This is a genomic window from uncultured Halovibrio sp., assembly GCF_913056445.1.
Lineage (GTDB): Bacteria > Pseudomonadota > Gammaproteobacteria > Pseudomonadales > Oleiphilaceae > Halospina > Halospina utahensis_B.
Map to the genome: position 1 here is coordinate 1 of NZ_CAJXMA010000016.1, position 47,508 is coordinate 47,508.

Annotated in this window: 45 protein-coding genes; 26 read left to right on the plus strand and 19 right to left on the minus strand. The window is 61.0% G+C overall.

Annotated features, from left to right (window positions below; genetic code table 11):
• The 9 genes from QZ501_RS05260 to QZ501_RS05300 all read left to right on the plus strand — a co-directional run.
• Positions 1 to 440, plus strand: a 440-nt coding sequence (locus tag QZ501_RS05260; protein WP_295717756.1) for a helix-turn-helix domain-containing protein, incomplete at its 5' end; no start/stop codon positions are given.
• Positions 441 to 526: 86 nt separating this feature from the next.
• Entirely contained in the window at positions 527 to 1,861 is a 1,335-nt protein-coding gene (locus tag QZ501_RS05265) for an adenylosuccinate lyase family protein (protein ID WP_295717758.1), read from the plus strand.
• Positions 1,862 to 1,984: 123 nt separating this feature from the next.
• A complete protein-coding gene (locus QZ501_RS05270) occupies positions 1,985 to 2,815 on the plus strand; it encodes a CoA-transferase (protein WP_295717760.1) in 831 nt (276 codons plus the stop codon).
• Positions 2,815 to 3,594 (plus strand): CoA-transferase subunit beta, encoded by a 780-nt coding sequence (locus QZ501_RS05275; RefSeq protein ID WP_151439115.1) that lies wholly within the window; start codon positions 2,815 to 2,817, stop codon positions 3,592 to 3,594. Before QZ501_RS05270 ends, QZ501_RS05275 begins: the two co-directional genes overlap by 1 nt.
• Before the next feature lie 9 nt (positions 3,595 to 3,603).
• Complete coding sequence (pcaF, locus tag QZ501_RS05280; RefSeq protein ID WP_295717763.1) at positions 3,604 to 4,806, plus strand: 3-oxoadipyl-CoA thiolase; 1,203 nt, start codon at positions 3,604 to 3,606, stop codon at positions 4,804 to 4,806.
• Between the two features lie 12 nt (positions 4,807 to 4,818).
• Complete coding sequence (locus tag QZ501_RS05285; RefSeq protein ID WP_295717765.1) at positions 4,819 to 6,003, plus strand: alpha/beta fold hydrolase; 1,185 nt, start codon at positions 4,819 to 4,821, stop codon at positions 6,001 to 6,003.
• Between the two features lie 34 nt (positions 6,004 to 6,037).
• Entirely contained in the window at positions 6,038 to 6,766 is a 729-nt protein-coding gene (pcaH, locus tag QZ501_RS05290) for a protocatechuate 3,4-dioxygenase subunit beta (RefSeq protein WP_295717837.1), read from the plus strand.
• 13 nt (positions 6,767 to 6,779) lie between these two features.
• Complete coding sequence (gene pcaG, locus QZ501_RS05295; protein ID WP_295717768.1) at positions 6,780 to 7,415, plus strand: protocatechuate 3,4-dioxygenase subunit alpha; 636 nt, start codon at positions 6,780 to 6,782, stop codon at positions 7,413 to 7,415.
• 16 nt (positions 7,416 to 7,431) lie between these two features.
• A complete protein-coding gene (locus QZ501_RS05300; protein ID WP_192497245.1) occupies positions 7,432 to 9,399 on the plus strand; it encodes an FUSC family protein in 1,968 nt (655 codons plus the stop codon).
• Here QZ501_RS05300 and QZ501_RS05305 read toward each other — a convergent pair.
• The gene (locus QZ501_RS05305) at positions 9,394 to 11,106 is read right to left on the minus strand and encodes a sigma-54-dependent Fis family transcriptional regulator (protein WP_295717772.1); all 1,713 of its coding nucleotides are present in this window, start codon (positions 11,104 to 11,106) and stop codon (positions 9,394 to 9,396) included. The genes QZ501_RS05300 and QZ501_RS05305 overlap by 6 nt on opposite strands.
• 308 nt (positions 11,107 to 11,414) lie before the next feature.
• On the opposite strand from QZ501_RS05305, the gene QZ501_RS05310 reads away from it, so the two are divergent.
• From QZ501_RS05310 to QZ501_RS05335, 6 genes are all read left to right on the plus strand, one after another.
• On the plus strand, positions 11,415 to 11,792 hold the full coding sequence (locus tag QZ501_RS05310; RefSeq protein ID WP_295717774.1) for a cytochrome c: 378 nt from the start codon (positions 11,415 to 11,417) through the stop codon (positions 11,790 to 11,792).
• A gap of 4 nt (positions 11,793 to 11,796) precedes the next feature.
• Complete coding sequence (locus tag QZ501_RS05315) at positions 11,797 to 12,336, plus strand: twin-arginine translocation signal domain-containing protein (RefSeq protein ID WP_295717776.1); 540 nt, start codon at positions 11,797 to 11,799, stop codon at positions 12,334 to 12,336.
• Between the two features lie 28 nt (positions 12,337 to 12,364).
• A complete protein-coding gene (locus QZ501_RS05320; protein WP_151439122.1) occupies positions 12,365 to 13,912 on the plus strand; it encodes an FAD-binding oxidoreductase in 1,548 nt (515 codons plus the stop codon).
• Positions 13,913 to 13,930: 18 nt separating this feature from the next.
• Complete coding sequence (locus QZ501_RS05325) at positions 13,931 to 15,400, plus strand: aldehyde dehydrogenase family protein (RefSeq protein ID WP_295717779.1); 1,470 nt, start codon at positions 13,931 to 13,933, stop codon at positions 15,398 to 15,400.
• 72 nt (positions 15,401 to 15,472) lie between these two features.
• The gene (locus QZ501_RS05330) at positions 15,473 to 16,381 is read left to right on the plus strand and encodes a transporter (protein WP_295717781.1); all 909 of its coding nucleotides are present in this window, start codon (positions 15,473 to 15,475) and stop codon (positions 16,379 to 16,381) included.
• Positions 16,382 to 16,454: 73 nt separating this feature from the next.
• Positions 16,455 to 17,543 (plus strand): NAD(P)-dependent alcohol dehydrogenase, encoded by a 1,089-nt coding sequence (locus tag QZ501_RS05335; RefSeq protein WP_295717783.1) that lies wholly within the window; start codon positions 16,455 to 16,457, stop codon positions 17,541 to 17,543.
• Between the two features lie 330 nt (positions 17,544 to 17,873).
• Here the strand turns inward: QZ501_RS05335 and QZ501_RS05340 are convergent, their stop codons facing one another.
• The gene (locus tag QZ501_RS05340) at positions 17,874 to 18,248 is read right to left on the minus strand and encodes a metalloregulator ArsR/SmtB family transcription factor (protein WP_202405740.1); all 375 of its coding nucleotides are present in this window, start codon (positions 18,246 to 18,248) and stop codon (positions 17,874 to 17,876) included.
• Positions 18,249 to 18,383: 135 nt separating this feature from the next.
• Between QZ501_RS05340 and QZ501_RS05345 the strand changes: the two genes are divergently transcribed.
• A complete protein-coding gene (locus QZ501_RS05345; RefSeq protein ID WP_295717786.1) occupies positions 18,384 to 19,004 on the plus strand; it encodes a sulfur transferase domain-containing protein in 621 nt (206 codons plus the stop codon).
• 237 nt (positions 19,005 to 19,241) lie between these two features.
• Complete coding sequence (locus QZ501_RS05350; RefSeq protein WP_295717788.1) at positions 19,242 to 20,297, plus strand: maleylacetate reductase; 1,056 nt, start codon at positions 19,242 to 19,244, stop codon at positions 20,295 to 20,297.
• Between the two features lie 229 nt (positions 20,298 to 20,526).
• On the opposite strand, the gene QZ501_RS05355 is transcribed toward QZ501_RS05350, so the two are convergent.
• From QZ501_RS05355 to QZ501_RS05370, 4 genes are all read right to left on the minus strand, one after another.
• Positions 20,527 to 22,389: an FAD-dependent monooxygenase gene (locus QZ501_RS05355; RefSeq protein ID WP_295717791.1), complete on the minus strand. Its 1,863-nt coding sequence runs from the start codon at positions 22,387 to 22,389 to the stop codon at positions 20,527 to 20,529.
• 43 nt (positions 22,390 to 22,432) lie between these two features.
• Positions 22,433 to 23,374 (minus strand): catechol 1,2-dioxygenase, encoded by a 942-nt coding sequence (gene catA / locus QZ501_RS05360; protein ID WP_295717793.1) that lies wholly within the window; start codon positions 23,372 to 23,374, stop codon positions 22,433 to 22,435.
• 62 nt (positions 23,375 to 23,436) lie between these two features.
• Complete coding sequence (gene catC / locus QZ501_RS05365; RefSeq protein ID WP_151439131.1) at positions 23,437 to 23,727, minus strand: muconolactone Delta-isomerase; 291 nt, start codon at positions 23,725 to 23,727, stop codon at positions 23,437 to 23,439.
• 12 nt (positions 23,728 to 23,739) lie between these two features.
• Complete coding sequence (locus QZ501_RS05370) at positions 23,740 to 24,864, minus strand: muconate/chloromuconate family cycloisomerase (RefSeq protein ID WP_295717796.1); 1,125 nt, start codon at positions 24,862 to 24,864, stop codon at positions 23,740 to 23,742.
• 106 nt (positions 24,865 to 24,970) lie between these two features.
• Here QZ501_RS05370 and QZ501_RS05375 point away from each other — a divergent pair, with 106 nt between their 5' ends.
• Positions 24,971 to 25,873: a LysR family transcriptional regulator gene (locus QZ501_RS05375; RefSeq protein WP_295717799.1), complete on the plus strand. Its 903-nt coding sequence runs from the start codon at positions 24,971 to 24,973 to the stop codon at positions 25,871 to 25,873.
• Between the two features lie 66 nt (positions 25,874 to 25,939).
• On the opposite strand, the gene QZ501_RS05380 is transcribed toward QZ501_RS05375, so the two are convergent.
• Both QZ501_RS05380 and QZ501_RS05385 read right to left on the minus strand, forming a co-directional pair.
• Positions 25,940 to 26,251, minus strand: a complete 312-nt coding sequence (locus tag QZ501_RS05380) for a monooxygenase (protein WP_295717801.1) — start codon at positions 26,249 to 26,251, stop codon at positions 25,940 to 25,942.
• A gap of 54 nt (positions 26,252 to 26,305) precedes the next feature.
• Entirely contained in the window at positions 26,306 to 27,253 is a 948-nt protein-coding gene (locus QZ501_RS05385; RefSeq protein WP_363174607.1) for a diguanylate cyclase, read from the minus strand.
• 229 nt (positions 27,254 to 27,482) lie between these two features.
• Here QZ501_RS05385 and QZ501_RS05390 point away from each other — a divergent pair, with 229 nt between their 5' ends.
• Positions 27,483 to 28,055: an ACP phosphodiesterase gene (locus QZ501_RS05390; RefSeq protein ID WP_295717805.1), complete on the plus strand. Its 573-nt coding sequence runs from the start codon at positions 27,483 to 27,485 to the stop codon at positions 28,053 to 28,055.
• A gap of 9 nt (positions 28,056 to 28,064) precedes the next feature.
• Here QZ501_RS05390 and QZ501_RS05395 read toward each other — a convergent pair whose 3' ends face one another.
• Positions 28,065 to 28,946 carry a LysR family transcriptional regulator gene (locus QZ501_RS05395; RefSeq protein WP_295717808.1) on the minus strand — a complete coding sequence of 294 codons (882 nt, stop codon included), beginning with the start codon at positions 28,944 to 28,946 and terminating at the stop codon, positions 28,065 to 28,067.
• Positions 28,947 to 29,059: 113 nt separating this feature from the next.
• Here QZ501_RS05395 and QZ501_RS05400 point away from each other — a divergent pair, with 113 nt between their 5' ends.
• The 4 genes from QZ501_RS05400 to QZ501_RS05415 all read left to right on the plus strand — a co-directional run bounded on the left by QZ501_RS05400 (position 29,060) and on the right by QZ501_RS05415 (position 32,125).
• Positions 29,060 to 30,169: an S-(hydroxymethyl)glutathione dehydrogenase/class III alcohol dehydrogenase gene (locus QZ501_RS05400; RefSeq protein WP_151439138.1), complete on the plus strand. Its 1,110-nt coding sequence runs from the start codon at positions 29,060 to 29,062 to the stop codon at positions 30,167 to 30,169.
• Between the two features lie 9 nt (positions 30,170 to 30,178).
• A complete protein-coding gene (gene fghA / locus QZ501_RS05405; protein WP_295717812.1) occupies positions 30,179 to 31,021 on the plus strand; it encodes an S-formylglutathione hydrolase in 843 nt (280 codons plus the stop codon).
• Between the two features lie 198 nt (positions 31,022 to 31,219).
• A complete protein-coding gene (locus tag QZ501_RS05410; protein WP_295717815.1) occupies positions 31,220 to 31,594 on the plus strand; it encodes a DUF6746 family protein in 375 nt (124 codons plus the stop codon).
• Between the two features lie 36 nt (positions 31,595 to 31,630).
• Positions 31,631 to 32,125, plus strand: coding sequence for an ankyrin repeat domain-containing protein (locus QZ501_RS05415; protein ID WP_295717817.1), 495 nt, complete (start codon positions 31,631 to 31,633; stop codon positions 32,123 to 32,125).
• Positions 32,126 to 32,152: 27 nt separating this feature from the next.
• On the opposite strand, the gene QZ501_RS05420 is transcribed toward QZ501_RS05415, so the two are convergent.
• The 3 genes from QZ501_RS05420 to QZ501_RS05430 all read right to left on the minus strand — a co-directional run bounded on the left by QZ501_RS05420 (position 32,153) and on the right by QZ501_RS05430 (position 35,316).
• On the minus strand, positions 32,153 to 33,418 hold the full coding sequence (locus QZ501_RS05420; protein ID WP_295717819.1) for an EAL domain-containing protein: 1,266 nt from the start codon (positions 33,416 to 33,418) through the stop codon (positions 32,153 to 32,155).
• 481 nt (positions 33,419 to 33,899) lie between these two features.
• Positions 33,900 to 34,922: a zinc-dependent alcohol dehydrogenase family protein gene (locus tag QZ501_RS05425; RefSeq protein ID WP_295717820.1), complete on the minus strand. Its 1,023-nt coding sequence runs from the start codon at positions 34,920 to 34,922 to the stop codon at positions 33,900 to 33,902.
• A 67-nt stretch (positions 34,923 to 34,989) separates the two neighbouring features.
• Positions 34,990 to 35,316: a DUF6522 family protein gene (locus QZ501_RS05430; RefSeq protein ID WP_295717822.1), complete on the minus strand. Its 327-nt coding sequence runs from the start codon at positions 35,314 to 35,316 to the stop codon at positions 34,990 to 34,992.
• Positions 35,317 to 35,501: 185 nt separating this feature from the next.
• Between QZ501_RS05430 and QZ501_RS05435 the strand changes: the two genes are divergently transcribed.
• Complete coding sequence (locus tag QZ501_RS05435) at positions 35,502 to 37,145, plus strand: methyl-accepting chemotaxis protein (RefSeq protein ID WP_295717823.1); 1,644 nt, start codon at positions 35,502 to 35,504, stop codon at positions 37,143 to 37,145.
• Positions 37,146 to 37,148: 3 nt separating this feature from the next.
• Positions 37,149 to 38,888: a GGDEF domain-containing protein gene (locus QZ501_RS05440; RefSeq protein ID WP_295717824.1), complete on the plus strand. Its 1,740-nt coding sequence runs from the start codon at positions 37,149 to 37,151 to the stop codon at positions 38,886 to 38,888.
• A gap of 22 nt (positions 38,889 to 38,910) precedes the next feature.
• Here the strand turns inward: QZ501_RS05440 and QZ501_RS05445 are convergent, their stop codons facing one another.
• Positions 38,911 to 39,777 (minus strand): LysR substrate-binding domain-containing protein, encoded by an 867-nt coding sequence (locus tag QZ501_RS05445; protein WP_151439146.1) that lies wholly within the window; start codon positions 39,775 to 39,777, stop codon positions 38,911 to 38,913.
• 111 nt (positions 39,778 to 39,888) lie between these two features.
• Between QZ501_RS05445 and QZ501_RS05450 the strand changes: the two genes are divergently transcribed.
• The gene (locus QZ501_RS05450) at positions 39,889 to 40,773 is read left to right on the plus strand and encodes a DMT family transporter (RefSeq protein WP_295717827.1); all 885 of its coding nucleotides are present in this window, start codon (positions 39,889 to 39,891) and stop codon (positions 40,771 to 40,773) included.
• Positions 40,774 to 40,794: 21 nt separating this feature from the next.
• Here QZ501_RS05450 and QZ501_RS05455 read toward each other — a convergent pair whose 3' ends face one another.
• From QZ501_RS05455 to QZ501_RS05480, 6 genes are all read right to left on the minus strand, one after another.
• Positions 40,795 to 40,992: a hypothetical protein gene (locus QZ501_RS05455; RefSeq protein WP_151439148.1), complete on the minus strand. Its 198-nt coding sequence runs from the start codon at positions 40,990 to 40,992 to the stop codon at positions 40,795 to 40,797.
• Complete coding sequence (locus QZ501_RS05460; RefSeq protein WP_295717829.1) at positions 40,989 to 42,137, minus strand: PepSY domain-containing protein; 1,149 nt, start codon at positions 42,135 to 42,137, stop codon at positions 40,989 to 40,991. Before QZ501_RS05460 ends, QZ501_RS05455 begins: the two co-directional genes overlap by 4 nt.
• Positions 42,138 to 42,152: 15 nt before the next feature.
• Positions 42,153 to 44,321: a TonB-dependent receptor gene (locus QZ501_RS05465; protein ID WP_295717831.1), complete on the minus strand. Its 2,169-nt coding sequence runs from the start codon at positions 44,319 to 44,321 to the stop codon at positions 42,153 to 42,155.
• A 111-nt stretch (positions 44,322 to 44,432) separates the two neighbouring features.
• Positions 44,433 to 44,666, minus strand: coding sequence for a hypothetical protein (locus QZ501_RS05470; protein WP_151439152.1), 234 nt, complete (start codon positions 44,664 to 44,666; stop codon positions 44,433 to 44,435).
• Between the two features lie 5 nt (positions 44,667 to 44,671).
• Positions 44,672 to 45,001, minus strand: a complete 330-nt coding sequence (locus QZ501_RS05475; protein ID WP_151439153.1) for a hypothetical protein — start codon at positions 44,999 to 45,001, stop codon at positions 44,672 to 44,674.
• Positions 44,998 to 47,487 (minus strand): MMPL family transporter, encoded by a 2,490-nt coding sequence (locus tag QZ501_RS05480; RefSeq protein ID WP_295717834.1) that lies wholly within the window; start codon positions 47,485 to 47,487, stop codon positions 44,998 to 45,000. Before QZ501_RS05480 ends, QZ501_RS05475 begins: the two co-directional genes overlap by 4 nt.
• Between the last annotated feature and the right edge of the window lie 21 nt (positions 47,488 to 47,508).

A 47,508-nucleotide genomic window follows, 5' to 3' on the forward strand; every position in this document is an offset into this window, starting at 1 on the left:
GGGAGCTGATTCTGGAGTCGTTGGCGTCAGCGCTGACCGTGGAGGCCTGCCGCCTGATGGAGACACAGGCGCCGCGGGGATCGGTCCATTCCGGGCCATCGGATCGCGCCGAGGAACACATTCACAACTACCAGGCGCTGATCGAGGGCCAGTTCCGGCAACAGCCAAGCGTGGAGGCTTTTGCGGGCCAACTGGGGCTGACCGGGGCGCACCTGAACCTGCTGTGCCGGCGGCTGGTGGGGCGCAGTGCCCTGGAGCTCCTGCATGAGCGGCTGCTGCTGGAGGCCAAGCGCCAGCTCACCTACACCAACATGGGCATCGGGCAGGTCGCTGAGAGCCTGGGGTTCTCGGAGCCTGCGTATTTTACCCGTTTCTTCAAGCGCCTGACCGGGTATGCGCCCCGTGATTTCCGTCAGCGTCAGCGTTCGCTGCCAGCCTGATTCCTGCCCGGGGGATGGCATCCGCAATCCGAACAAATGTACGCTATAAGTCTGTCCAGACACATCCGCCGCCCGGGAGGTTTGCAATGACGGCGTCTTTCCTGAAACACCCCTTCATGGGGCAGAGCGCGCTCAGTGAGTGTGATGATCAGGCCATGGTCTCGGCCATGCTGGAAGTGGAGCTGGCGCTGACCCGTGCCCAGGAGGACGCGGGTGCGTTTCCCGTCGGCGTGGCGGACCAGCTCAGGGAACATCTGGAAGGGGCGGATTTCGATCTTGCCGGTATTGCCCGGGAAACCCTCAATGGCGGCAATGCGGCCATCCCGTTTGTGAAGCAGGGCCGGGCGCTTCTGCCACAGGAGCTCAGGTGCTACTGGCACCAGGGCGCTACAAGCCAGGACCTGGTGGACAGCGCGCTGATGCGCCTGATGGTGCCCCGGCTAAGGGCGGTGGACGGGCTGCTGCAGCGCTGCGGCAGTGCGGCTCTGACGTTGATGGAACGGCACGCGGCAACGCCCATGGTCGGCCGTACCCTGATGCAGCAGGCACTGCCGATCACCTTTGGTGTGAAAGTGGCCCATTGGGCCGTCGGGCTGGAGCAGTGCCGTCGCCGGCTGATGGCTGTTGAACTGCCGGTGCAGTTCGGAGGTGCGGTCGGTGTGCATTCAGGCTGGGACAGCACAGGGCTTGGTTTGATGGATGCCATGGCCCGACAGCTTGGGTTGAGCGCTCCGGTGATGCCCTGGCATACCGATCGTTACCCCATCCACGCGCTGGGCACCGCTCTGGACGCCGTTGCCGGTGCGGCCGAGAAGGTGGCGCTTGATGTGGCGCTTCTCACCCAGACCGAGATTGGTGAGGTCGCGGAACCGGCCGCCCCAGGCATGGGGGAGTCCTCCTCCATGCCGCACAAGCGTAACCCGGTACGCAGCGCCCTGATCCGCAGTGCCGCGCGTCAGGTCCATGGCCACGCCGGCACCCTGATGAACGCCGCAGCCCAGCCGCTCGAGCGGGGGCTCGGTGAGTGGCACGCGGAGTGGGCGCCGTTGATGGAAAGCGCTCTGCTTGTGGAGGGTGCCCTGGAGCAGCTGGTGCCGCTTCTGGAAGGCCTGGAGGTTCACCCGGAGGCCATGCGGCGCAACCTTGCGGTGACCGGGGGCGGCATCATGGCTGAACCGGTTGCCCGCCTGCTTACCCCCGCTCTGGGCGCGGAGGCGGCCAGGGCCGTGAGCGCCGAGGCCGCGGAAACCGCCCGCAGGGAGTCGCGTCCCTATGCGGAGGTCCTTGCGGCGCATCCCCGTGTTGCGGGCCAAGTGCCCGCAGAGGAACTGCACACCGCCTGTGATCCCGCAGCCTATACCGGGAGCAGCAGCGCCCAGATTGAGCGGGCCAGGCAGTGGCTCACGGCTCCAGCGCGCTGAGGGTCTTTTTCGGCCATTTGACTTGGCAGGGTGTTCGGGAGTAATTTGTTCGTATAAAGAATATATGTTCGTTGAGCGAACTTATAGTCTGCGAGTCCCAACAAGTCAGAAGAGGCATCCACCATGGCCGAGTTTCTCAGCCTTCATGACGCGGTGGCGCGCTACGTTCAGGACGGTTCCACCGTGGCCATGGAAGGCTTCACCCACCTGATCCCCTTCGCCGCGGGCCATGAGGTCATCCGGCAGAAAAAGCGGGACCTTACCCTGATCCGGATGACGCCGGACCTGATCTATGATCAGCTCATTGGCGCCGGCTGCGCCCGGAAAGTGATCTTTTCCTGGGGCGGCAACCCCGGGGTCGGCTCACTGCATCGCCTGCGCGATGCCGTGGAAAAGGGCTGGCCGCATCCGGTTGAGATTCTGGAACACAGCCACGCCGCCATGGCCTGTGCCTTTGAAGCTGGCGCGGCCGGCCTGCCGATGGCGGTGTTGCGCGGTTACATCGGCAGTGAACTGCCGAGCGTGAACGAGCAGATCCGGTTCATCGAGTGCCCGTTTACCGGTGAGCGGCTGGCTGCCGTGCCCTCCGTCCGTCCGGATACTTCCATCGTTCATGCCCAGAAGGCGGACCGTCACGGCAATGTCCTCATCGAAGGCATTGTCGGGGTCCAGAAGGAGGCGGTGCTGGCGGCGAGTCAGAGCATCATCACGGTTGAGGAGATCGTCGGTGAGCTGGATACACACCCGAATGCATGCGTGCTCCCCAGCTGGGCCATCGATGCCATTGCGGTTGCGGAGAAGGGGGCGCTGCCCTCTTACACTCACGGCTATTACGAGCGCGATAACCGCTTCTACAAGAAGTGGGATGAAATCGCCCGCGACCGTGACACCTTCACCCAGTGGCTCAACGATCATGTGCTGAACAGCGCCGAAAGCGCGGGAGGTCAAGTCTGATGGGTTCCGAGTACACCAACTCTGAAATGATGACGGTAACGGCGGCCCGCGCGCTGGAGAACGGCACAACCTGCTTTGTCGGCATTGGTCTCCCTTCAGAGGCGGCCAATCTGGCCCGGCTGACCCATGCCCCGGACGTGGTGCTGATCTACGAATCCGGCACCCTGCAGACAAAACCCGACATCCTGCCCTTGTCGATCGGCGACGGCGAGCTCAGTGATTCCGCGCTGACCACGGTGGCGGTTCCGGAGATGTTCCGGTACTGGCTCCAGGGCGGCAAGGTCGATGTGGGCTTCCTGGGCACGGCACAGATTGATCGCTTCGCCAACCTCAACACCACGCTGATCGGCGACTACAGGGAACCCAAGGTTCGCCTTCCGGGCGGCGGTGGTGCCCCGGAGATCGCAACCAGTGCCGGGGAGGTCTTCATCACCCTCAAGCACTCGAAGCGGGCGTTCGTGAAGGACGTGGATTTCATCACCACGGTTGGCTTTGGTCGTGATGGCAAGGCGCGCGACGGTGTCCCGAACATCGGCCGTGGCCCGAGCCGTGTGATCACGGACCTGTGCGTGATGAAGCCGGACGCAGAGACCCGGGAGCTGGTAGTGGTGTCTCTGCACCCCGGCGTGACCCGGGAGGACGTTGTTGAGGCCACCGGCTGGGAGATCCGGTTCGCGGAGCAGCTGGAAACCACGCCGGTGCCCGATGAGAATGAACTGTCGATCCTGCGCGAGCTCAAGGCGCGTACGGAACGGGCCCACTCCGGTCAGCAGGAATAGGGAGGCATCATGGAAAATGTTTATCTGTGTCATCCGCGCCGCACGGCGGTCGGTCGTTTCGGCGGGACCCTGGCGAGTGTGCGCCCGGATGATGTTGCCGCCACTATTTTCAGGGCTGTGCTGGAGCAGGCGCCCGGGCTCGAGCCCGCGGCTATCGATGATGTCTTCATGGGCTGCTCCAACCAGGCGGGCGAGGATAACCGTAATGTGGCGCGTATGGCGTCGCTGCTGGCCGGCCTGCCGACATCGGTACCCGGAACAACCATGAACCGCCTCTGCGGATCCGGTATGGATTCCGTGGGCACCGCCTTCCGCGCCATCCGCGCCGGCGAAATGGGCGTGGCACTGGCTGGTGGCGTGGAGTCCATGTCCCGCGCGCCCTATGTGATGGGCAAGGCCGAAAGCGCATTTGCGCGCGGGCAGCAGATCGAGGACACAACCATCGGCTGGCGCTTCGTCAATCCGGTCATGAAGCGCGACTTCGGCATCGACTCCATGCCCGAGACGGCCGAGAACGTGGCCGAGGAATTCGGCATCGCCCGGGAGGATCAGGACGCCTTTGCCCTGCGCTCCCAACAGAAGGCCGCCAGCGCCCAGCAGTCAGGGCGGCTGGGGCAGGAGATCACCCCCATCGAGGTGCCCCGTCGCAAGCAGGACCCGCTGATCTTTGATCAGGACGAACACCTGCGCGAAACCAGCCTGGAGAAGCTGGCGGCCCTGCCCACCCCCTTCCGTGAGGGTGGGACCGTGACCGCCGGTAATGCCTCCGGCGTGAAGGACGGTGCCGGCGCGATGCTGGTCGCCGGTGAGCAGGCCGTTAATGCACACGGTCTCAAACCCATGGCCCGGGTCATCGGCATGGCGACAGCCGGGGTCGAACCGCGCATCATGGGCTATGGGCCGGTACCGGCGGTGAAGAAGCTGCTGGCGCGCACCGGCATGAGCCTGGATGACATCGACGTCATCGAGCTCAATGAGGCGTTCGCTTCCCAGTCGCTGGCGTGCATGCGCGATCTCGGCCTGGCGGACGACGACCCCAGGGTCAACCCGAATGGTGGCGCCATCGCCCTGGGTCATCCACTGGGGATGTCCGGCACCCGCCTGCTGGTGACCGCCATGCATGAACTGCAGAACACCGGCAAGCGCTACGCACTGTGCACCATGTGCATTGGCGTTGGGCAGGGCATCGCGACACTGATTGAGCGGGCATAAACGGAGGCTTCCATGGCGTTTCTTTCTCACAATGGCCGCAGCGTGGCGTATCGCCTGCTCGGTGCGGAGGCGAACCCCTTGGTGGTGCTGGCGCACCCGCTGGGTATGACCCAGGCAGTGTGGGACGACATCCTGCCCATGCTGCTGCCCCGTTACCGGGTGCTGACCTGGGACCTGCCCGGCCACGGTGCCAGTGATTCTGTGCGCGGCGATCAGGTCACACCGCAGGATCTGGCCGCCGAGGCACTGGCGCTGGTGGATCATGCAGGTGCTGGCCGTTTCCATTTCGTGGGCACCTCCATCGGGGGCGTGGTGGGTCAGCAGCTGATCGCCGCCCACAATGACCGGCTTCTTTCAGCCACTCTGACCAACACCGGTGCGGTCATCGGTAATGCAGAACTCTGGAACACGCGCGCCCAGCGGGTGCGCACCGAGGGTCTGGCCGCGGCGGCCGCCGACATCGTGCCCCGCTGGTTCGCGCCATCGGCATTTGAGGCGGAGCCCGGACTGGAAGCGGGGTGGTGTGTCCAGATGGGGCGTGGCGACGATGAATCCTACGCCCAGCTCTGCGAGCTGCTGGGGCGTGCCTCGTTCATGGGGCAGTTCAAGGGCGTGGCTTCCGATGCCGCGGCACCGAAGGTCTGCCTTTTCGGGGGCACCGAAGACCAGGCAACGCCCTCCGCGACCCTGGAAACCCTCGCGGGTGAGCTTAATGGGGCTCCCCTGGAGATCCTGCAAGGCGTCGGGCACGTGCCTTCCGTCGAGGTTCCCCGGCTCTTCGCAGAGAAGCTGGTGAAGGTTCTGGCGGTCGAGCGTGGGGATGTGGGCGCGAACGGCGTTGACTACGCCACCGGCCAGGAAACCCGCAAGCAGGTGCTGGGTGAGGAGCACGTGGCCCGCTCCACCCAGAACATGAACAGTCTCGATGCCCCCTTCCAGCAGATGATCACCCGCCTTGCCTGGGGCGAGCTGTGGGGCAATGAGGATCTTGGGCGCCGAGAGCGCAGCCTGATCACCACCGGCATCCTGGCCGCCCTGGGGCGTGAGGAGCTGGAGCTGCATCTGAAGACCGCGAAACGCATCGGCATCACCGAGGCGGAGATGCGCCAGGTTCTGATGCATGTAGCGGTCTACGGTGGGGTGCCCGCGGCCAATCATGCCTTTGCCATGGCGAAGGAACTGGGCTGGGGCGAGTGATCCCGGAGACCGTCAGACACAACGTTTGAGGATGATGACAATGCACGATGAGAAAACGCGCTTTGTGGAGCGCGACCGCAACTGGCACCCGCCGGCCTACGCACCCGGGTACAAGACCTCGGTGGCGCGGTCTCCCCAGCAGTCGCTGGTCAGTATGCAGAGCCCGAGTGTTTCCGAGATCGGCGGCCCGGATTTCAGCGGGCTGCGCATTGGCCGCTACGACAATGATCTGCTCCTGAACTTCACCCAGGGCCAGGCGCTGCCGGTGGGTGAGCGCATCATCATGTTCGGCCGCGTGATCGACCAGTTCGGCAAGCCTGTACCCAATACACTGGTTGAGATGTGGCAGGCGAACGCCGGCGGCCGCTACCGGCATCGCAATGACAACTATCTGGCACCGCTGGATCCGAACTTCGGCGGTGTGGGCCGGACCCTGACGGATGAGCAGGGCTGGTACCGCTTCCGCACCATCAAGCCTGGGCCCTATCCCTGGCCGAACGATCCCAACAGCTGGCGTCCGGCGCATATCCATGTCTCCGTAATGGGGCCGTCCATTTCGACCCGGCTGATCACGCAGATGTACTTCGAGGGCGATCCCCTGATCCCCCGCTGCCCGATCGTCAACACGGTCAACGATCCGGACGCGGTTGAGACCATGATCGGACGCCTGGATATGGCGCACAGCAAGCCCATGGACTGCCTGGCCTACCGGTTTGATCTGGTGGTGCGGGGTAGGCTTCAGACCTATTTTGAGAATCAGTGAGGGAGGGAAACGCATGCAACAGCCCAACACCCAGTCCACCAGCGAGCTGATTCTGCGGGAGACGGCGTCACAGACCGCGGGTCCCTATGTCCACATCGGCCTTGCCCCATCCGTGGCCGGGCTCCCCGCCCGCGATGAGGAGATCTGGAACCGCATGGCCGGGCCGGAGGCTGAAGGCGAGCCGATTGAAGTCGTGGGCACCGTCATCGACGGCAATGGCGATCTGGTGCGCGATGCGCTGATCGAGGCCTGGCAGGCGGATGCGAAAGGGGTCTATCAGCCGTTCTTCGATCTGCGCAACGCCTTCAACAGCTTTGGGCGCACGGCGACCACCTTTGAGGGCAGCAGTGAATGGTCCCTCCAGACCATCAAGCCCGGGCCGGTTGCCCATGCCAGTGGTCAGCCCATGGCACCGCACATCAACCTGTCCATCTTCGCGCGTGGCGTTAACGTGCATCTGCAGACGCGCCTCTACTTCGATGACGAGAGGGACGCCAACGCGCACTGTCCGGTCCTGAGCCGGATTGAATCCCCGACACGGCGCCAGACGCTGATCGCCTCGCGGGAAGCGGGTGATGGCGATCGGGTACGCTACCGTTTTGATATCCGTTTGCAGGGTGATGGAGAAACCGTTTTCTTCGACTTCTGATGGTGGCCGATACAGCATGACCAGCCCACGGAGCCTGCCGGACTGGTTTGCCGGCAAGGGATTTGACGTTGAGCGTCTGCGGTTCGGTCTGCAGACTGCACTCACCGCCTGCCTTGCTCTGGCCCTGGCGTGGATCCTGGGGCTGGAGCATCCCCAGTGGTCCGCCATGACGGTATGGGCCGCCTCCCAGCCCCTGCGCCAGCAGCTGATAGCCAAGAGCCTCTACCGGATGCTCGGAACGGTGATTGGCACGGGCGTGGGGCTGGTGCTGCTGATGGCCGCCGGCGATCACCTGATCTGGCTGGTGGTGGGTCTTTCCCTGTGGGTGGGCCTCTGCGCCGCCGTCGGCAATGCCCTCTACAGCCTGCTCTCCTACGCAACCCTGCTTTCCGGCTATTCGGCCGCAATGGTTGCGCTGCTGGGGATGTCCGCCTCCATGAGTGTCACAGAGCTGGGCATCGACCGGCTCCTGACCGTTCTGCTCGGCGTTGTAATGGCCATGCTGGTGGGGCTGGTGTTCACGCCCAAGGCCTCCAGCAGTGAACTGATCATGCGCGGCCGGCGCCTGACCTCCGGGGTCCTGCATCAGCTCGTTGCCCGCCTGGACGGCATCTATGACGACGAACCCCGGGATCCGAACAAACTGGCGGTCGGGATCGCCTCCCTTGAGGTGAAGCTGGAAACCGTGGCAATCGGCCTCCGGAAAGCCTCGCATTCGGCGCGCTCCCAGCGGGCCATTCTCTCGGCGCTGATCGCGATTCTTCTGTGGCTCAGACGCGGTCGTCTGTCGCGCCTGCCGGGTCCGCAGACCCGGGATGCCGTGCGTGAGGCGGCGGTCGCCATGGACCGCGGGGCGCCACCGGCTGAAGTGGCGGCGGCGGTCCAGCGCGCCAGTGACCTTGCTACGGACACCACGCCGGCTCTGGCCGACGCACTGGGCCGGCTCGCCCATGCGCTCAGGGAGCGCCAGTATTTCCGGGATACTGGCCGAATCCGCCTGGAGAATGACCGGCGCCACATCATCCGCCACCGCGACTGGATCCATGTGCGCCAGGTGATGCTGCGCACCACCGGTGTGCTTCTGATTGTGGGGCTGTGCTGGATTGCCTCGGGGTGGTCCGCGGGCGCCTATGTGATGCTGGGGACCTCGGTCAAGGTGACCCTGTTTTCGACCTTCGAGAACCCTGCCTGGATCATGCGGCGCATCTTCGCCTGGCAGTCGGTGGGTGGCACTTGCGCGGTAGTGCTGCAGGCACTGGTCTGGCCGCTGGCGGGGTACGAGTGGGTCCTGGTTCTGTCGATGCTGCCGTTCATCCTGTTAACGGTGATCCCATTCTCCCATCGCAGGACCCAGAGTGGATCCATGGATGTGGTGATGATCTTCCTGCTGCTGTCCCAGCCGGATCTGCCGCTGACCGCGACCTTCGCGGAGTCCCTGACCAAGGCACTGGCGGTTGTGGCCGGGCCATTGCTCGCGCTTCTGGCATTCCGCACGATCTACCCGACAGACGCACGCCGTCGACAGCAGCAGCTGCACCGGATGATGACCCGCGAACTGGTGGCGCTCGCGGGTAAGGACAGCCGGGAGGGATTGCGCTTCTGGCAGGCCCGCTTCTACCACCGGGTCATGCGCCTGCTGTACTGGGCCCACCTGCGTGGCTTACCCACCCACCAGTTCCTGGATGGCAGTCTCGCCGCCCTGATCCTGGGGCAGGCTCTTCAGGCACTGCAGCAGTATCGGCTGAGTGCGGATGTGGACCCTGGGACTGCCAGGCGTGTGGAGGCGGTGTTGCGCCGGGTAGGGGATCTGCAGACCCATCCGCGGCAGGCGGCAAGGGCGCTTGAGCGCCTGGCGGATACGCTGGAGCGGCGCCAGCACCTGGAGCTGGCCCGGCTGACGCGCCACGCGGCACGGGAGCTCCAGCGCCATCAGGCCTTCTTCGTCAGTGAGGCGGACCCGGCGGAGGCGTTGCCTGCCTCATGAACGAATCCCGTATTTCTTAAGCCGGTAGGCATAGGCTGCCCGGGTCATCCCCAGGCGCCGGGCCGCTGCCGTGACGTTGCCGTTGGCTTCGGCGTGCGCGGTCTCAATGAGTTTCTGTTCCACCTCTTCCAGCGTCATGCCGGCGTCGAGCAGGGGCTGGATACGCTCTTCCGCGGTTGGCTCGGGTGTTGCGGTGCTGTCACCGCCGGTCAGCATGCCGGCGTTATCCAGTCCCTGTGCGTGGTCCCGTTCGACCGTGGGAACACGGTAGGCTCCGAACAGGGTTTTCTCGGTGATGTGCTTGGAGTCGGCGGTGAGTATGACCCCCCGCTCGATGGTGTTCTTCAACTCGCGGACATTACCGGGCCAGTGGTACTGCTGCATGGTTGAGCGGGCCTGGTCCGAGAATCCCTGGGTGCGGCGCTGGTAATGCTGTTCGGCCTGCTGGAGGAAGTGCTGTGCCAATGGCAGGATGTCGTCCACCCGCTCGCGCAGTGGGGGCACTGTGACGGTGAAGGCATTGAGCCGGTAGAACAGGTCCTCCCGGAACTGGCCCTGGGCGACACGATCGGGCAGGTCGGTATGCGTGGCCGCAACAATGCGCACATTCACGTTGCGCACGCTCTCGCCGCCCACCCGTTCAATCTGGTGTTCCTGCAGCGTGCGCAGCAGAGCGGCCTGGGCACGCGGTGGGAGTTCCGCGAGCTCATCCAGGAACAGGGTGCCACCGTTGGCCCGCTCAAACCGCCCCATGCGTGACTGGTTCGCGCCCGTGAAGGCGCCCTTCTCGACACCGAAAAGCTCGGACTCGATCAGTTCCGGCGGTATGGCGGCACAGTTCATGGCCACAAAGGGGCCATCTGCCCGCGGGCTGTGGTCGTGCAGGCGCCGGGCCAGGATCTCCTTGCCGGTGCCGGTCTCGCCAAGCAGCAGCACCGGCACCTCGGAGGGTGCCGCACTGTCGAGCATGGACAGCATCTCACGGAAGGCCGGAGCGGTGCCGATCGGGCCCCAGCTCTCCTGGTCATGGCTGCGCGCCAGGTTGCTTTCCAGGGTCGCGATCCGGTCCTGGAGTTCATAGAGCTCGTCGATCAGAGGGGCTTCGCGCAGCATATCCGCGAATGCCTGGTAGTCGGACCACTCCCCGGCGAGGCGGCCCACGATGTGGCATTCATCGTGACCACAGGCCCGGCAGGCAACCTCCCGGTACTGGACTTCACGCCCCAGAAGCTGGGTGGCGTAGCCCGAGGCATAGCCCAGCAGTGTCCAGCAGGCCGGCTCGTCCTGGATGCCCCGCTGGCGCGCGGCATCCGCCTCGAAGGAGCCTTCCCAGATGAACTCGCTGTAGAAACGGTCGTTGGCCAGATCCAGCTCGAGGTTGACCGGTACCGCCCTGACGTGCCCCTTGAGCGCATGCAGCTGCGGCCCCGCGAAGAACTGTTCCTCCAGACTCAGTGTCTGCCCCCTGAGGGACTCACTCAGTTCCGCGTCCATGCTCCCGGAGTAATAGCCGAGGCGCATGAACAGCCCCTTCGCGCGCTCCACGCCCAGTGTCTTGATCAGTTCATTACGGAAGAAACTGGATGCCGCAACCGGCATGACCAGCATGCGCTGCTCGCCCAGCCAGACCTGGCCCTGCTCGGGAAGAAAGCGCAGGGCATCCATCAGGTCCCGGGCACTGGGATAGTCGGAGGATGAGAGACGCATAGAACTCCGGTGCGTTGGTGAAGTGTGAAAGCCTACCACGGCGCTGCTGATCACAGGGATTTGATCATTTCGTTAAGTGTTGATCATATCATTGATCATGAAAACGAACATATGTTCGTAAAGCGTACCATAATAGGGTGAGGTCATAGCCAAGTTACCGCACAACGGACTGTTTCAGTTTTGTGGCATGGAGGTTGTATTCCCCTCAGGGGATGCGCAGTGCCTGCCTTCCGGAGCGTTCAGGCCGGTGCCGCACTGCGTGGACAAGCCGATCACATGCCCCTGGCGAAATGACGGGTGACAACGCTATGAAGAACACAACAACCGCACCACTGCGATCCATTTCCAGGATGAGGCCGCTACGCCTTGCCCTGATCAGCGGCGCCGCGCTCACCGCGGTGTTCTCAGCAACCGCTGCCATGGCTTCCGAGCCGCGCGAGCCGGCCGAGGTTTACGACCAGGTCTGTGCTCACTGCCATGACCCTGCCATGGGAGTCGGTCCGGTCATCACCCAGAAGGTACCCAAGTCATCAAGGGAAGGGCGCGCCTCCTTTATCCGGACCATGGTGCGCCATGGCAATGCCGCCATGCCCGCCTTCCGCAAGTCCGAAATCAGCGATCCGGAGCTGAAGGCGCTTGCCGAGGCACTGGCACGCGGTGAGTTCGCGCAACAGGATGGGGAGTAGAGCCATGACCATGACGCGCAGACAGCTTCTCCGCAATGGTGCTGCACTGGGAGCCGCCGTGCCGGTGTCACTGAGCACTGGCTGGGTTGGGCAGGCCATGGCGGAGGGCCTGGCAAGCAACGGTGAGATCCGGGTTTTTGGCAGTGACCGCTCCAGCTCGGAGCTGGCCCGCGGGCTCCGTGGCGCCGGCTGGCGGCCCGTGGAAGCGGGGCGCTTTGACCCGCTGGTGCTGGCGGATCTGCCCAGGGGAACTCTGGCTGCCGGCTTTACCGACGAGGCGGGAATGGCTCTGCTGACCAGCCAGCTGGTGGGTCGCGGTCGGATTCTGGCGCTTGGTCGTCACGGCGCGGACGGTCACCAGTTGGTGAGCCAGCGCGGGGCCGTTGTCGACAGCCTCGCACAGGCGGACAGCAGCTGGCAGACGGCGCTGGGCCGCGAATACGCCCGCCTGGCGCAGAACCCGCCATCCGGACGCCGGGACCATAACCTCCGCGAAGCCGGCACAGCGGGTACCCGCGAACTGAGTTTTCTGGTCCGGGTCTGAGCCCAATCACAATAAAGAGAGATGAACCATGAGTACGCAGCGAATTCTTCCCAAAGGCGTATCCGAGGCGGACTTTGACAGGGCCCTGGCAGGCCTGCGCGAGGCCCTGGGCGCTGACAATGTCCTGACCGAAAGCGATGCACTGGCCCCCTACACCAAGATCATGATGGCAGGCGCGGACGAGGACTACATCCCGTCAGCGGCCGTGATGCCGGGCACCACCGAGGAAGTGCAGGAAATCGCCCGCCTCTGCAACGAGTACACCATTCCCATCTGGACGATTGGCACGGGCAAGAACCTCGGCTATGGTTCTGCCGCACCAGGCGAGACCGGCCAGGTCATTCTTGATATGAAGCGGATGAACCGGATCATCGATGTGGATCCGGAAGTCTGCACCGCCCTGATCGAGCCGGGCGTCACCTACCAGCAGCTTTACGACTACATCCAGGAGAAGGGCTACCGCCTGATGCTGGACCCGCCGGCGCCGTCAGCGATCGCCGGCCCCGTGGGCAACACCCTGGACCGGGGGGTGGGCTACACCCCCTATGGTGACCACTTCATGTTCCAGTGCGGCATGGAGGTGGTGCTTGCCAATGGCGAGAAGGTCCGCACCGGTATGGGCGGAATCGAGAACTCCAGCTCCTGGCAGGTGTTCAAGTGGGGTTATGGCCCCTACATCGATGGGCTGTTCACCCAGTCCAACTACGGCATCGTCACCAAGATGGGTCTCTGGCTCATGCCTGAGCCGCCGGCGTACCGGCCGTTCGTGATCCAGTACCCGGATCTCGAAGACCTGGACGAAATCGTTGAAACCCTGCGCCCGCTGCGTATCTCCCAGATCATTCCGAACGCTGTGGTGATTGTACATACCCTATGGGATGCGGGTACCCACGTTGAGCGCAAGAACTACTACACCGGTGATGGCTCCATCTCCCGCGAGGCGCTTGAAGCGATCAAGCAGGATGAGGGCATCGGTGAGTGGAACGTCTATGCTGCGCTCTACGGCACACCGGAGCAGATCGAGGTTAACTGGAAGATTGTCGAGCAGGCCTTTGGCAAGAGCGGCAAGGCCAAGATCATGTACGGCGAGGAGGCCGAGCAGCGCGGCGGTGGCTTCCGTTACCGCTCAGAGCTGATGAAGGGCGAGATGAACCTGGAAGAGTTCGGCCTCTACAACTGGCGTGGTGGCGGTGGTTCGATGTGGTTCGCGCCGGTGTCCCAGGCCAAGGGCAGCGAAACGGCCGACCAGACCCAGTTGGCTCTGTCGATTCTGGACAAGTACGGGTTTGACTATGTGGCTGAGTACATCGTTGGCTGGCGGGAGATGCACCACGTCATCGACCTGCTCTACAACCGCCAGGACCCGGAGGAGACCCAGCGGGCGCATGACTGCTTCTCTGAGCTCATCGATGAGTTCTCCAAGCGCGGCTACGGCCTCTATCGGACCAACACCGAGTTCATGGAGAAAGTAGCTGGCACCTTCGGTGAGCCACTGCGTGAAGTACACAAAACGCTGAAGAACGCACTGGATCCGAAGGGGATTCTGTCGCCTGGTAAGTCGGGGATCCGGCAGTAACCCCAGCTGAGGAGGGTAATGATGAGTAATACCTATACGGGTTTCGAACGCCAGTTCATCGCCGGCGAGTGGTCTGAGGGCAGCAGTCAGCGCAGCGTCGAGGTGAACAACCCTTACAGTGGCGACACATTGCTGTCGATCGGGCTGGCTGATCGCGCCGATCTGGATAGAGCCTTCAGTGCTGCCGAGAAGGCACAGGTGGAGTGGGCTGCGCGCGGCCCCTCCGAACGCAGCGCCGTGCTCAAGCGGGCGGTGGAGATCTTTGATGAACGCCAGGAGGAGATCATTGACTGGCTGATCCGCGAGTCCGGCAGCACACGCCTCAAGGCCACCATCGAGTGGAGTTCCGCCCGTGGCATCACCCAGGAGGCAGCCGGTATGCCGTTCCGTGTCCACGGGACCACCCAGCCATCGGATATTCCCGGTAAGGAGAACCGGGTGTATCGCGGGCCACTGGGCGTGGTGGGCGTCATAAGCCCCTGGAACTTTCCGCTCCACCTTTCCCAGCGTTCAATCGCGCCAGCGCTTGCCCTTGGCAACGCGGTGGTCGTGAAGCCGGCGGGTGATACACCGGTCACCGGTGGGCTGTTGATCGGCAAGATCCTTGAGGAAGCCGGCGTTCCCGCTGGTGTGTTCAATGTGGTGGTCGGTGCCGGCAGCGAAATCGGTGATGCCTTTGTTGAGCACCGGGTCCCCCGATTGATTTCATTCACTGGCTCCACGGAAGTGGGCCGGGGCATCGGCCGCGCCGCCAGCGGCGGTCAGTTCATCAAGAATGTGGCGCTGGAACTGGGCGGCAACAGCCCCTTCGTCGTTCTGGACGACGCGGATGTGGACCAGGCCGTCAGTGCTGCGGTCACCGGCAAGTTCCTTCACCAGGGCCAGATCTGCATGGCCATCAACCGCATCATTGTCGACCAGAGCGTCTATGACGACTTTGTCGAGCGGTTTGTCGCCAAAGTGAAAACGCTGCAGGTGGGTGATCCCGGTGACATTGCTACCGCGGTGGGTCCGGTGATCAATCCGAAGCAGCGCGAGGGTCTTGAAGAGAAGATCGCCACCGCCCGGAAGGAGGGTGCGACCGTGCTTCTCGATGGCGAGATCCATGGCCAGCTGGTGCCACCGCATGTTTTCGGTGACGTGACACCGGACATGGACATCAGTCGGGAGGAGATCTTCGGTCCCCTGGTCGGGATCCAGAAAGCACGTGATGAGGCCCATGCGCTGGAGCTTGCCAATGATACTGAGTACGGCCTTTCCAGCGCGGTATTCAGTGGTGACCTTGAGCGCGGCGTACGGTTCGCTCAGGGCATCCAGGCGGGTATGACTCACGTCAATGACATGCCGGTCAACGACGAGCCCCATGTGCCTTTTGGTGGCGAGAAGAACTCCGGGCTGGGTCGCTTCAACGGTGACTGGGCCATTGATGAGTTCACCACCGACCACTGGATCAGCGTCCAGCACACACCACGCGACTATCCGTTCTGAATTTTCCTCTGAGACGTACCGGCGCCTCCCAGGCGCCGGATTCATCAGGCTGAACAAAAGAGACAACAGGCCATGAAAAAGACTACAGCAATCTGCCTCGCCGCACTTGGCGCCACCACCGCAATGCCCGCCGCAGCACTGAACGGGCACTACCCATTGGGCATCGAGGGGCTGGGCGCGACCGCTACACCACCCGAGGGGCTGTATTACCGCGGTTACCTGTTCCATTACGACATTGATGAGTTCAACACCACCTCCGGCGATGCCGCGCCCGGTAGTAACACCGGCTCCGTTACGGCTCTGGCACACCGGTTCATCTGGATGACGGATGTGGATGTACTCGGGGCTGATTACGGCATGGAGGCGATTATTCCCATGCTGGATAACGAGTTTGAGCTTGATGTGGCCGGCGGTAATACCTTTGACGATGACGGGGTGGGGGATATCTTCCTCGGGCCTGTCATCCTCGGCTGGCACGGCAAGCAGTGGGATGCCACCTTCGCGGCCGGGCAGTGGTTTGATACCGCTGATTTCGATCAGAACAACCCAGCCTCGGTCGGCAAGGGCTATCAGACCACCATGATCACCCTGGGTGGCATGTGGCATTTTGATGAGGCGAAACGCTGGAATGTTTCGGCGCTGTCGCGCTACGAGACCAAGGGCGAGCAGGAGGATACCGGTGTTACCCCCGGAGACAGCTGGCTGGTTGAGTGGGGCTTCGGGCATCGTCTCAGTAACGGCGTTGAGCTGGGCCTGGTGGGCTATAACGCCTGGCAGCTGGAGTCCGACGAAGGTACCCCCATTACGGAGAAGGCCGAGCGGCATGCCGTGGGTGCCGAGGTTGGTTACGGTTGGCGTTCCCTGGGGCTGAACCTGAAGGCCGCCTATTACCATGAATACGATGCCAGTGCAGGCGGCGTGAAAAATGGTCTGGAAAGCCAGGGTGATACCCTGAGGCTGCAATTGACCAAGGCGCTGTAAGACTGGACCCATGGGGCGGACCAGTGGCCCGCCCCGGTTCCCGCAACGGGATTACTGGAATGAGGAGCTACTGATGCAGATTCAGGCTGCTGTAACAACGGGTCAGAGCGAGGACTTCGCTCTTGATACCGTGGAGCTGGCGGAGCCCGCCCTGGGTGAGATCCGGGTTCGGATCGTCGCCACCGGCGTTTGCCACACGGATGCCGTGGCACGGGATCTGGGCATCTCCCCCTATCCCATTGTCCTTGGCCATGAGGGTGCCGGGGTAGTTGATGCGGTCGGCGAGGGCGTGACCGATCTGGCGGTCGGGGACCATGTTGCTCTGTCGTTCGCGCACTGTGGCCAGTGTGGGCGCTGCCTCACAGGTCATCCCACGGTGTGCTCGACCTTCAATGAGCTCAATTTCGGCGGTGCCATGGATGATGGCAGTCACCGGCTGCACAAGGACGGTGAAGCGATCTCAACCTTTTTCGGGCAGTCCTCGTTTGCCACCCACTCCGTGGTGAGTGCGCACAACGCGGTGAAGGTGGATAAGGATGTGGACCTGGCCCTTCTCGGCCCTCTGGGCTGTGGCATCCAGACCGGTGCGGGCACGGTGCTCAACCGTCTCAAGCCGGAGTTCGGGACCAGCCTTGTGGTCTATGGCTGCGGTGCGGTTGGCCTGAGCGCAATCATGGCCGCGGCCATTGCCGGGTGTCACCAAATCATTGCCGTTGATGTTCACGACAGCCGTCTTGAACTGGCTCGTGAGCTGGGCGCGACCCACGTGCTCAATGGTGGAAAGGACGACGTGGTTGAGGGGATCCGCGGGATCTCCGGCGGCGGCAGTGAGTACGCTGTTGAGACCACCGGAGTGCCCGCAGTGGTCCGCCAGTCGCTCCAGGCCCTGCGTCCGCTCGGGGTATCAGCGATCGTGGGTGTAACACCGGACGTGACGCTGAATGTGCACGAGGACCTGATGGCCGAGGGCAAGTCCATGATCGGCGTGATCGAGGGGGATTCGGTGCCCCGGGTCTTCATCCCGCAGCTGGTGGATTATTACCGGGACGGCCGCTTTCCGTTCGATAAGCTGGTCCGTTTCTACAGCTTCAGTGAGATCAGCCAGGCGTTTGAGGACTCGAAGAACGGGACCACGGTCAAGCCGATCCTCCGACTGGAGTGAGTCGGGCCCGGATCATGAAGGAAGATTGTCGTATTGGGGTCTACCCTGTGAACAGAACCCTCAGTTCTCATGGATAGTCCTCATGCGGCTCGCCCCTCTGGTTCTTGGTCTGGTACTGGTAGCGGCTTCCTGCTCTGCGAGGAGCGGTGATTCCGCTACTGACAGGGTGGAAGTTGCCGTCATCAAGGATGTGCCCAGTACCTGCTCCGTGTGCCCTCTCCCTTACTGCAGGGCAGGCTGATTGCGGTATTCCCGGATAAAACCCCTGACGGAGATCATGGAGCGCCAGTCTGTTACCCGCCACTGCCGCGGCAGAGAAAGCGCGGGTGATCAGTCCTCCCCCCGACCTGTTGAATCGGGCGCGCAGTAGAGCTCGTACAGGCGGCTCATAAGCGCCACAATCCTCGGGTCGCGGATCCGGTAGAGCACCGACTGTCCCTCCTTCCTGAAGGTGACAAGGTTTTCATCCCTGAGACGTGCCAGATGCTGGGAGAGCGCTGACTGGCTGAGCGGCACACTGCTGTTGATAGACCCCACGGACTTCTCGCCCTCAGTCAGCGTGCACAGAATCATCAACCGGTTGGGGTTGGCGATCGACTTCAGGACCTGGGTCGCCTCGGCCGCGTGCTCAGCCATTTCATCCGGCGTAAGGGCGGATGTGTCGCTGAACTGCTGCAGGGTACTGGCGTAGTCGTCTGGTTCCATGTGTCGCTCCCCGGTTTTGGGCCCCAATTATACTGCGTTGAACGGCTCTTGTATTTGCATTGGATGCTCTTCAGTCTTTATATTAGAAATTATTAATATAGAGAAAGGAGAGAAACGATGATCAGGAATCGCGTGATGAAAGCAGCACTGCCCGTTGGTCTGGTGCTCACTCTCAGTCTGGGGGCCACAGGCTGTGCCCATTTCCAGGCAGACGATGCTGACCGTCATCAGGCATCCGTAGCGGAGAAGGCCGCCCAGCGGGGGCTGCCTTTCGATATCAGCCGTGATATCGGCTTGGCGCCATACGGTGACGAAATGACCCGAGCGGTGGGCAACTATAACCGCCCGGCGCCGTTCATCGGAACTGGTGGCCAGCTGGCCGATGGTGCGATGGCGGAGCTGAAGGGTATGGGCTTCAAAACGGTTGTGAGCCTGCTCAATCCCCGCGAAGGCCTGGAAGCGGAGCGTGAAGCCGCCCATGACGCCGGGCTGAATTTCTACAGCATCAGTGTCTCCAGCAAAGCTCCGACCGAAGAGCAGGTGCGAGAGTTCGCAGGGATCGTCTCCGCGACGGGCAATTACCCCATTCTCGTGCACTGCGCCAGCAGTAACCGGGTAGGCGCGATGTGGGCACTGTATCGCCATCAGATGGGCGTGCCCGCCGAGATCGCTCTGGAGGAAGGCAAGGCCGCCGGGCTGAAGACCAGCCGGGAGCCGGCCGTGCGTGAACGTCTCGGGCTGGCAGGTTCGCAGTAGCGGTCGCAAACCGCGGGTCCGAAATATCGGAGGGGGGGGCAGGGTAACGGCCTGAAAGGCGGTTTTCCACGAGCTCCTCCAGGATCGTATTGGTCAGACGCATGATGGCATTGGGGGGAATCACTTCGAGCTCCATACCTCCAGGGTATTGTTTGGTACCCAATCAATATTGGTTGACGGCCCCAAATCCCCGTAGCTTGTGTCCTGCTCCTCTCTACCTTGGTTATGGGGTCTTATATGCAGGCGTTCACCTATAGTGCCAATCCCGCACATATTGTTTTCGGGGCAGGTAGCTCCAAGAGCGTGGCCGATGAAGTCCGTCGGTTGGGCGGTAATCGTGCACTGGTTCTCTGCACTCCTTCTCAAGAGGAAAATGCTCGACTGATCAATGCGCAGCTGGGTGAACTGGCGGGCGGGGTATTCAGCGGTGCGGTGATGCACACGCCGTTGGAGATTACCAGGCAGGCGATTGATGTCTATGAAAGGACTGGAGCTGACTGTCTGGTCGCGTTTGGAGGTGGCTCCACCATAGGGTTAGGCAAGGCGGTTGCTCATAGGACCAATGCAGTACAGATAGCAGTGGCAACCACCTATGCCGGATCCGAAGTCACTCCGATATTGGGCGAGACTGAAAATGGCGTAAAGACAACTGTCAGAGACGCTTCCATTCTTCCTGATGCGGTCTTCTACGATCCCGAACTCACAGTTGATCTACCGGTGTCGACGAGTGTGACCAGCGGCCTGAATGCTATGGCCCATGCAATTGAAGGCCTGTATGCCAGGGATCGTAATCCCATTACAACCCTGATGGCCCTGGAAGGAGTCCAGAGCCTTAAGGAGGCGCTGCCGATTATCGCTGACCGGCCTAACAATGTGGACGCCCGTAGTAATGCCCTATACGGGGCTTGGCTTTGTGGCAATGTGCTGGGCTCGGTAGGGATGGCTCTGCACCACAAGCTCTGTCATACCCTGGGTGGGAGCTTCGGTCTTCCCCACGCTGAAACCCACGCCATTCTGCTGCCCCACACCACGGCTTATAACGCCCGGTTGGCGGCAGATGTGCTGGCTCCGGCAGCAAAACTCTTTGGCGATGATCTTGCCGGGGGGTTATACGATTTTGCGGAGTCCATTGGTGCGCCACTGGCGCTTAAAGAGTTGGGCCTTGCTGAAGCCAATCTGGACAGGGCTGCAGACCTGGCAATGAAGAATGCTTACTGGAATCCGCGCACACTGGAACGCGGTGCGATCCGTGGGCTTTTGCAGTGTGCCTGGAGTGGAGACCGTCCTGGATGACCCAGGAGCACCTCTGAACACAACTACGTTAAAGGAATACGGCATGGCCTATATCGACAGTTTCACTGAGGAATGCTCCGCAGAGGCGGTCAATGCGCGCATATTTGTGATGGTGCCGAAATAACCTGGCTCAGGCCCTAAACAGTTTCTTCAGTGATGACCGGAGCCATCCTGACTCCGGTCATCATGGGCGTAGGTGCGTCACCGTCTCATGATTGAGAGGTGATGCTTAAGGATGGATTGCAGGGAAAACCCCACTGAGAAACGACGTCAGCTCCTTTGTGTCATCCAGAGGGAAGATGCCTGCTACGTACTGATCTGGACGTACGACCACCACAGCACCATTTCTGGAGATTGAGCGCTCTTCGAAGATGTCGTGATCCTCAAGGATACCGAAAGCATGCTCCATGTCCGTCAGCTGGAAATGGCCAACCTTGGGTTTGAACACGGACGGTACATCTGACATATCGAAGTCGGTGTAGGCTTGCTGATGGATCAGCTTGAGGTCGAAAAGCTCAGGAGACAGAGTCTTCTCCGCCCACTCTGACCAGTTCCTCAGAACTGGCGACTCTCCGGGCGCGGGCGTATCGGCGAACACATACACGCGCCAGCGACCATCAGCCGTGTGCTGGTGGCCGATGTGAAGAGGTACAAGGTCGCATATCCGACCTACCTGTGCCGACTTGAACCGACGCCCCAGCGGGTACCCTGCTGCGAGATCTTGGTATCGGTGATCTGACGTGATCAGCGATGGCTCGTATTCCGTGAGGTAGCCGGCGTTGAATTCGGCGGTTTGCGTGTAGAATTTCTCCATTTCCTGTGGGTCCTGGAGCTGATCGTTCGATTCAGCCATGAGAGAGGACCACTGTTTGTCGAACTCGATGAGGCGGTATGCCACATCCCTGCGTTCGTCAGCATAGGTGTGCAACAGTTCCTCGGGGCTGTTGCCAGAAAGCACATGGCCCAGCTTCCAGGCAAGATTGAAGCCGTCCTGCATGGAAACGTTCATCCCTTGGCCTGCCTGTGCCGAATGGGTGTGGCATGCGTCTCCCGTAATGAATATGCGGGGATCGTTGCTGTCGGTTCGATCCGAGCTCCGATCATCGAAATCGTCCGTGATGCGGTGGCTGACCTCGTAGATCGAGTTCCATACCACGTGTTTAACATCCAGTTTATAGGGATGCATGATCTCCTGAGCTTTGGCGATCACATCCTCAAGTGGGGTTTGCCGGACGCCTCCACTATCGCCTTCAGCAACCTCTCCAAGGTTCACGTAAAGGCGGAAGAGGAATCCACCTTCGCGGGGGATCAGCAGAATGGAATGGCCATTGTTGGCTTTAATGGTGCATTTCTTGCGCACATCAGGGAAGTCTGTATCTGCGAGCACATCCATGACACCCCATGCCTGATTGGCCTGGTCGCCACGGAGCCTGTATCCCAATGACTTGCGAACATTGCTACGCGCGCCATCGGCTCCAACTACGTATTTGGTATGTACCTTGAGCTCGCTGCCTTCGTCAGGGCCTGCTGATCGGCGGAGTGTGACGGTGACTGGATATTCAGCGTTCTCATCTTCAGAGACCTCAAAATCAACGAACTCATAACCGTAGTCCGGCTCCATTCGAGTAGGAGCGTTTTTCATGAAACGGTTGAAGTGATCAATGATACGCACCTGCGTGATGAGCATCATGGGCCATTCACTGAATTTGGTTGGAAGCTCCCGGACACTGCTCTCACGAGCGACGTTCCGGGGATCATCAGGATCCGGTTTCCAGAACGCCATGTCCGTTATGGTGTGTGCTTCCTCATATATTTCATGGGCAAACCCGAATGCCTGGAAGGTCTCCATGGTCCGGGAATGGACGCCGTCGGCATTGGCCAATTCCAGGCGGTGGCCGCGCTTCTCTATCATGCGTGTATTGATATGCGGGAACTGTGACAATTGTGCTGCCGCGATTGAGCCAGCAGGCCCACAGCCCACGATGAGAACATCCATAGTCTCTGGCAGGTCCTGGGGGCGATCAACCCCCACACCCTCAGCCGGCATAGTGAGAGGATCGCCGGTTTGATAGCCCGAAACGTGAAACTGCATGGGAAAACTCCTTACTTGTTTTTGTACTGGTTATGTCGTGTATTCAGCTGTTGGTCTCTTCCTGGGCCCGCGGGCGTTCGTGGCGGGTCTGCAGTGATTCGTCCTCGGTCGCCACCAGCTGCACATCGAAGCGCACTTCCTTGTAGGGGACTTCGAGACCATTGGCGCGGATTGTCTCCGGATCGTCGATTCTTACGGCATCCCGGACGAGTTCACCGCGGGTCGCGAAGGCGAAGTCGTCGTAGGTGTAATCGTCATCCGACAGGTTGATCTGGGTCGTCAGGTGCTTGTACCCGGGCCGGGAAATGAAGAAGTGGATATGCGCCGGGCGCTGGCCGTGGCGGCCGACCAGGCTGAGCAGCTTCTGGGTGGGGCCATCCGGGGGGCAGCCATAGCCTGAAGGAATAATGCTGCGGACCTTGTAGCGCCCATCACTGTCCGTGCGGATGCGCCGGCGCAGGTTGTAGTCACTCTGGGAGGGATCAAAGTAGGAATAGGCTCCCTTGCTGTCCGCATGCCAGATATCCACCACCGCGCCTGGCAGGGGCTGACCGTTCTCATCGGTTACCTGGCCGGAGAGGATCATGGTTTCGGCCTGGGTATCGGTGCCGTCATCCATGCGGTCATAGCCATCCTTGAGAGGTGCACCGGCCACATAGAGCGGCCCCTCAATGGTGCGCGGCGTCCCCCCATCGCGGCCAGCCTGTTCGTCCTCGGCATCCATGCGGATATCCAGGTACCGGTCAATGCCCAGCCCCGGGGCAACCAGGGCCGCCTCGCCACTCTGGCCCAGTTCGCCAACGTAATAGACCGCGCGCCAGAGCTCTTCCGGTGTGACATCAAAGTCCTCAACGATCTGAAAAAGGTCGTGCATCACCCGGTGCAGGATCTGTTTGACCCGCTCCTGGCCCTCCGCCTGATCGAAGCCGGCAACCTTATGGAGCAGCTCTCTGACGTCGTCTGTGTGCATTGTTCTGACTGACATGGTTTTCTCCTCGCGTCTTTTATTGTTGTCTGGCAACAGGTATTAACCGGGAACGGCCGCGCTCAGCGGTCGTCCTCGTGGATGGATGACGGGTGGCGGTTAAGCGCCGTCACTTCGATATCCATGTAGGGAAACAGCGGCAGGCCGCTGATCAGTTCGTGCAGCTCCTGGCTGTCCGTGACATCAAAGATGCTCACGTTCGAGTAGGTGCCACTCACCCGCCACAGGTGCCGCCACTTGCCCTGCTGCTGCAGCTCCTGGGCATAGGCTTTCTCCCGGCCCTTGATGGCCTGGGCGGTGGCATCCGGCATATCCGCCGGCAGATTCACGGTCATCTCAACCTTGAACAGCATCGTTTTGCTCCTTCAGACGCTCTGGCGCCGGTATTCGCTGAGTTTGCCCTCATCGATCCCGACACCCAGTCCGGGACCGCAGGGAAGGGCCACGCCGTTGTCGTGGAAGGTCAGGGGGTGGTCGACGATGTCGTCCTTCATGAGTAACGGACCGAACATCTCCGTGCCCCAGTGCAGTGGTTCGAGGGTGGACCAGGCATGCAGGGCGGCGGCCGTACCTATAGTGCCCTCGAGCAGCGTGCCCCCATACAGACCGATGCCGGCCGAGCGGGCCACCACAGCCTGCTCCAGGGCCCGTGCCGGGCCACCGGCCTTGCCGATCTTCATGGCCACGGCGCCGCCGAAACCGGCAGCGGCAAGGTTGTAAAGATCGGTTCCATCAGTCACGGATTCATCCGCAAGGATCGGGATCTGGAACTTCTCGGCAAGCCGCACCAGCACAGCGGGGTGCCGCCTGGAGGTCGGCTGTTCGACGAGGTCAACACCGGCCGCCTGAAGCTCTGCCATGCCGCGCGCTGCTGTCGCCTCGTCCCAGGCCTGATTCACATCAACACGGATGCTGGCGCGGTCACCGACAGCCTTCTTGATGGCCGCAACATGACGGACGTCCTCCATGAGCGCACCGGACCCAATCTTGAGCTTGAAATCGCGATGCCGTCCGCTTTCAAGAAGCGTCCGCGCTTCATCGATATCGCGTTCGGTATCCCCGCTGGCGAGAGTCCAGAGCACGGGTATATGGGAATGGACCGCGCCACCCAGCAGCACGGACAGAGGCTGGTTGAGCCGCTTCCCCTGCAGGTCCAGCAACGCCGTCTCCACACCGGAACGCGCCAGCTGATTGCCACGGATGACAGCATCCAGCCTTACCTTTAAGGTATTGATACTGTCCAGTGACTGACCAAGCAGCCAGGGAGTTATGTAGTGATCAATGGTCAGCTTGATCCCCTCAGGGCTTTCCGGGCCGTAGGCGAGTCCGCCGATGGTGGTGGCTTCACCCAGGCCCTGGCAGCCATCCGAATCGGTTACGCGCACGATCACCATGGTCTGAAGCCCCATGGTTGTCATGGACAGCCTGTGGGGCCTGATGGTCGGGATGTCGACCAGTATGGCCTCGATGGACTGGATGGTGGCCTGCATTGGCGACTCCGCAACAAAACTGAAGAATGTCTGACATCCAAGCTACGATGGTTGAAGCTGCCCGACCAATATTGATTAAGTAGTAAGGAATACCTTGGAGGTATGGATGGAGCTGAGGCACCTTAGATATTTCGTTGTCGTGGCGGAGGAGCTGAACCTGACGCGGGCATCAGAGAAGCTGTTCATCGCGCAGCCACCGCTGACACGACAGATACGGCAACTGGAGGATGAGGTTGGAGCACCGCTGTTCCATCGCCACTCAAGAGGGCTGGTTCTGACCGAGGCGGGTCAATATTTCCTCGATCAGGCGCGCCAGATACTGGGACGGATCGATGCGGCAACGGAGGACGCGCGGCGCATCGCGCAGCATGGCAAGACCATCTTCGGCATTGGTTTTGTTCCGTCAGTGTTCTATGGACAGCTGCCAATGATGGTCCGGCGCCTGAGGCGTAATCAAAATCTGGAAATCGTACTGGAAGAGAGTAAGACCCGGGAGCAGGTGGAGGCGCTCAAGGCCGGAAGGATTGATATCGGATTTGGAAGGCTGCGCATCGACGATCCGAACGTGGAGCAGGAGGTGCTTTCCAACGAACCAATGTTGGCCGCTCTGCCGGCATCTCACCCCTTGGCCGAAGGTTCGCCCTCCATGGCGGAATTGTCCGGAGTGCCAATGCTCACGTTTCCCAGCGGTCCGGGTCCTAACCTCGCCGATTTGATGCTTGGCCTGTTCCACCGTCGAGGCCTGCGCGTTAACGTGGTCCAACAGGTCAACGATGTGCAGACCGCACTGTCTCTCGTCGCGTCCGAATTGGGATTTACCTTGGTTCCCGAACAAGTCCAGTGCCTTCATCGGGATGGAGTGTGCTATGTCCCGCTCGCGGACGACGACATTACGATACCTGTTATCGCGTCTCGCCGCCGGGGTGAGACGCCGAGCGCAATCATGCGACTAACCAACACCATCCTCGATGATTTTTTTGATAACCGCTTGTTTGGTCGCGATCCGTGAATCAAATAAGCCGGTTGTTGTGAGAAAACACCCAAACCTGCTTGAGTAATAGATGATGTGCCGTCTCTAGGCGGGGCCAACGGGCCCATCATCAATCGCGGTGAGGGCCTCGTTGACCTGGAACAGCTTGGCGTTCACCTCTGTGATGCCGAACGCCTCGAGCCGGGCCCGGTGCTTCTCAAGGTAGGCCCGGGCGCTGGCGTCATCATGGAACAGGTAGATCCCACCGGCCTCGTTGGTTTCCGGGTTCTCGGTCCATATCTTCCAGATGAGGCCGGGCTCCTCGGCGATAGAGATGGCCAGATCCTTCATGGCGTCGGTCATGCCCTCACCAAAAGGGCCCGGGAACGGGAAGTCAATCTGTAGCAGTGTTTTCATTACAGGCTCCTGCCGATGACTGGATGCTGCGGTTAATGTTAGCGGTGCAGGGCTTTATGGCGTCATCTCCCTGGGGTGCCCTTCGTCCAGGGATTCGATCCTGTTGCGTCCGTTGGCTTTTGCGATGTAGAGCATGTGGTCAGCCTGCCCGATCAGTTGGTCCATGTCCGAATCCGTGGTGGGGACCATTGATGTCAGGCCGATGCTGGCTGTGAGGTATTTGCCGGTAGGCGAGTGTATGTTGAGCATTTTTGCATCGCTCAGACTCCGCAGGAACTGGTTCAGCAGTTGTCTTGCCTGTTCCAGTGACGTGTCGCCCCAGATGAGGGCGAACTCCTCACCACCGTATCGCGCACAGAGATCGCTTGGCCTGTTCACGGTTTCCTGTAGAAGGGCGGCCGTCTGGCGCAGGCACTCGTCCCCCACCTGATGGCCATAGGTGTCATTCAGCAGCTTGAAGTGGTCCAGATCCACAATGGCGAGACTGATCGGTTTCCCGAGCCTCATGCACCGACGGCACTCCTCATGAAGGAATTCGTCAAAGGCGCGGCGATTGGCGATGCCGGTAAGCCCGTCGATTCTCGCCAGCGCGCTGACTTTTTCCTCGGCAAGTTTCCGTTCAGTGATGTTGTGGTGGACGATCACGAAGTAACCAGCCTCGTTCAGCTGGAGTGGGGCGACCCGCATCATGAACCAGCGTTTTTCATCAGGACTGTGGCAGGGGTATTCAAGATAGAATTCAGGTTGGCCGCCATTCAGGACACTCCGTATGCCCTCAGCGGCATTCGCGCCGAATTCATCCCCCATGGCGGATGCCTTGTCACACTCAGCGAGGTAATTCAGTGTTTGCCAGTCATCGCCGGACATACAGGCATTGTTGCTGTTACCGAAAGCGCTCCAGGATCTGTTCACGTACTGAATATCGCCAGCCGGATCAATGACTACGATGTTCTCGTTAATGGAATCAAGTATCGCGTGTAAGAACCCCGGTGTGTGTTCCACTATCAGCTTCCTTCAGGACTGGGGCAGCAACGGGACATAAGTGGATACGCTTCCCTCAGATTGGTGGTCCCTGACGTTCTGATTGTATTGTCGCTTCTGTCGCTGCCCAGCGCCACCCGGGCGATGGAGATGGCGAGCCTGTATGCATCATCAATTATATTGGGCTGGAAGCCATCTTCATCGGTGACGGTCAATTGCCGTCGGCTCCCGGGGCGGGCACCATGGACATATGAATCATCTCGCGCATGTTTTCCTGGCCCCGGATACGCCGCAGGCACGCGTTGGCAGTATCATGGGCGACTTCTGCCGGGGCATCGCCATGGATCAGCTGCCTGGCAATGTCCGCCGTGGCGTTGAGCATCATCTTGCGGTTGATGGGTACACGGACCGTCATCCGCAGGTCTGTGCCAGCAGGCGCCTGTTTTCCCCGCAGCGTCGCCGCTTTGCGGGCGTCGCGCTCGACATCCTCTATGACCATTATCTTCTCAAGCATTGGAACCGGTTCTCGGATGTGGATGCTGATCGCTTTATCCGGATGGTCTACCAGGAGCTGCCCGAGCACGAACACCTGATGCCCCGGCGGATGCTGTGGGTCACCCGCCGAATCACTGAGGACGACTGGTTCGGCCATTATCGTCGACTCGACAACATCGGCTACGCGCTGGATCGCGTCGCCGGGCGCATCCGGTTCCCCAACCGGTTTGGCGGTATTATTGAGGAAATCGAACGCCACAATGAGGAGCTGGAAGCACGTTTTATCGGGTTTTTCCGGGAGTTGCAGCGTGACGCGAGAGAACTCTGAGGTGAGGCGTCAGTTGGGATAGTCACTCATGTTCGCCACCAGAAAATCCACGAACTGCCGTACTTTCGGGGAGATGTGCCGGTGTCGCGGGTAGACCACCCAGACAGCGGTGTGAGTGCACATGTAATCATCCAGTACCGAGACAAGTCGGCCACTGGCGAGATCCTCCCACACGTAGTAGTCCGGTAACTGGGCGAGCCCCAGGCCCTTGCGGACCGCGTCCAGAAGGGCCTGCCCGGAATTTCCCCGCCAGTTGCCATGCACCCTTACAGAGCGGTGCTGCTGTCCAACGTCGAAGCTCCAGTGGTCGTTGGAGCCCAGCAGGCAGTTATGCGCCGACAGTTCGTCCAGTGTCCGGGGAGTCGGGTACTGCCGCAGATATTCCGGCGACGCCACAACGTACTCATGACGTTGGCACAGACGCCGCCCGATCAGTGATGAACTCGGCATGGAACCGGCCCGGATGCCCACGTCAAACCCTTCGCTGACAATATCCACCCAGCGGTTGGTGAACTCCTGATCGACCGTCAACTGAGGATGTTGCCGTAAAAAGTCGTTGACCAGTGGCGCAATGTAGCGCTCCCCGAAGGTGGCGGCACAGGTCAGCCTGAGCACGCCACTGGGCCGTTGCTGGTAATCACCAATGGCGTTGAGCGCTTCCTGGAAGCCGTCGAACAGGTGCGAGCAGTGGTTGAAGTACACCTCGCCCGCGTCCGTGAGCCCGAGCTGGCGGGTCGTGCGGTACAGGAGCTGGGTGTCGAGCTGGGTCTCCAGACGCGTGACCAGCCGGCTCACGTGGGAGCTCGAAACGTCGAGTTGACGAGCGGCGTTGGCGAATGACCCCTGGCGGACCACCTGAACGAACGCCTCGATCCGGTCCCAGTGTTGCATTGTTGCTCTCCAGCAATAATCCCTTGCCGTATGGTGCCTTAAAGCGGTGATTGTTGGTACCTATACTGAGCCAACTGAAACGCAACCAACCATCGCCTTATTGGAGAATAATCATGAAATCCCGTGCAGCGCTTGCCATGGAGGCCAACAAGCCTCTGGTTCTCGAGGAAATCGATGTGCAGGGCCCGAAGCAGGGCGAAGTCCTGGTGCGCATGGCCGCCACCAGTGTCTGCCACACTGATGCCTATACGCTCTCCGGCGCGGATCCCGAAGGCCTTTTCCCGTCCGTCCTGGGCCATGAAGGCGCTGGCGTGGTTCAGGAGGTCGGTCAGGGCGTGACCAGCCTGCAGCCTGGTGACCACGTTATTCCGCTCTATACGGCGGAATGCGGTCAGTGCAAGTTCTGCCGTTCCGGCAAGACCAACCTCTGCAGCGCCGTGCGGGCGACCCAGGGGCAGGGCGTGATGCCCGACGGCACCTCGCGTTTCTCCCTCAACGGCAAGCCGCTGCACCATTACATGGGGTGCTCAACCTTCAGTGAGTACACGGTGCTGCCGGAAGTCTCCCTGGCCAAGGTCTCGAAGGAGGCACCGCTGGACAAGATCTGCCTGTTGGGCTGTGGTGTCACAACCGGCATTGGTGCCGTGCACAACACCGCCAAGGTGGAGCCGGGCTCGACCATTGCGGTATTCGGTTTGGGTGCCATCGGTCTGGCGGTGATCCAGGGCGCGCAGATGATCGGCGCCGAGCGGATCATTGCCATTGATGTGAACCCGGAGAAGTTCGACCTGGCGCGCCAGTTCGGCGCGACCGACTTCGTGAACCCCAACGACTACGACGACCCCATCCAGCAGGTGATCATCGACCAGACCGACGGCGGTGTGGATTACTCGTTCGAGTGCATCGGCAATGTGAACGTCATGCGTTCCGCCCTGGAGTGCTGTCACAAGGGCTGGGGTGAGTCCATCATCATCGGCGTTGCCGGCGCCGGCGAGGAGATCAGCACCCGGCCCGTGCAGCTGGTTACCGGGCGCGTCTGGAAGGGCTCCGCCTTCGGTGGTGTGAAGGGGCGCAGTGAGCTGCCCACCTATGTGGATGACTACATGAAGGGCAAGGTGAAGATCGACGAGTTCATTACCCACAACATGCCCTTCGAGCAGATCAACGAGGCGTTTGAGCTGCTGCACCGTGGCGAAAGCATCCGTACCGTGCTGCATTACTGAGGAGTACCCATGACCGACACACTGGAACTGGTTTCGGAAAACAAGAGCTTCGGCGGCTGGCTCCGGCGGTACCGCCACCGCTCGGAGGTTCTCGACTGCGATATGGTCTTCGGGATCTACCTGCCGCCGCAGGCGGAAAGCCAGTCCGTCCCGCTGCTCTGGTGGCTCTCGGGCCTCACCTGCACGGATGAGAACTTCATGCAGAAAGCCGGCGCGCACCGCGTGGCGGCGGAGCTCGGCATGGCGATCATCTGCCCGGACACCAGCCCGCGCGGGACGGACCTTCCAGGCGAGCATGACAGCTACGATTTCGGCTCCGGTGCCGGTTTCTATGTGGACGCCATCCAGGCGCCCTGGAACCAGCACTACCGCATGTACAGCTATGTCGTGGAGGAACTGCCAGACCTGGCGCACAACGCCTTCCCGCTCAGCGGGCAGGAGGCCATTTCAGGGCACTCGATGGGCGGGCATGGTGCCCTGGTCTGTGCCCTCCATAATCCCGAGCGCTACCAGTCCGTTTCCGCGTTTGCGCCCATCTGTCACCCGGTCAACTGCCCCTGGGGCGAGAAGGCGTTCGGGGGCTACCTGGGCGATGACCGTGACGCCTGGAAGGTATGGGATGCCAGTGAGCTGATCCGCTCCCATGGCACTGCGCACTCGATGCTGGTCGACCAGGGGAATGCGGACAACTTCCTTGAGGCCGGGCAGCTCCAGCCTGAGGCGCTTGAGGCTGCCTGCACCGAGGCCGGCGTTGATCTGACCCTGAGGTACCAGCCCGGGTACGACCACTCCTATTTTCTCATCGCGAGCTTCATCGAGGACCATCTCCGGTTCCATCACGCCCGCATGTAACCTCCGAAGGCGCTTTGATGCCACCTGCCCGTGCAAGCGCACGGGTGGGTACTGACCTCCGTTCCTGCTGACTCTGGATCCTTTTAATCTTTCGCTATCGAGGTGTTAGTCAAGCATAAAGATTCAGTGGTTCTAATATTAGAATAATCTGATATATTGTCTGCTGCGTTTAATGAAAAATCACGTCTGGGAGGCGCTATGAAAATATTGGCCCGGTATGCTGTTGTTCTCTCACTGGGGTTGAGCGTGCTGAGTGTCAGCGCGGAGGATCAGCCGGATCACTTTGAAGGCAAGGATTCTGAGACTCTGGAGGAGGCTATTGAGAATCTTGAGGCGTCAAGTGAGCGGATGGAAGAACTTCTGGAGGAAGAAGATCTGCGCGGTTCGCCGATGGGTGAGATTCACAGGCTGACCTATACGCTTGAGAAAGCAATGGCAAAAATCCGTGAGGAGACCGGTTTGATGGCTGAGGATCTTGAACAAGCGCATCTTGGGTCGGAAGCTGGTGATGTGGAGCGCGTTCGGCGTTATGGGGAGAAGTTCCTCGAGAAAGCTGAGATCCTGGCGGATTGAAGCGTTGCGCACCCAGTAATAACCGGTTGATCCGCTGTGACAGTATTTGAGCGCTGGGCCGGGCTCTGGGGCGCTGTTCTGATGCTGGCGGTTTTCGCTGGCATGGCGTTCTGGCTTTTCAGCGATACGGATCTGGAAAGTCGTGATAATCGGGGGCGTACGCCGCTGATTGTGGCGGCAGAAGAGGGCGATGCCGTACGTGTACGGCAGCTGCTTGAGCGAGGCGCCAGGATTGAGGCGCAGGACAGCTGCCAGTGGACGCCACTTATGAGGGCTGCTTCCCACGGGCATCTGCCAATCGTCAGGGCACTGCTGGAGCACGGTGCCTCGGTCAATCATCAGGGCGAGATTGGATTCAGTGCTCTGATGGCTGCCGCCATGAATGGACACCACGATGTGGCGAGAGTGCTGATCAGCCATGGCGCCGATCTGTCGTTTCGGGAAACAGAAACCGGGAAAACCGCGTTACAGCTGGCAATCATGAACGATGACGAGGCCATGATCGAACTTCTTCTCGACGCTCGATCATGAGCTCTCCGCAATGCAGTGCCAGACGCTCTAGATATGATGCGGAAGGTGGTGGTGAGACCCCGGAAACGCCTGTTCCGGATGGATATCGAGGCACAGGATCCGGTAGCCGTAATACGTGAAGGTCATGTGTGAAACGGTGACCGTCCTCGCCGAATCCGGCAGTGCCACATAAGGGCGTGACAGATGGATCTCGCCGGGCCTGTTCGTCGCACTGCGGAAGTATTCCCGGTGAGACCAGCTGGCGCCCTCGGCGCTCAGGAGAGGGTTGAATGCGGCGCCCCTGCTTGCATAGCCGGCGGCGAAGGCGGTCTCGCCCTGTTGCACGCCCCGGGTGTCCAGCAGGTAGCACCGTTTGGCGCCAGGGCTCGTGAGCAGATGCGTTGCGGCTTCTGCGAGGGCAGTGCCACCAGCGATCTGGTGACAGATCTCAAGCACCTCGTGACGCAGGTTCCGCAGGCACTGGATCTGCTCCGATTCCTGCTGCTCATTCAGGGCCGTGAAGTGTTGCTGTGCCAGTAGAAGGCGTGGTTCTGCTTCCGCCGAGGCTGTTTTCAGAGCAGTGCGCGGGTGGCTGTACCAGAATCCCTGGTAGAAATCCGCCTCGGATTCCCAGGCAAGGGCTGCCTGTTCGCGGGTTTCCAGTCCCTCCACAAGGACCAGGCTGCCGTTCTCGCGGATCATCCTGATCAGGCTCAGGAAGAGTCTGGAAGCGCGGGCGTTCTCGGCGGCGTGGACCACCATCGTCCTATCCATTTTCACGATGTCGGGGCGGATGCGCCAGATCCGTTCGAAGTGGGCATCACCGGCGCCGAAGTCATCAATCGCGATCCGGAATCCGTGGTTCCGGCACCCGGCCACGAACCGTGCCAGCGCTTCCTGGTCACTGACGGCGTCTTCCACGATCTCGAGCACAATCCGGTCGCAGGAGAGGCCGGACTGGTGTACGAGTTGCGCCAGGATATCCGGTGCGGTGCGCGAATCCACCACGCTTGCCGCACTCAGGTTCAGGAACAGCCATGCATTAGGCCTGGTTTCCGCATAGGTGCGGAGCGCCTGTTGCCAGAGAGCGATATCGAGACAGGGCTCATCGCCCTCTGATTCGGCCTCCGAGAACAGGACTGCGGGTGAGACCGGATCGTTGCAGCGGCGGGCCCTGGCCAGTGCCTCGAAGCCAACGGTCCGACGGTGCGTTGGGCTGACGATCGGCTGGAATTCACAGGAAAGCTCGAAATCCCCAAACCACCTGGGCAGGCAGCTGCCCTGTTCGTACATACAACCAGTGAGATCATTCATCGGGTTTCGCCTTGGATTCTCCAGTCAACGACGATTCAATGAATAAGCAACAGAAGTACCAGGCAGGGCGGGGCAATGTTTCTGTTTGTTACCTGTGTTGCTGGGGGTTGAGGGGTTTTCCTTATTATTCATTTTTTTGGCTGTGCCTGTTGATCTTTTTTCGGGGCTGTTATTTGGGTGATAAACACTTGGAGTCTGTATGTCTGCTGCAACAATCCATGGATCTCGGGGATTTAGTGAAATCGCGTAAAGCGGTCATGGGGCCGTGTTCCAAAAAGGTGCACGGTGCATGGGGCCGGTGCATATTTCATCGAGGAGAATCTCAGAGTGCATCTGGCGGGCAAGTGTTCGAAGGGGATCCTTCGGGGATCAGCAGCAACAGGTGCCGGTTACACGGACGCTGGCCCAGGACCCCGAGATCCTGCTTCTGGATAAGCTTATGTCAGAACACCTGACCGTATAGGCATGACCGGTGCGACCCCTATGGGGTCAGCACCGCCGCGCCGGCAAATCGTCCCTCCCTCAGATCCTCAAGGGCTTGGTTGGCCTCGCTGAGCGGGTAAGCGTGCACCTCGGTCCGCACGGGGACCCTGGGGGCGACCTCGAGGAAGGCGCGGCCATCCTCGCGGGTGAGGTTGGCGGTTGATTTAAGGCTGCGCTCTTCCCACAGAAGGCCGTAGGGAAATGAGGGGATGTCGCTCATGTGAATGCCGCCACTGACGACGCTGGCCCCACGATCCACGTGCTTCAGGGCACTGACCATCAGTTCACCCACCGGGGCAAAGACGAGCGCGGCGTCCAGAACGTCCGGTGGATCCTCCGTGCTCGCGCCCGCCCAGACGGCACCAAGATCCCGCGCCAGCTTCTGCGCCTGTTCATCGCCGGGTCGGGTGAACGCGTACACGGACTGGCCGTACCAGCAGGCGATCTGGCACAGGATATGGGCGGCGGCGCCAAAGCCATAGATACCGAGCCGCTGGATGGTCTCGCCGCCCGCAAGGCGCCAGGTGCGGAAGCCGATCAAGCCGGCACAGAGCAGGGGCGCAATATCCAGCGCTTCGGCTTCCGGCGGCAGGGGATAGCAGTAGGGGGCGTAGGTAAGGGCGTATTCCGCGTAGCCGCCATCCAGGGTGTAGCCCGTGAATCGGGCCTGCTCGCAGAGGTTTTCCTGGCCCCGGCAACAGTAACGGCAGGTGCCGTCGGTGTGGCCGAGCCAGGGGACGCCCACCCTGTCTCCGGCCCGGAGATCGGTAACGTCATTACCGGCAGCAACCACCTTCCCCACAATCTGGTGCCCGGGGATCAGTGGCAGTGAAGGCTCCGTGAGTTCGCCATCAAGGATGTGCAGGTCCGTCCGGCAGACACCACAGGCCTCAACCCTGAGAAGGACCTGATCCGGCTGGCTGATCTCTGGAACGGGCAGCTGACGGTGCTGCAGTGGCTGGCCCGGCTGCTCCAGCACCATGGCGTTCATTGTCTGCGGGAGCTGATCATGCTGATCCATGATGTTGCCTCATTCAGGGTGCGTCATACCCATCTCTAGAGAATGCGCCTGGATCGGTCAATCGCGCTCATTCGTCCAGAAGCTGCATCAGAGAGGGTTTTACCGGGCGCTGGGACTCCGGAGGGGGTGTCGCCGGCGTCAGGCGGCCGTCCGCCTCCAGGATCATGCAGGCCTGCCGCTCACCGTAACGGGCGGTCAGCCGCATCCGGCCAGCGTCCTCTCCTTCGCCTTTCTCCACGAGCGTCCGCACGGCACCGGACTCAATGCCGCGGGTCAGTGTCTCCAGATCGATGTTCAGCCATTCCGCAAGCGTCGCTGCATCGATGACCGCATCGCCGTTATCGATGCTGATGGAAGCGCTTTCGTGCATGTCGGGGTCCTGTTTACTCGTCATACCGGTGCCGTCACGTCATTGGAACACAGCTCTGTGTGCCCATGAAGATGCGGGGCGGTGTTTGGGTAGAAATCCTGATTGTCGCCTGAAATGTAAAAACATGTTCGCCTCCGCCAACCTGCAACAGAACCGTCATACAGCATCCCTAATCTCTGCGCCCGGTCAGCAGTCGTTGAGGAGTCTCCATGCTGGGAACTGTGCGAGGTCGGATCCTCCTGTTCGCGTTTCTGTCACTCTTTGCCCTTTCGGCCCTGGCGACGCTTTCCTGGGTCATCATAAACCGGGCGGAGACCGCCTCTGAACAGCTGGTACGGAACAATCTGAAGGAAGCCTGGCTCCTGGAGGATTTCCAGAGAGACATGCGGGATCTGCAGGATCTCTCCTTCCGGATTAAGGGGCAGATGCTGCTCTGGGATGAGATCGGGCAGACGTTCCAGCGCCTTAAGGAGAGGATCCCGGAGCACTGGCAGGCCATTAAGCAGCACCCTGAACTGTCCGGCTGGGCAGAGGATAACGCCGAGCATTACGCGCGTGTCCTCGAACTGATCGAGGCCATGCGTCCGGCCATTGAAGACAGGAGCTACTACGAGACCGGCAAGGTCATCGACTTCAGGCTGTTTTCGGCCATGGATCCAATCCTGAAGGCGATTTCAGCACGCCAGGAAGCAAGCCGGAATTCCATTGATGAGGGGAGCATCGAGCTTCTCGGCTTCCTCGAAGTCCAGAAGAGGCGGGTCATCATTGGGTCAGTGGCATTTCTCGCCGTGATCGTTGGCATGACGTTCTGGCTCAGGCAAAGCGTGATCCGTCGACTCCGGCAGCTGGCGGCGGATCTGGAGATGATGGAGCAGGAATCGGATCTGACACGACGACCTGCGGTCCGGGGAAGGGATGAGGTCGCTGGCGTCACCCGGGCGTTGACGTCACTGATCACCAGGTTCGAGGACTTCATCGGTGGGATCCGGGATGTGTCCGCGCGTGTGGATCAGCGCTCAGCCACGCTGGAAGCTCAGGCCGGTGATGTCCAGGCGGCTGCAGGCCAGACCAGCGAGCAGATCCGGGACGTGAATCACTCCATGGAGGCGATGACCACACAGGCCTCCGAGATTGAGGATGCCACATCCAGGTCCGAGGCTACGGTGCGTGAAGCAGTGGCCGCCAACAGCGAGGTTCAGAGCGCTCTGAAGAGCAGTGAAAAGGGGGCTGAGCACACCGTGGAGGTGATCACACGGGTGGCGGATTCGGTCCAGGTTTTCCGGGACTCCATTGCCCGCATTGAGAAGGTCAGTGGTGTCATAGCGGACATCGCGGAGCAGACCAATCTCCTGGCCCTGAATGCGGCCATCGAGGCGGCCAGGGCCGGAGAGCACGGGCGCGGGTTCGCGGTTGTTGCCGATGAAGTCCGGACCCTGTCCCAGCGCACTTCGGAATCAACCACCGAGATCCAGCAGTGGATTGGGGAGCTGGTGGGCGCGTTCTCGGATGTTGATGGGCTTCTCGAGGAAATGCGCAGTGCCGGCACCCACAATCAAGACAATCTGCAGTCGCTGAAGGCCCACCTGGAGCAGCTGGGGGGCCGCTTCACGGAGCTTGAGCGCTGGAGTGCCGGTATCAGTGAGTCCGTGGCGCTCCAGCGCCATGAGATTGAACAGGTTGAGAACCGCATTGGCATGCTTGATGACAGTTCGGATGCCCTCGGGCGGAGTGTTTCCAGAGCGCTTGAGATCAGCGAGGCGCTGAGACAGGAATCCGGGCGTATGCGCAGCCTGATTGCAACCTTCCGTGTTTCCGGGAACCCGCATGAATCCACCCAGGCCGTTATGGAGTAGGTTATGGGCTTTGAGCAGCTTGAACAGGAACTGGAGAATCTGCTGGGACAGGGTGGCATCCAGACACTGTTCCAGCCGATCGTGGATGCCAGGGAGGCTCTGGTGGAAGGCTATGAGGCCCTGAGTCGAGGGCCCTCGGACAGCCCCCTGCATCCCGCGTCGGTTCTGTTTGAAACGGCGGAGCGCTGTGGCCGGACACTGGAGCTGGAAAACCTCTGCCTGCGCACCACCCGCGCCAGCTGGACCTCCACACGCAGAACCCAGAAGCTGTTCGTCAATGTCAGCCCCGACAACCTTCTGCCCGGTGCCTACGAGCATCGCTTACTGGAGGCGTTGCTGGAAGACGGCGCCATTGCGCCTGGACAGGTGGTGGTTGAGCTGTCGGAGCGTTATCCCGCGCTCGACATGGAAGAACTCAAACGCTCCCTGACCTGGCTGAAGCAGTCCGGTTTCCAGGTGGCGATTGATGATCTGGGCGCCGGCTATTCCGGGCTCAAACTCTGGTCCGAGGTTGAGCCTGATTACGTGAAGATCGATCGGCATTTCGTGCGTGATATCCATGAGGATCTGGTCAAGCGTGAGTTCGTGCGCTCGGTGATGCAGCTCTCCTCAAGGCTCAATTGCCGTGTTGTCGCGGAGGGCGTTGAGCGCAATGGCGAACTGGAACTGCTGCGAGACCTGGGAGTGCGCTATATCCAGGGGTTTCTTTTCGGTCGCCCGCGCAGCGTTGCCAATGCGAATCTGGAGCCACTCAAGGCAGTCAGCAGGATGCCGGAAAACGGCACTGTGAGCGCAGCGAGTCTGGTCCATCATCCGCCCACGCTGCATGGTGACAATACGCTGGAGGAAGCCTGGACGATGCTGCAGGCCCAGGCGGGTGTCTTTGCCCTGCCGGTGTTGGACGACGATGGCCGAGCGCTTGGGTTGATCCACAAATGGCAGATTCTTGAGGCGTTTGGGTCAACGTTTGGTCGGTCGCTGAACGAGAAGAAACCCGTTAAGCAGATGATGAAATCCGATGCGCTGCTCTTTGAGCACGACCAGCCACTGGAGGAGCTGAGCCGGCGCCTGACCGAGGATGAGGATGACTACCTGCGCCAGCATTTCCTGGTAACGCGTGACGGGTTCTACGAGGGCATGGGAGCAACCCGGGCATTGCTCAGGCGCATGACGGAACAGCGTATCGAGAAAGCCCGTTACGCCAATCCGCTGACCCTGCTGCCTGGCAATGTCCCGATCCACGAGGAGATCGGGTCCCGCCTCGCAGAGGGTGCCCCGTTTCTGATGATCTACTTTGATATCAACGCCTTCAAACCCCTCAATGACCATCTGGGCTTCAGAACAGGCGACCGCCTGATCGTCCTGCTCGGGAGGCTTCTACAGCAGTATTTCGGGAAGGAAGGCGATATGGTTGGCCATCTCGGCGGGGACGATTTCATCGTCTTCTGTGACGATATCGATCATACGGTCTGCAGCAGTACGGCCGTGATGGACACCTTCAATGCTGAGAGCCGTTCTGTGTACCGGGATGAAGACAGGTTCAGAGGCTTCGTCAGGGCAGAGGACAGAGGAGGACGTGTCTGTAATTGGCCCCTGGCGACGCTGGCGGCGGGTGTTATCCGTGTGTCTCCAGAGTCAGTGATGGATACAGAAGAGGTTGTCCATAGGGCCGCGGAAGCCAAAAAGGCCTCGAAGCCCGCTGAATGGTGCGACACCACTCCTGAACTCTGCCAGGTGAGCTGACAGATCGGAGCCTGGGGAGTCGCTACTGCTTGTCGGAACCCACGTGTTCGCGTATCAGCTCAGCCAGCTGCCTTGCGGGCTCCGATGGCCGGCCTGGGGCGCGATGCAGGGTGATCTCCACGGAGGGAAGCGCGGGGAGGCCGCTTTTCTCGTCCAGGGCCCTGAGTTGTGGATTGAGCATGTCACGGGTAATGAGTACCACGGCAAGCCCTGCCACGACGACGGGCATCAACCCCGTCATGGACTGGCTTGAGTAGGCAAGGCGCCAGTGCCGACCTGCAGAGCCCAGAGCGTATTCGGCTACCTCCCGGAAAACGTCTGCGCCGGGGCTGTACAGGGCCAGGGGCAGGGGGTCCACCAGCGACGGTTGCTGGTTGGCACCCACAGCCCAGACCAGGGGATCCCGGCGGATTACTTCGCCGCCCGGTGAGTGGGTCTGGCGGGTGACCACCGCGAGGTCCAGCTCCGAGGCCTGTACCTGTCTGGCCAGATCGGTACTGGCGCCACAGATCACCTTCAGCTGCATGGCGGGGTACATCTGATGGAAATAGGCCAGTGCGGGCGTGAGCAGAAACGCGTAGTCCTCGGGAATACCCAGGGTGAGACTCCCGGTGACCGTGCGCGCCTTCATATCGTTCAGCGCCTCGTTGTTGAGGGTCAGAAGCCGCCTTGCATGGCCAAGAAGCCTTTCTCCCTCGGGCGTGAAACGGATCCCCCGCCCCTCTTTCTCATGCAGTGTCACGTCGAGCATGGACTCAAGCCGGTGGAGCTGCATGCTCACCGTTGACTGGGTATAGCTGAGCCGTTCGGCAGCGGCCGTCACCGTTCCGGTGTCGGCCACGGCCAGGAATGTCTGCAGGAGGTTGAGGTCCAGTACGGGTGCTCTCATATATCACAAACCTTGATGGATTAATTCAAATAAAATTGTTTTTGTGATCATTATGCTGGCCATAGAGTGCTCCTGTCACTGAAAGGTTGTGAGAGGTCAAGGAGGTAGTTCATGCAGGTATTGAGCACTCAGAGAATGCCGTTGCCCGTCGGCCCGCTTGCGGGTCTGTTCGCTGTTGTGCTCTGGGCGTCAGCGCCGCTGTTGATTGATCTGGCGACGACCATTCCACCCCTGCGGCTGACCACGATTGCGCTGCTCGCGGGGTCGCTGGCTGCACTTCCTCTCAGCCTGGGGAAAAATTCCAAAGCGGAAATCCCGCCCGGCTTTGAAGCGATCATCTATGGGGTCATCCCGCTTCTGGTGCTGGGTGCTGTTGGTTCCTATCTGGTCGGGCTGGGAATGGCGCCGACGGCGGAAGGGGCATTGATCACCTACACCTGGCCGGTGATGTTCGTTCTGATCAGCCAGTGGTTCACCCATGGCCGGCTGTCGGGGCCGGTGCTGGGAGGAGCAGCCATTGCCTTTGGCGGCGCCGCACTGCTTCTGGCGCCGGATGCCCTGAGTGGCGGGCTTTCCGGCAATATGGCCGGGTATGCGTTCGCATTGATCGCCGGTTGCTGTTGGGCGCTTTACTCCTGGCTGTGCCAGAAAACACCCGTGACGCTAACTCCGTTCATGCCTACGATCTTTCTGATCGCGGCCATCGTGGCTGCCGCGATGGGGGTTGTGTTTGAGCCTGAAGTTGTTTCCCTTCCCTACAGCGGCATTGCCGCGGGCGCGGCCCTGGGGTTGGGACCCTACGGCGTTGCCATGGTTGCCTGGGATGTCGCCATCCGCAACGGACCCACAGGACTGGTGGGCAGTCTGGCCTACGGCGTCCCGGTTCTGGCGGCATTCTTTTTGGTGGTGGCGGGGGTTGCAGCCCCCAGCTGGGAACTGCCGGCGGCCGCTTTGCTGGTAATAATCGGCTCCATTGTCGCCCGAAAGGACACCTGAGCGGACCGGCGGCCAAGGGAGTCAACGGGCTCTGTAGTGCAGGGTGTAGGCGGTTACGAGCGCCGGTACACCCAATCCGACCCAGGAGAGAAGGTTCCAGATGCCTTCACCCATCAGCGCTGATGCCAGCCCGATGAGGCTCGCCAGCGCGATCCAGATGGGAGCTGCAAAGATCCTCCAGAGTGATCGGTGATTGCGGGTCGTGTTCTTATGGCTCATGAGGTTGCCGTAAGAGAGGGGGAGTTCGCTTCCCGGGAGTCGCGGATCTCGCTGGTAACGGGGCGCCGGCGGGAGGCCCAGAGATAGAGCCCGCTGCCTAGCACCACGATGGTGAGTACATCGAGTACCGCCCACAGGATCTTCAGCGGCAGCCCGCCGTAATCACCGAAATGCAGGGGGCCGGACAGGGCCAGGGTCTTCACGTACCAGGGCATTTCCCGCATGGCGGTGAACTCACCTGTGCGGGCACTGATCAGCGCCGGCGTGATCAGGTGCTGGGTCAGGGAGGTGTTGCCGTGCAGAAAGACCGCGTAATGGAAGTCCGTGGACCACATGCCGCCCGGGAAGGCCACGAACTGCAGCGTTTTATCCGGCGCGGCCTTAACGGCCTCGTTTACTGCTGAGTCCAGAGAGGCCATCTCCCCCGGGTCCGGCACGCTCTGGTCGTCGTAGCCCTGCGCCAGGTCCGCAAGCGACTGCTCCCGCCAGGTATCCAGTATCGGCGTTGACAGGGTATTGACCACCCCGGTCAGGGTCACGACGGCCAGCCAGGCGATAGTGATCACCCCCAGCAGATTATGGTAGTCCAGCCATTTGATGCGGCGCGTTTTGCTCTTTCGGACGGTGCCGAAATCCAGTTTCCGCATGAACGGCGCATAGAGCACTACCCCTGAAACGATGGCCAGGAACAGCAGGACGCCCATCGCACCCAGGAAGAGCATGCCGGGCAGTCCCAGGAACATGTCGGTATGCAGTTGCAGGATGAAATCCATGACGCCGTTTTCGTGAGCCGGGACAGTCTCGCCGCTGGTCCGGTCATAGGAGGCGAAGTGCATATCCCCGGCGGCTGCACCGGGGCTGGGGCCAGTAGTGACGTTGACCACTGGCCGCTCCTTGTCGAAGCTCATGAACAGCGGGGTGCCGCCCGGTTGGCTCTCCAGCGCGATCGACAGGATCCGGTCAAGTGGCAGCAACTCGCCATTGGGGTTCGCCGGTTGCCACTGCTGGGTATCCAGCGCCTCGTCGATCTCGTCGTGAAAGATCAACGGCAGCCCGGTGATGCAGAGCATCAGGATGAAGGCGGTGCAGATCAGGCTGGTCCATTTATGGATGCCTGACCAGACACGGATGGTTCGTTGCTGCATTGGGAACCGGGTCTCCTAGAAGTCGACGGTGGCTGACAGCATGAAGGTACGCGGAGCACCTACAGTCAGGTAACCCTGGCCCGGATACCCGCCTGCGGAGGCCCAGTAATCATGATCCGCCACGTTCTCGACCCGGGCCCGCACTGTCAGCAAACGGTCATCCCCCATGGGGACAAGGTAGCGGGCACCAATATCGAGCCGGGTCCAGGAGGGCACCTTCTGCTGGTTGTTGGAATCCGCATACTGTGAGCTGGTGTAGATAAGGCGGCTATCGAGCGCCAGGTCGGGCAGGGCGGGGACGTCGTACTTCAGGTTGAGGTTGGCCTGGGTGTCCGGAGAGCCGATGGCTTCGTTGCCATCCGCATCAGCATCCAGAAAACTGACGCCGCCCAGGAGGGTGAGGTTCTGGGTGGCCTTGCCATAACCGCTGAGTTCCAGGCCTGTATTGCTTTGGTCGTAAAGGACGCGGTAAATACTGTTATTGTCCAATCCGGCCGTCGGTTTTTCGCTGCGGTAGATGGAGACGTTCCCGCCCAAAGAGTTGCTCTCGTACTTGATGCCTAGCTCACTCTGGTTGGTGGTGTAGGGTTCAAGGGCTTCGCCCGGGTTTGCGACAGCTTGATTTCCAACAAACGATGGCGCGTTTTCTGTGTCTACGCCCTCAATGTAGTTTGCGTAGGTTGAAATGGTTTGGCTCAACTTATAGAGCACACCGAGAGTGGGTGTAATGAAGCTGTCGTCGTACTCGGTGTTTTCTGCTCCGGTGTTGTAGTCATAGCTGTAGTTTTCGATCCGTTGGTGCCTGGCGCCCAAAGTGATCAGCAGACGCTCATCCATCAGTGAAAGCTGATCGGCAAGCGCAATACTTTCTAGGTGTTTTTTTATTGTGAGCCCAGGGTTTCCAAGCTCACCGCCTGAGTAATTGTAGGCAGGCTTAGGTTCGCTGGTGGGCGCGTAGATGTTGCTGCTAACGCCATCTTGGACTCCTGCATAGGCATTCTTCGATTCGAAATCATGTACTGAGCCCACCAGGGTAACTTCGTGGCCGATACTGCCGGTTTTGAAGTTTGTTCGGAGCCCCATTTCGCCAGTTTTCACGGTGTCTTCGCGGGTATTGTCGAAAAGGTTGGCTTTATAGTCACCGTTGGGGTTATCCACCTTAGGGTTGGCGAAACTGGCTTCTTCCTCGCCCTGGCGCAGACCGAAAGCCAGCCAGCCGTTTATTGCCTCGTTGAAGTCGTATTCGCCCCGAACCGTCCCGAACACATCCTCTGATTCCGAGTAGGTCCAGGGCTGGCCGATGCTCTCGGAGGCGTCTGGCGCATCCGGGATAGCCAGTCCATCTTTGATCGTGATATTCGGCTGGCTGGCGTCCATCAGGTGATCCTGATATCCAAGGTCTGCAGACAGCCGCAGGTCATCGCCCTGGTAGTCGAGCCCGATGTGGGTCATGGAGAGTTCGCGGGATTCGCCGTCCACGGCCGTATCACCGTCACGGCGGGCCGCATTGACCCGTACCCCGTAGCGCCCGTCCTCGGAGCGTCGCGCCACATCCGCCGCCGCGTAGGCCTGCCCGCCGCTCTGGACACCCGTTGTCACCTGGGTGAGGGGATGATTCGGGGCACGTTTGGGCACCACATTCACGGCGCCACCGAGGCCACTGCCGCCCGGCGCTGCCCCCTTGAGGAAGGTGTTGGCACCACGGAAAACCTGCACCCGCTGGATGAACTCGGACGCCAGGTACTGCCGGGGCAGGAGGCCGTAAAGGCCGTTGTAGGTCATGTCGTCCGAGAAAACGGGCAGACCGCGCACCAGGTAGACCTGCTGGAAGTTCCCGAAACCCCGGGCGACACGTACGGCCGGATCATTAAGCAGCACGTCTCCGACACTGGCCGCCTGTTGGTCCTCGATCAGGAGTTCGGTGTAGTTGGTGAAGTTGTAGGGCGTTTCCATTACGTCCTGATTGCCGAGCAGCCCAACGCGGCCTCCCTCGGCCACCTGTCCTCCCGCAAAGGCGGGGCTCAGCCCCTCTTCCGAGGCATCGGCGCTGGCTTGGACTTCCAGTGTTGGCGCGGAAAAGGTTCTCTGGCTGGCCGTTCCCTCCTGGGCAATAACGGCGCCCGGAACGGTGCTTAGTAGGGCAATGCTGATCGAAAGCAGGCTTGGTCCCTGGCGGACATTCATGTGGTCACCCCATAACGAATTGGTAATGGGGCGGAACGTTAAACTAAATAATAAATATTCGCAACGGACAAATGTGTGCGAAAGAGTGGCAGTAGCACTATGTCGGGAGGGTCAGCGCCGCCGGGTCAGCTGGTCGATGATCCGCCTTGGCAGTGTCTCAAAGGCCGGCGTGATCGGCTCTTCGTAATTGCTGTGAATGACGCGACCCTGTTTGGGGCGTCGCTCGTGGGCGGCGTACTGTTCCAGGCGCTGGATCAGCTGTTCCTGGTGATGGAGCTCGCGCACGGCCAGACCTGACAGGGTCAGCGCGGTGGCGCCAAGCAGTAGGTTGAGAAGCATCATCATGGCGATCACCTGTATTCAACGCTGATTTCGGACTCGATGCCCCGTTCCGAGAGGGCTTCATCAAGCTCCGAAGTGAGCTGGCGGAACACGATGCGGCGGACGGTCTCGGGCATGTAGTCACCCACCAGGCGAGCGCCGGCCGACTCCCTGCGGGCCACCTCAATCGGGTTGAGCACGCGTACGGTCATCAGCATCTCCGGCGGTGGCAGCTCCGGGTCCGCCACCCGTGCCAGTGCATGTTCCACGCGGCGGCGCTGCTGTCGGAGACAGTACAGCGTCCAGCCACTCAGGCCCACCATGATCAGTAGCACCAGGGTCGTCAGAAGGGTCATCATCCGTTCTCCGTTGCTGCTCCCTGATCCGGTCCGAAGGGTTTCACCATCAGCAGCAGCCTTGGCAGCAGCGTCAGTGCGCCGAGCAGGGCGATCGCCATGGCAAGGCCTGTGAAGACCCCGAAGTAGATGGTCGGGATGAAGTTCGACAGGGCCAGGATCGAGAAGCCGACAATGATGGTCAGCGAGGTGTAGAGCATGGCGCGGCCGATGGTCTGGTGACTGCGGTGCATGGCGGCCTGGTAGTCGCCATCACGACGGATCTCCTCGCGGAAGCGGTAGATGTAGTGAATGGTGTCGTCCACGGCAATGCCCACCGTTATTGCGGCGACCGTAATGGTCATCATGTCCAGCGGAATGCCCATCAGCCCCATGATGCCCAGGACCGTGCCCGCGGCCAGAAGGTTGGGCACAATCGCCACCACCGCCACGCGCAGTGATCGGAACAGGACCAGGAACATGGCCATGATGGCCAGGAACACGGCGCCCAGTGTCTTGATCTGGGAGCTGAACAGGCTCTGCAGCATATTATTGTAAAGGACCGCCATGCCGGTGAGATTGACCTGTTCGTCCTCGAGGCCGATCTCGCCGGTCAGGTGTGAGCGGATGCGCTCGAACAGGGCGTCCCGGTTCAGCTCCGGTGAGGATTCGATCAGGCGGATGCTGAAGCGGGCCTCGCCGGTTTCCTCGTTGACGTAGGGATCCAGCAGCAGTCCCTGCAGGTCCTCGGGGAAGGCGCGGCCCATCAGCCCCAGCTGCAGCGGGTTCAGCTTGCCCTGATTGACGCGCTCCGCCAGCCGGATGGTGGTGGCCAGGGAGATCACCTTGCCCGTCTGGGGCTGCTCGTCCAGGAAATCATGAATGGTCTTGACCAGCTCAGCGCCATCGGTGCTGAAGAAACTGTCAATCTGCTCCCGCGGCTCACACTCAGGGTCCACGAAGGGATCGCAGTCCTCGATGGGCGCGCCGTCATTCTGCTCAAGACTGATGATCACATCCAGTGGCGTGGTGCCGCCGAGTTTCTGGTCGATCACGACCATTCCCTGGTGGATCTCGGTATCCGACTTGAAGTAGTCGATGAAACGGTTCTCCACCGACAGCCAGGACACACCCACGGCACAGACCACTGCCAATGCGGCACTGAAGGCCAGAATTGTGCCTCGGTAGTTATCGGTAACCCGGGCCAGGTACTCCGTGACCGGTGTGCGGTGCAGCGCACCTCCGGGCTGGGCAGCGCGCGGCAGCAGCATGAGCACCGCCGGCAGGACCAGAAAGACCACGGCATAGCCGATCAGGATGCCCACGGTCATCATAAGCCCGAAGTCGATCACCGGCCGGATTGAACTGAAAATCAGGGAACCGAACGCAACGACGGTGGTGATCACCATGTAGAAGCAGGGCCGGCCCATGGCGCTGACGGTTTCGGCTACCAGCTGGTAGCGGTTGGCGTCAGGCTGCACCTGCTGGTACTCACGATGGCGCACGATCAGGTGGATCGTCAGCGACATGGTGATGATCAGCAGCAGCGACACAAAATTCGAAGAGATAACGGTCACCGGCCAGTGCGTCCAGCCCAGGTAGCCCAGGGTGAGCCATACGGTAAGAGCGCAGCACAGCAGCGGCAGCAGCACCCAGCGCGGCTGGCGGAAGATGATGCCCAGCATCAGGATGATGAAAGCCAGGACGCCGAGACCGAAGGTCACCAGATCGCTCTCAACGAAAGCCATCATGTCGGCCACGATCATGGGCACGCCGCCCAGGTGGATGCGGGCCTGATCCCCGTAATTGGCAAGGACGTCGCGCACGTCCCGGATGATCCGGTCCTGCTGGGCGTTCAGGGCTTCCTTGCGCTGGCGATAGTCGGCCAGCACCTGTGAAAGCTCGCTTTCCTCGGCTTCAGAGAGCCCCTGGTCGCCTTCCTTCTGCTGGAGGGCGTCGCGCCGGTCGCGCAGCTCGTAATAGCGTTCGTCCGTGGGCAGCAGCAACTGGATGGCGGTGGTGGTACCGTCCTCGCTGACCAGCATGTTCTGGTAGAGCGGGTTCTCCATCAATGCCTTGCGGGCGGTATCCAGCGGCACATCATCCCCGTCCAGGGTCTTCATGTGCTTGCTCACGGTCATGAGCGTCATGTCCGGGCTGTGCAGCAGCGGCACGTTGAGGATGCTGTTGCTCTCATCAATGCCCTCAACGGCCATCAGATCGTCGCGCAGTTGCTCCAGCCGGTTGAGCGCGTCGTCGCTGAACAGCTCGCCTTCCGGCTGGTAGCTGACTACCAGGAAGTCATCCGTGGTCTCAAACCGCTGATAGGTCTGCTGGTAATACTCGAAGGACTCATCGCCCTCCATGACCAGGGTGTCCGGTGACGCATCGAGCCGGAACTGGTCCAGGCGCAATCCGGCTATCACGGCGGCGATGAGCACCAGGAGCAGGGTAAGCACTGGATGGGACAGAACGGTTCGATCGTAAAGATGGAAAAGTCGGTTACCCAAGGTACTACCTCTTTGATGGGT

Bases quoted from the DNA above. Each gene is read 5' to 3' on its own strand.
- QZ501_RS05265 (WP_295717758.1), top strand. From the start codon at position 527: ATGACGGCGTCTTTCCTGAAACACCCCTTCATGGGGCAGAGCGCGCTC.
- QZ501_RS05270 (WP_295717760.1), top strand. From the start codon at position 1,985: ATGGCCGAGTTTCTCAGCCTTCATGACGCGGTGGCGCGCTACGTTCAG.
- QZ501_RS05275 (WP_151439115.1), top strand. From the start codon at position 2,815: ATGGGTTCCGAGTACACCAACTCTGAAATGATGACGGTAACGGCGGCC.
- pcaF (WP_295717763.1), top strand. From the start codon at position 3,604: ATGGAAAATGTTTATCTGTGTCATCCGCGCCGCACGGCGGTCGGTCGT.
- QZ501_RS05285 (WP_295717765.1), top strand. From the start codon at position 4,819: ATGGCGTTTCTTTCTCACAATGGCCGCAGCGTGGCGTATCGCCTGCTC.
- pcaH (WP_295717837.1), top strand. From the start codon at position 6,038: ATGACAATGCACGATGAGAAAACGCGCTTTGTGGAGCGCGACCGCAAC.
- pcaG (WP_295717768.1), top strand. From the start codon at position 6,780: ATGCAACAGCCCAACACCCAGTCCACCAGCGAGCTGATTCTGCGGGAG.
- QZ501_RS05300 (WP_192497245.1), top strand. From the start codon at position 7,432: ATGACCAGCCCACGGAGCCTGCCGGACTGGTTTGCCGGCAAGGGATTT.
- QZ501_RS05305 (WP_295717772.1), bottom strand. From the start codon at position 11,106: ATGCGTCTCTCATCCTCCGACTATCCCAGTGCCCGGGACCTGATGGAT.
- QZ501_RS05310 (WP_295717774.1), top strand. From the start codon at position 11,415: ATGAAGAACACAACAACCGCACCACTGCGATCCATTTCCAGGATGAGG.
- QZ501_RS05315 (WP_295717776.1), top strand. From the start codon at position 11,797: ATGACCATGACGCGCAGACAGCTTCTCCGCAATGGTGCTGCACTGGGA.
- QZ501_RS05320 (WP_151439122.1), top strand. From the start codon at position 12,365: ATGAGTACGCAGCGAATTCTTCCCAAAGGCGTATCCGAGGCGGACTTT.
- QZ501_RS05325 (WP_295717779.1), top strand. From the start codon at position 13,931: ATGATGAGTAATACCTATACGGGTTTCGAACGCCAGTTCATCGCCGGC.
- QZ501_RS05330 (WP_295717781.1), top strand. From the start codon at position 15,473: ATGAAAAAGACTACAGCAATCTGCCTCGCCGCACTTGGCGCCACCACC.
- QZ501_RS05335 (WP_295717783.1), top strand. From the start codon at position 16,455: ATGCAGATTCAGGCTGCTGTAACAACGGGTCAGAGCGAGGACTTCGCT.
- QZ501_RS05340 (WP_202405740.1), bottom strand. From the start codon at position 18,248: ATGGAACCAGACGACTACGCCAGTACCCTGCAGCAGTTCAGCGACACA.
- QZ501_RS05345 (WP_295717786.1), top strand. From the start codon at position 18,384: ATGAAAGCAGCACTGCCCGTTGGTCTGGTGCTCACTCTCAGTCTGGGG.
- QZ501_RS05350 (WP_295717788.1), top strand. From the start codon at position 19,242: ATGCAGGCGTTCACCTATAGTGCCAATCCCGCACATATTGTTTTCGGG.
- QZ501_RS05355 (WP_295717791.1), bottom strand. From the start codon at position 22,389: ATGCAGTTTCACGTTTCGGGCTATCAAACCGGCGATCCTCTCACTATG.
- catA (WP_295717793.1), bottom strand. From the start codon at position 23,374: ATGTCAGTCAGAACAATGCACACAGACGACGTCAGAGAGCTGCTCCAT.
- catC (WP_151439131.1), bottom strand. From the start codon at position 23,727: ATGCTGTTCAAGGTTGAGATGACCGTGAATCTGCCGGCGGATATGCCG.
- QZ501_RS05370 (WP_295717796.1), bottom strand. From the start codon at position 24,864: ATGCAGGCCACCATCCAGTCCATCGAGGCCATACTGGTCGACATCCCG.
- QZ501_RS05375 (WP_295717799.1), top strand. From the start codon at position 24,971: ATGGAGCTGAGGCACCTTAGATATTTCGTTGTCGTGGCGGAGGAGCTG.
- QZ501_RS05380 (WP_295717801.1), bottom strand. From the start codon at position 26,251: ATGAAAACACTGCTACAGATTGACTTCCCGTTCCCGGGCCCTTTTGGT.
- QZ501_RS05390 (WP_295717805.1), top strand. From the start codon at position 27,483: ATGAATCATCTCGCGCATGTTTTCCTGGCCCCGGATACGCCGCAGGCA.
- QZ501_RS05395 (WP_295717808.1), bottom strand. From the start codon at position 28,946: ATGCAACACTGGGACCGGATCGAGGCGTTCGTTCAGGTGGTCCGCCAG.
- QZ501_RS05400 (WP_151439138.1), top strand. From the start codon at position 29,060: ATGAAATCCCGTGCAGCGCTTGCCATGGAGGCCAACAAGCCTCTGGTT.
- fghA (WP_295717812.1), top strand. From the start codon at position 30,179: ATGACCGACACACTGGAACTGGTTTCGGAAAACAAGAGCTTCGGCGGC.
- QZ501_RS05410 (WP_295717815.1), top strand. From the start codon at position 31,220: ATGAAAATATTGGCCCGGTATGCTGTTGTTCTCTCACTGGGGTTGAGC.
- QZ501_RS05420 (WP_295717819.1), bottom strand. From the start codon at position 33,418: ATGAATGATCTCACTGGTTGTATGTACGAACAGGGCAGCTGCCTGCCC.
- QZ501_RS05425 (WP_295717820.1), bottom strand. From the start codon at position 34,922: ATGGATCAGCATGATCAGCTCCCGCAGACAATGAACGCCATGGTGCTG.
- QZ501_RS05430 (WP_295717822.1), bottom strand. From the start codon at position 35,316: ATGACGAGTAAACAGGACCCCGACATGCACGAAAGCGCTTCCATCAGC.
- QZ501_RS05435 (WP_295717823.1), top strand. From the start codon at position 35,502: ATGCTGGGAACTGTGCGAGGTCGGATCCTCCTGTTCGCGTTTCTGTCA.
- QZ501_RS05440 (WP_295717824.1), top strand. From the start codon at position 37,149: ATGGGCTTTGAGCAGCTTGAACAGGAACTGGAGAATCTGCTGGGACAG.
- QZ501_RS05445 (WP_151439146.1), bottom strand. From the start codon at position 39,777: ATGAGAGCACCCGTACTGGACCTCAACCTCCTGCAGACATTCCTGGCC.
- QZ501_RS05450 (WP_295717827.1), top strand. From the start codon at position 39,889: ATGCAGGTATTGAGCACTCAGAGAATGCCGTTGCCCGTCGGCCCGCTT.
- QZ501_RS05455 (WP_151439148.1), bottom strand. From the start codon at position 40,992: ATGAGCCATAAGAACACGACCCGCAATCACCGATCACTCTGGAGGATC.
- QZ501_RS05460 (WP_295717829.1), bottom strand. From the start codon at position 42,137: ATGCAGCAACGAACCATCCGTGTCTGGTCAGGCATCCATAAATGGACC.
- QZ501_RS05465 (WP_295717831.1), bottom strand. From the start codon at position 44,321: ATGAATGTCCGCCAGGGACCAAGCCTGCTTTCGATCAGCATTGCCCTA.
- QZ501_RS05470 (WP_151439152.1), bottom strand. From the start codon at position 44,666: ATGATGATGCTTCTCAACCTACTGCTTGGCGCCACCGCGCTGACCCTG.
- QZ501_RS05475 (WP_151439153.1), bottom strand. From the start codon at position 45,001: ATGATGACCCTTCTGACGACCCTGGTGCTACTGATCATGGTGGGCCTG.